Below are 54,796 nucleotides of genomic sequence, written 5' to 3'. Positions count from 1 at the left end.
ACGACGCCTTCGGGTTGGTGCGCAGGGCCCGTACCGCCTCCTGGACCTGAGTTCCCTGGGCCCAGCGGTGGAGGTGCCGGATCGTGCGGCCCTCGACCGCCGCGGCGTGCAGATAGCTCCGCAGGAGCGTTTCCGCGACGTCGGCGACCGCCTGGTCGATACGGGCCGTCGGGCGGACCGGGGCGAGCAGCGCGGTTGCGCGGGCCGCCGCGACCGCCTTGTCCTCGCAGTCGGACGACGGGGACCAGTGGAGCCGGGCCGGGGTGTCGCACAGGTGGGAGGGATCGTAGAGGAGGACGGGTCCGAGCTTGGCGCGGGCGTCCTTGGTGTCGGCCCACAGGGCGGCAGCTGACGTGATGACGACCGCCGGCCCCTCGGCGTCGCGTACGGCCTGGGCGGCGACGGGGTGACGGGTGCCGGGATCGCCGAGGACGACGGAGACGGACGTCCAGGCGGCGGAGCGCGCTGGGGCGGAGCCGGTCGCCGGTCCAAGGCCGTTTCCGGGCTGTTCGAGGCCGGTTTCGGGCCGGCCGTGGCCGGGCCTGGTCTGCACAGTGCTCGCTGCGGCCTGCTGGGCGGCGGCCACCTGCTCCAAGGCGACCGCGAGAGGAACCTGCTGCGCCGGCTCCGGATCCGCCGCACCGTGCTCCGCCGCCGCTGAGCGTGGGGTGGGAACGGGGGTCGTTACGGGGCCGGCGGGCGCGGCGACGGCGTCCCAGGCAGGCGTACCAGCGGTGGGCGTGGCTTGGCCATGGGCCGGCGAGGTGGCGGCTCTGCGGCGCGCCCTCACCGCCTTCCACCGGGCCACTGTGCCGATCACGAACACGGTGACCACGAACAGCACCATCAGTTCGCCTATGAACAGGCCCCAGAACAGCCCGTACCCGGAGAGCTGGTCCCTCGGGGCGTCCGGCCACGCCCCCGTGATGTCGTGGGGCTCCGCGATCAGATGGCGCATCGCCACCGGCGTACGGGTGAATCCGACGCCATCCGGCCAGGCACCCCGCGAGAACCAGCCCGCGAGGCCCGTGGCCGTCCACACCATCAGCGTCACACCGAGCAGAAAGGCCAGTACGCCCACCAACAGGCCGTCGGGGACGCCTCCCTGGCCGTCGTGCTGCTCCCGCTGCTCCTTGCCTGGTCTCATAGGGATCCCATGTCTACGCCACCGTGGACTCGGACGAGCCGTCCAGGTCGTTCAGCCGCTGTTCCACGAACGCCGCCGCACGCTCCTCCGCCTCCAGCTCCGCGGCGCGCAGGGCGTCGTCGGCGGCGCGGTCGCTGGACGATTCCGTCATCGCGCGGTCGGTGAAGACGAGCGGCCGCTCCATCTCCGTGACCAGGTGTTTGACCACCTGCACATTGCCGTTGACGTCCCAGACCGCGATGCCCGGCGTCAGGGTCGGGATGATCTCCACGGCCCAGCGCGGCAGCCCCAGGACACGGCCTGTCGCCCGCGCCTCGTCGGCCTTCTGGGCGTAGATCGTCCTGGTCGACGCCATCTTCAGGATCGCGGCCGCCTCCTTCGCCGCCGCTCCGTCCACCACGTCGCTGAGGTGGTGGACGACCGCCACGAAGGACAGACCGAGCCGTCGGCCGAACTTCAGCAGCCGCTGGAACAGCTGAGCGACAAACGGGCTGTTGATGATGTGCCAGGCCTCCTCGACCAGGAAGATGCGCTTCTTCCGGTCGGGACGGATCCAGGTGTGCTCCAGCCAGACACCCACGATCGCCATCAGGATCGGCATCGCGATCGAGTTACGGTCGATGTGGGACAAATCGAACACGATCAGCGGTGCGTCCAGGTCGATACCGACCGTCGTCGGTCCGTCGAACATGCCCCGCAGGTCACCGTCGACCAGACGGTCCAGGACCAGGGCCACGTCAAGGCCCCAGGCGCGTACGTCGTCCAGGGCGACGTTCATCGCCTCGGCCGACTCCGGTTCCGGGTGCCGCAACTGCTCCACGATGTCCGTGAGCACGGGCTGCCGCTCGACGATGGTCTCGTTGACGTAGGCGTGCGCGACCTTCAGGGCGAAGCCGGACCGCTCGTCCAGGCCGTGCCCCATGGCGACCTCGATGATCGTGCGGAGCAGGGCGAGCTGGCCCGTCGTCGTGATGGCCGGGTCGAGCGGGTTGAGCCGGATGCCGTGGTCGAGTGCCGCCGTCGGATCGAGCCGGATGGGGGTTATGCCCAACTCCTCGGCGATGAGGTTCCACTCGCCGACCCCGTCCTCGCCCTGGGCGTCGAGGACCACGACCTGCCGGTCGCGAAAGCGCAGCTGGCGCAGGACGTAGGTCTTCTCCAGCGCCGACTTGCCGTTGCCGGACTCGCCGAGGACGAGCCAGTGCGGCGCCGGGAGCTGCTGGCCGTACAGCTGGAAGGGGTCGTAGATGTACCCCTTGCCGGAGTACACCTCGCGGCCGATGATCACGCCGGAGTCGCCGAGGCCGGGCGCGGCCGTCGGAAGGTAGACGGCCTGGGCCTGCCCTGTGGAGGTGCGGACGGGCAGCCGGGTCGTCTCCACCTTGCCGAACAGGAAGGACGTGAAGGCGTCGGTCAGGACGGACAGCGGATCCCGCATCAGGTCCTTACCTCCGAATGCCGGTGGCGAAGGGGAGCGTGTTGACGAAGGCGCGGTGGTGCTCGCGGTCGCACCACTCCAGTTTCAGGTACGACTTGCCGGCCGAGGCCCGGATGGTCCGTTTGTCGCGGGCGAGGGCCTCCGGAGAACGCGAGGAGACGGTGATGTAGCCGACCAGGTTGACGCCCGCGGCGCCGCTCGCCAGGTCCTCGCCGCGCTGGTCGAGGCGGGAGTGGGCGGCGATGTCCCGGGGGTCGACGGTGCGGTTCATCTTGGCGGCGCGGCTGGCCTCGGCCTCGTCGTTCGTCTTCTCGGTCAGCATGCGCTCGATGGCGACCTCGGTGGGTTCGAGGTCCATGGTGACGGCGACCGTGCGGATGACGTCCGGGGTGTGGACGAGCAGAGGCGCGAGGAAGTTCACGCCGACCGGGGTCATCGGCCACTCCTTGACCCATGCGGTGGCGTGACACCAGGGCGCGCGCGTCGACGACTCCCGGGTCTTCGCCTGGAGGTAGGTGGGCTCCATGGCGTCGAGCTCGGCGGGCCAGGCGTTGCGCCTCGTCATCGCCTGGATGTGGTCGATGGGGTGGTCGGGGTCGTACATGGAGTGGATGAGGGAGGCGAGCCGCCCCTGTCCCAGCGGCTGCCGTACCCGGATGTCGGCTTCTTGGAGCCGTGAGCAGATGTCGGTGAGCTCGCGTGCCATGACGACCGCGAGGCCGGCGTCCCGGTCGACCTTCTTGCCTCCCTGCGGCCGTGCGGCGCGTGCCATGGCCTGGGCCTCGGCGGCGAGTTCGCGGGTGTAGTGCATACAGGCGACGAGGTAGGCGCGGTGCTGCTCGCTGCTGGTCGACACCATGGACTGCAACTGGTCGTACGACTGCCGCAGCCAGGTCGGGGAGCGGTCGTCGCCGCGCTGGGTGACGTCCTTGGCGTGGGCGTCCGGGTCGGCGGGCAGGGTGCGGGCGAGCATCTGGAGCCGGGTGACGAAGCCGTCGCCGTTCGCGACATGCTTCAGAAGCGTGCCGAAGCGGTCGACGAGGGCCTCCTGGTCCTCGCTGTCGCGCAGGCCGACGCCGGGGCCCTCGATCTCGATGGCGGCGGTCACGGTCCGCCGGTCGGCGTGCAGCAGTACGGCGATCTCGTCGGGCCCGAAGGGGGCGGCGAGCCAGCTGATCCGGCCGATGCCCGGGGGCGGCCCGATCTCGACCTCGCGCCCGTCGAAACGGGTGCCGGCCTCCATCACGCCGCTCCGGTAGACCGTCCCCTGCCGCAGGGTCCGCTTGTAACTGCGGTTGATCTCGAACCATTTGTAGAACGTGCGGTGCTTGTACGGGATGTACACGGCGGCCAGCGCGAGCAGCGGGAAGCCCATCAACAGGACGATCCGCAGGGCGAGGAGGGGGACGAGGAGCCCGCACATCATGCCGACGAACGCGCCCCCGATGATCAGCAGGATCTCGCCGGACTCGCGGTTCCGGCCGATGATCGCGTTCGGCCGGGCGCGGCCGATCAGATATGTCCGGCGGGGCGTGATCGGATGGGACAGGTGGGACTCGGTCGTCAACGCCCTTCACCTCCCGTGCGGTTGATACTGCTGTTGCGGGTGCTGCTTGCGTGCGGAGTGTCCGCCGGACTGGTACGCGGCGGGGGCGCGGGGGTGGGGACGGATCCGCTGCCCGGGGTACGAGTGCTGTGCGCGGCCACACCGCCGCTGAGGGGGTTGGCGGGGCGGGGCGGTCTGGCACCTCCGCCACCGCCACCGCCATTGCTGTCGGCGCGGGTGCTGTGGGTCTTGATGCCCTGGGCGACGAGGGTCGCCGGAGAGCTGATGACGGCGGCGGCCTTGCTTTCGGCGCCCTGCATGATGCGGTTGTTGCGGGAGGCGACGATCTCGTCGCCGAAGCCGGGCACGAACCGGTAGATCATCGCGCTGGCGAAGATGGCGAGCAGGATGATGGCGAGCCCGGAGACGACGGCCGCGAGCGAGTCGGGTCCGTTGTCCGTGGCCAGGGCGCCGGCGAGGCCGAGCACGATGACGATGACCGGTTTGACCAGGATCACCGCGATCATGATGCCCGCCCAGCGGCGGACATGGCCCCAGAGGTTCTTGTCGACGAGGCCCGAGTAGACGACGACACCGAGGAGGGCGCCGACATACAGCAGGACGGCGCGCAGGAAGAGTTCCAGGTAGAGGACGCCGGCCGCGAGGATCGACACGAACGACACCAGGATCAGCATGATGGGGCCGCCGCCGATGTCCGTCCCCTTGCCCAGCGCGCCGGAGAACGCCCCGAAGAACGTACTGGTCTGATCGCCCGTGGTCTTGGCGAGGACGTCACTGACGCTGTCGGTCGCCGAGACGACGGTGTAGAGGACGAGGGGTGTGAAGGCCGAGGCCAGCACGGTGAGCCAGAGGAAGCCGACCGCTTCGGACAGGGCGGTGGTGAGCGGGACACCCCGCACCGCCCTCTTGGCGACGGCCAGCAGCCACAGCAGGAGGGTGAGGATGGTCGACGCCGCGAAGACGATTTCGTACTGGTGCAGAAACGCCTGGTTGGTGAAGTCGACGCTCGCGGTCTGCTTCACGGCCTCACTGAGCTTGTCGACGGTCCAGGAGGCGGCGTCGGCACAGCCCTTGGCGAGGGAGGAGAGGGGGTCGAGGGTGTCGGTGAGGGGGTTGGAGTCAAGTCCTTTTGAGGGGGAGGAGTCGCCTTTTTCGCAGTACTGCTTGGCGGGGCCCCGGATGAGGTCGCAGGGGTCGTTGCCCGTCGAGGGTTTTGGGGTGGGGGCGGCGAAGGCGCGGGTGGCCAGAAGCACCAAGGCCGTCTGCAAGGCTGTGGCTCCGGCGGCGACCTTGAGTACGCGGCGCTTAGCGGGCATAAGTGAACCCTCCGTACCCTTCGACAGCCTTGGTCATGTCATCAGCGGTGGAGGCCGTCTGGTCGCGTCCGACCGGAACGGGCCCGTCCTTCTGCGTGAAGTTGGTGACCTTCCAATCGCGGTCGATCCACTTCAACTGGTAGGTCGTCGTGTACCAGCTCTCGGAGACCGGGTTTGTGGACGTCTCGCCGGACAGTCCGAAGAGCGACGTGTACCAGAGTTCGACGGTCGCGGAGTCGGAGCTGTACTTGGTCACCTTGGTACCCACCGGGATGATGCGCGAGACAAACGTCTCGCCGGCCGGTGCCGTGCCGTCCTTGGTGAGGCCGATGTTGGCCAGGAACTTCTCGCTGGAGTAAGCCACATCGAGGTCCGCTTGGCGGGCGGCGGCTACCGCAGGGGCATACACGGCGTTGACGATGGCGTGCCGCTGGTTCGTGGTGAACATTCCTGTGGAGCCGAGCACGGTGCCATAGTTCGCCGCAGCCGACTGTGCCCCCTGCTCGTCGTGGGCGAAGCCCGATGGGATTCCGTCCGGCTTCGACTGGACCGGGCGGGTGCCGGATGCGGCCGTGGAGGCCTGGCCGGGCTTGTTGCTGGTGCCGCGCGAGGCCGAGTCCCCGCCGCGGTTCGCGAAGGCGATCGCCGCGATCAGGAGGACGACCACCCCGACGACCGTGACCAGGCTTCTGGATGACGACCGGCCGCGCCGTGCCCCTCCGTATACGTCACCGCCCCGATCGGGCAGGCGTGTTCGGGTCTGCCCGACACCGCCGTACTCCTCGTCGCCCCCGCCGGAGGCACCGTCACCGAGACTCACGCTGTGCACGCCCTCTCGACCTCATAGCCGGTTCGCACCTCGTGTCGGAATACGTAGAAGTACGACGGTAGCCGTGCTGGCTCCCGCGCGGGCGCGGTGTGGTGACTCGACATCAGGGAAACGCAACCTCAGCCGGTGGGCGCGACGGACGGATGGGTCGGAGGGTGGGAAGCGGGCGCATCCGGCGGGGGACTGACGGCGCGCCAGGGGCATGGCGGTCCGGGGCCGGGCCTAGACGGCCATGCCGTACACGATCGTGAAAAGCGTGCCGAGCGAGCCGATGATGAAGACTCCGGTCAGGCCCGCGATGATGAGGCCCTTGCCTTGTTCGGCGCTGAACGTGTCGCGCAGGGCCGTCGCGCCGATGCGCTGTTTGGCGGCGCCCCAGATCGCGATCGCCAGGCAGAGGAGGATGGCGACGGCCATCACCACCTCGACCATGACACGAGCCTCGTTGCCCAGGCTGCCGAACGGACCCCAGTCTGGGGCGATACCGCCGATGATCGTGTTGATGTCGCCTTTTGCGGCCGCGAGATGCATGTAAGTCACCGCCCCTAGCGGGTAGTTCCGTGCCCTCTGTCACCGTCGCAGAGGTCAGGGTCATTCTCGCCGACAATGGGCCTGTCGTATGTCGACTTGGCGTCATTGATTGGCGGGTTTCGTACGCGTCCCTTGCTTCCGGCCCACGTGGGACCGTCGCGGGAGCGTGGGACGCTGGTTCAAGGAGGGTTTGGTTACTCTGTGTATCATGGCTGGTCACGCCGGGCAACGAGGTCCCAAGCGGAACCTGTGATGTGGTCCGTCGTTGACTCTTCTTGTGCCGCGAGGATCCTGGGGTGGCCTGCGGCGTGACCCGGCTGCCCGGGCCGTTCCGTATGAGTGTCACCCATACGAGCGGAAGGCTATCCCTGAACCGCGAAACGGGCCGCGGCTGGGTGCCGCGGCCCGTTCATTGCGCGCCGGCGGACAGGATCCCCACGTGTCCCGGCTGCCGGCTTCCCCGCCCGGAGGTCAGCCCGTGAAGGCCGCGTCTCCCGGGCCCCCAGCCGGTCGGGCCGTCGTGGCCCGTCTGCGACGATGACTTGTTGAGTACGCGGCAACAAGAGCTTCGGGGATCCTGACTTCCGCCTTACCGAATCAGGGTTGCGCCTTGCGTGTCCATGGCTGCTCGATTGCGCCGCGCTGGGCGGCGCTTGACGGAATGCGCCGGCGGCTCAAGGGATTTGGGTCAAGAAGGCGATCGTGGCCCGTTCGCCGGGATGCCGTCCATGTGAGGTCCGCCAACTCCCCGATGGAACTGTCAGTTGGTGGGCGTGCTGCGCAAAGTGCTCCCTCTGCATCGCGTTGCCGGATATATGTGTGCGAAGAGCGCGAGGGCAGCGCGATTATTTCAGTCCTGGCTTATATAAGTAGGTGCTGATACGTTGCCGTCATGCACGCATTCGATGTGCTCGGAGACCCCGTCCGTCGCAGGATCCTCGAACTGCTGGCGGACGGAGAGATGGCGTCCGGGGCGGTCTGCGAGGTCATCTCGGCGGAGTTCGGGATATCGCAGCCCGGTGTCTCCCAGCATCTGAAGGTGCTGCGCGAGAACGGCTTCGCCACGGTGCGGCCGGAGGGGACGCGACGGTTGTACGCGGTCAACTCGGAGCCGCTGCGGGACGTCGATGAGTGGATCGGTCGTTTCCGGCGGTTCTGGGCCCCACGGCTGGACGCGCTGGAGACGGAACTGGCACGAGGGAAGCGGGAGCGCCGTCTGGCGCACCGGGAAGGAGAGGGCGATGGCTGACGGCATCGACGTCACGCATGAGGTCAATGCGGTGGGACGGCAGGTGGGCAGGCGGGAGTTCAAGGCCGGCGAGGCACGGGTGGTGACGGTTTCGCGGACCTACGACTCGTCGCTGGAGGATGTCTGGGACGCGTGCACGAACGCCGAGCGCATTCCGCGCTGGTTCCTTCCGGTCTCAGGAGACCTTCGGGTCGGCGGCCATTTCCAGCTCCAGGGCAACGCGAGCGGCACCATCGAGCGGTGCGATCCGCCCCGGAGTTTCCTCGCGACCTGGGAGTACGGGGGTGAGGTGAGCTGGATCGAACTGCGGTTGACGTCGCTGGAGGAGGGCGGGACGCAATTCGTACTCGAGCACATCGCACATGTGGACGACGAGCGGTGGGCGGAGTTCGGCCCGGGCGCGGTGGGCGTGGGCTGGGACCTGGGTCTTATGGGCCTGTCCCGTCATCTGGCCTCCGGGGCCTCCGTGGACCCTGCCGAGAGCATGGCGTGGCTGACATCGGACGAAGGCCGCCGCTTCGTGACCGCGATCAGCGAGGCGTGGGGCGAGGCGAACGTGGCGGCGGGCGAGCCGGAGGAGTCGGCGAGGGCGGCTGCGGACCGGACGACCGCGGCGTACACGGGCAGCTAGTACTCCTCCCCTCCGCTCTCCGCTCCAGGAGGCGCCCCGTGGGGACGCCCGCATGGACGTCCCTCTGGGCGCGATGACAGGTCGTGGAGTCGTACGTGTGTGCGTCGACTCACGGGGGTACGGCTGCCTGCAAAGCGGAAATGCGTCCGATGGGAGGAGGTCGCTGTGGCTCGGACGACCCGGCTGACCTGCGGCAACGGAACCTCACAGAGAAAATTCAGAATGCTCACAGGATTTTTCTCACCTTGCCGGGTCACAGTATGACCGTGATGAACCGCATCACACGCCCCCCTGGCAACCGCCGGCACGCGTTCCTCGGCGCTGTCGTGCTGCTGGCCGTCGCGACATCGTCCGTGTCGGCCGCCGACGGCGGTCCCGGGCCCCTGGGCGTGACCACGGAGGCGGCGCCCAGCAGGGCCACCGCCAAGGTCGGCGCGCTGTTCAGCACGAGTGGGGCGCTGGCGGGCGACCACTTCTGTACGGCTTCCGTGGTGCACAGCGAAGAGCACGATCTGATCGTCACCGCCGCACACTGCCTGAGCAGCAGCACGATGTGGTTCGCGCCAGGCTACCGGGACGGCAAGGCGCCGTACGGGGTGTGGCAGGTGGACAGGACCTACGTCGACGACGCCTGGAGCGGTGACGAGGACGAGGACAGCGACATCGCCTTCGCGACGCTGAGGCCGATCGACGGCGTCGACGTCGAGGATCTCGTGGGGGCCAACAGGTTCGTCACGGGACGGGAGACGGGTGCCACCGCCGTCACCGTCACCGGATACCCCGACTCCCAGGACACCCCGATCGCCTGCACCAACGAGCCGACCGTCCACAGCAGTACGCAACAGCGCATCGACTGCCCCGAGTTCACCAGCGGCACGAGCGGCAGCCCCTGGGTGAACGGCGACGGCGAGGTCGTGGGAGTCCTCGGGGGCCACGAGCAGGGCGGCTCCACCGCGGACGTCTCCTACAGCGTGGTGCTGGGGGACGAGGCCGCGGATCTCTACGCGACCGCCTCGGGCGACTAGCGGCGCGGCGGAGGCGCGACGACCGGGGGCGGGCGCCTCACGATCCGCCTCGTACGCACGGCCGGTCCTAGCCGTGTCAGCGCGCGTCCCACGCACAGCGGTCCGCGTCGTACGCACGACGGTTGGGGCCCCTATCCGCTGCGGCCCGCGTCCCACGCCCATCGATACGCGTCGCACACAAGGCCGTTGACGTCCTACCTGCGGCACTGCACACCACATTGGCCGATCCTGTACGTCCAAGTGGCCGGACCAGGACTTTTCGGGTCCGGCGCCCTCTGACGCCCCTACACTGACCCTCGGCGGACTCCGGTGCGGCGAGGGGCGGTTGACGGTGCGTAGGGCCTGGATCTGGGCGACCGTTGCCGTCGGTGCCGCGCTCAGTCTCGTCATGCTGCTCGTCATCGGGGTCTACACGATCGCGGGGAACCTGGCCAACGGCATCGGCGCGGGGTCGGTCGGGCTCGCCAAGAACGCCGTGCCGGCCGCGTATGCGTCCCTCGTGCAGAGGTGGGGCAACCTGTGCAGTGCGATCAACCCGGCGCTGCTCGCCGCCCAGCTCTATCAGGAGAGCGGCTTCAACCCGAACGCCAAGAGCCCCGCGAAAGCAGAGGGGATAGCGCAGTTCATCCCGGGTACCTGGGCCATCCACGGCATTGACGGCAACGGCGACGGCGTGGCCGACGTCTGGGACCCGCGCGACGCGATCCCGTCGGCCGCCTCGTACGACTGCAAGCTCGCCTCCTATGTGAAGGACGCGCCCGGGAACCCGACCGAGAACATGCTCGCCGCCTACAACGCGGGGGCGTACGCGGTCATCAAGTACGGGGGCGTGCCGCCGTATCGGGAGACCCAGAACTATGTGAAGACCATCACGACGCTGGCGAAGAGCTTCGCCGCGCCCGTCCGGCGGCTCGACCCGTCGAGGCAGGCGGCGGGCGCCATCTACTACGCCCAGAAGAAGCTCGGCACCCCCTATCTGTGGGGTGGCAACGGCACCGCAGACCAGGGCGGACGCTTCGACTGCTCGGGGCTGACCAAGGCCGCTTACGCGAGCGTGGGCATCGATCTGCCGCGTGTCGCCAACGACCAGTACAACGCCGGACCGCACCCGAAACGGGACGAACTGCTCCCGGGCGACCTGGTGTTCTTCTCGCACGATCCGACCGATTCCCGTGCCATCCACCACGTCGGGATCTACGTGGGCGGGGGCTACATGATCGATGCGCCCAGGACAGGTGCTGTGATCCGCTTCGACCCCATCGACACCTCGGACTACTTCGGGGCGACGCGTGTCACCGAAGATGGCGCGAAAGCGCTGCCCACGACGGTGTGAACCGGGGCGTGAACGGCGCGCAAAAGGGCGCGCGCTGGCCGGAACCCTTCGTTATGCGCACCCCCTGAGCTGGGAAGACGTGTCTCTCTTCGATAACGTCTGCGTGATCATTCGGTGGAATGCGGAACGTGGCGAAGAGGATTGTGCGTTCCTTCTGACGTAGAGCGTCGACGTACGGCAGCCGGCTCGGCGTGGAGCGGATCTACGACCACGGGGGTGGTGGACGAGCGGCGCGCACGGGCGCGTCCGCGGACGCGACAGAGGACGAAGGGGCCGCGCACGATGGCTGCACTCGCCGAATCGGGGTCGAACCCCGACGTCGATCTGCTCTACGACATCAATGGGCTGGCCAAGGACTCGCCGCACTGGTTCGCCCGCGTCATGGAGTTCGTCGGCGAGTACGGCCTGCTGCTCGGCATGGTCCTGCTGGTTCTCTGGTGCTGGTGGAGCCTGCGCCGGCGGGGCGGCGCGGACGCGGTCGGGGCCATGGCCGCGCTCGTCTGGGCCCCGCTGGCCGCCGCGCTCGCCGTGCTGGTGAACGTGCCGATCCGGGGCTTCGTGGAACGTCCCCGGCCGTTGGTCGACCACCAGGGACTCGACGTCCTCGTCTCCGGCACGACCGGCTACTCCTTCGTCAGCGACCATGCCGCCCTCACGATGGCCCTGGCGGTCGGACTCTTCGTCGCCCACCGGAAGTTCGGCTTCATCGGCCTCGGCCTGGCGCTCCTGGAAGGTTTCTGCAGGGTCTACCTGGGTGTGCAGTACCCGACGGACGTCATCGGAGGCTTCGCTCTCGGCACCGCCGTGGCCCTGCTGCTCTCACCGCTTGCCACGGCCCTGCTCACCCCGCTCGTCAGGGCGGTCGAGGGCTCGCCGCGCGCTGGACGACTGGTCCGCCCCCGCGGGACACGGCCCGCGGAAACCGTGATCCCCGGCGCCCGTGCCGACCAGGCGGCGGAGGAACGGGACCTGGCCGCGTAGCCGTCGGCCCGATCGTCGTGCGGCCGCAGGGCCGGTGCGTGTGCGCCGCCCCCGGCGTGCGGGCGCCGCTACAGCGACTGCGGGAAGGTGAAGAAGCCATTCGGGTCGTACTGGTGCTTGAGCTGTGCCAGTCGGGCGGCCGCGTCCCCGTAGTAGGCCTTCCGCCAGTTCGTCAGGGTCGGGTCCGTGTAGTTCTGGTAGGCGGCCCCGGACGCGTAGGGACCCATGGACGTGTGCGCTGACGTCAGCCAGGACTGCGCCGTGGAACCGGCGGTGCCCGCGGGCCAACTCGCGATGTACTGCGCCAGCATGCGCGAGCGGCGGTGCACGAAGGCCGTGGCCGTCGGCGAGACGCGGTTGACCGCACCGCCGAGCGCGGTGAACGCGATGCTGCCCGCGCCGCCCCGCGCCTGCGCGACCTGGTTGAGGAGCGTCTGGATGCCGGCGGCCGGGATCGAGCGGTCGAAGAAGTCCGAGCGGGCGGCGTAGGTCTCGCGGCCGAGCGCGCCCTGCGCGGAGCGGCCAGGTGTCGAGCCCGGCAGATGGCACTGGGCGGCGGTCGGGAAGGACGAGCAGCCTGCGTACGCCTCCATCGCGCCCTCGTAGGAATGCCGCTTGAGTGAGACGCTGCGGGCCGGGGAGCCCACCTGCGCGGCCAGGCGGTCGACCGCGTTCTGGAGTTCGCCGTAGGTGCCGATCGAGAACGCGGCGACGGAGACGGTCGGTGTTCCGCCGTTCTCGAGGTGGCAGGACGACCAGATCTCGTCGGGCTGGTTCGGGCCCCACTCCTGCCAGGCCTTGAGGACGGCGGCCGCCTTGGACCAGGGCCAGGTCATATAGGCCGATACGGCCTGAGGTGCCGGATGTGTCCTGAACCGCAGTTCGGTGACGACGCCGAAGTTGCCGTTGCCCGCGCCGCGCAGGGCCCAGAACAGGTCCTTGTTCTCGGTGGCGTTCGCGACGAGCTGCTTGCCGTCCGCGGTGATCAGAGTCGCCTGGGTGAGGCTGTCGCAGGTCAGCCCGTAGGCCCGGGAGACCACGCCGTGGCCGCCGCCGAGGGTGAGACCTGAGACGCCGACGGTGGGGCACGATCCGGCGGGGATGGTCACGCCCTTCGCGGTCAGCGCGCGGTAGACATCGATGAGTTTGGAACCGGCGCCGACGACCGCCTCGCCGGCGCTCGCCCGTATCGTGTTCAGCTTGCCCACGTCGATGATCAGACGGTTGTCCCCGGAGGACCAACCGGCGTAGGAGTGGCCGCCATTGCGTATCGCGACCTTGACGCCCTGGGCGTGGGCGTACGACAGCACGGTGCGGATGTCGTCGGCGTGCGCCACGTAGGCGACCGCCGCGGGCTTCAGGGAGTCGAAGCGGGTGTTGTAGAGCTGCTGGGCCGTGGCCCAGGCGCGGTCGCCGGGGCGGACCAGGAGGCCGTCCAGGTCCTTGGCCAGGGCGTTCCAGTCGGCGGCGGCGTGCGTGCCGGTCGTGGTCGTGGCCGGGGCCGTCATCGCGGTCGGCGTGGTCGCACGCACGGTCGTGCCGGTGGCGGACGATGTGCCGCCGGTGCCGCCGCTGTTGCACGCGGCGGTGACCGCCACCGCGACCGTGGCGGTGGCACCGCCGATGAACGTACGCCGTTGCATTACGCCTCCCATGAGTTCCGTGGACTGAGATGAGGCCTCGCGGCGGAAAAGTTCGCGCGGAAATGCCACGGAATGGTTACGACGTCCGTGCCGGGTGCGACCGAAATGCCCGGAGGGGGGCTCAGCATGCCTGCCCCTCGGGTGGGTTGCGCAGCCGGGGGTTGCGGAAGCGGCTCCGGGTCTAGGCCCTGGCGTGCTTCTCTGCGTCCGTTCTGGCCAGGCTGCGGGCTCTGCGCGCAGGTCCCCGCCATCCGCAGATGCACCGGGCCACGCAGAAACGACCCTGTTCGGCGGTCGTCGTGCGGTGTTCGTTCGGACCGGGGGGTATGTCCTGTCGCTCCACTCCGACAAGGTTACCCCGGGCAAGTACTTGCCCCGCGTGGCGCGTGACGGGTCCCCCCACCCGTCGTTAAGCGGAACGACAGGAGGGCACCGGGACGGACCGGCTGGGGGTAGGCAGGTGATGGTGGTGCGGTGGCACGGTCGGGTCGGTGCGGCGATCCTCGCGACGGTGGGACTGCTCGTCTGCGGCGCCTCACTTACCGGATGTTCGAGAGGCGGGGCCGCCGTCGAGGATGCGCGCTCCGGCTCTGGCGCCCTCGAGACGCTCCGGCAGGCCGCCGCGACCCTGGTGCGCGCGGGCAGCTCCCGGGCCCGGACGTCGATGGAGATGGCCACCGGCGGGACCCGGGTCACCATCCGCGGTGAGGGCGTCTACGACTATCGCGGTCGGCTGGGCCGGCTGAAGGTGACGCTGCCCCAGGATCCCGCGGGCGACGAGGAGCACCATCCGATCACCGAACTGCTTGCCCCCGGTGCCCTCTTCATGAAGAACCGGGGAGCCGGAGTCCCGGCCGACAAGTGGGTGCGGGTGGACACGGCCACACTCACCGACGGCAACCTCGTCACCGGCGGCGCCACCGACCCCTACGCCGCGGCCGAATTGCTGCGCGGGGTCAGGGAGGCGACGTACCTGGGCCGGACGGAGGTCGCGGGGACGCCGGTCCGGCACTACCAGGGGGTCGCGGACATCGCGCTCGCGGCACGCGACGCGTCCGCGGACAACAGGGCGCCGCTGCGGGCGGCGGCGAAAGGGTTCGCCACGGCCGAGGTGCCGTTCGACGCCTACCTCGACGACCAGGGGCGCATCCGGAAGGTGCGGCACCGGTTCAGCTTCGTCAACGGCGGGCACAAGGCCGTGGTGGCGGTGGCCTCGACGACCCTGCTGTATGACTTCGGGGCCTCCGTCGACGTACGGTTGCCGGCCGCCGAGGACATCTACGCCGGGAAGATCGCCGCGCAGTGAGGGCACGGAGGTGATCGTAGAAGTGGCGCGGGTGAGGGGCTGGAAATGGTCCGTCCGTGCCATGCGCCGTGTGTAGCCCGCTCCCTACTCTAGGAAGCTGGAGACGGCAGAAAGAGGTGATGCACGTGGCTCGGGTCGGCGGTACGGCAGTTCAGGACCACGTGGCCCTCGCCGAGATCGAGCTGTGCGGTGACCTGATCATCGCGGCCTCGGCCGCCCACGAGGACCGGCTCAGTCTTGAGAGCATCGACGAGGTCCTGAAGGTCGCCGAGGAACGGGACGCCTCCCGCCGGTGAGCCGCGCCGCGCCACAGTAGATGCTGCCGCCCGTTCTCGCCCGGGCGGCCGGAAGATCATGTCCGCAAGAGGCGGCCGATCGCCTTCGTCGCTTCCTCCACCTTGGCGTCGACCTCCGCTCCGCCCTTGAGAGCGGCGTCGGCCACACAGTGGCGCAGATGCTCCTCCAGGAGCTGCAGCGCGAAGGACTGAAGGGCCTTGGTGGAGGCGGAGACCTGCGTGAGTATGTCGATGCAGTACACGTCGTCGTCGACCATCCGCTGCAGACCGCGGATCTGGCCCTCGATACGGCGCAGCCGCTTGAGGTGCTCGTCCTTCTGTTTGTGATAGCCGTGGATGCCACGGTCGTGGTCGGTCACCACGGTCGCTGCGTCCTCGGAGGGCGCCGCCGCGCCGGCCTCGGTCGTCATCGCGTCCTCCTGTTGAAGGTTGCCCGGGGATACGAAATCGGACAGTCGGTCCGCGGGTCCGGATTCCTCGCGCCGCGGGACGGACACATACCCCTGGTGGGTATATGGTAACGAACTTTGCTGGGTATAGGGCCTTTGGCCAGGCCCCTGGCCGCCCTCGAACCGCCCCCGTGCCGACCACTGTGTTCGATGGGCGACACTGGAGGACGGCCCCTTAGCCGTGGCCGGATGATGCACTTAGCATCAGCCTGACCGAAACCGAAGCATCCTGAGGATCCCACGTGCGCTTTCGTCTGACCCCCAGGGAGACGAGCTTCTACGACATGTTCGCCGCATCCGCGGACAACATCGTCACGGGCTCGAAACTCCTGATGGAACTGCTCGGGGCGGACGCCTCCGCTCGGGCCGAGATCGCAGAGCGTATGCGGGCCGCGGAACACGCCGGTGACGATGCCACGCACGCGATCTTCCACCAGCTGAACTCCTCCTTCATCACTCCGTTCGACCGCGAGGACATCTACTCCCTCGCATCCTCCCTCGACGACATCATGGACTTCATGGAGGAGGCCGTCGACCTGGTCGTCCTCTACAACGTCGAGGAACTGCCGAAGGGAGTCGAGCAGCAGATCGAGGTGCTGGCGAGGGCGGCGGAGCTCACGGCCGAGGCGATGCCGCACCTGCGCACGATGGAGAACCTCACCGAGTACTGGATCGAGGTGAACCGTCTGGAGAACCAGGCGGACCAGATCCACCGGAAACTGCTCGCCCATCTCTTCAACGGCAAGTACGACGCGATCGAGGTGCTGAAGCTCAAGCAGATCGTGGACGTGCTGGAGGAGGCGGCGGACGCCTTCGAGCACGTGGCCAACACGGTGGAGACCATCGCGGTCAAGGAGTCCTGAGGCGTCCATGGACACCTTTGCTCTGATCCTGACCATCCTGGTCGCACTCTTCTTCGCGTATACCAACGGCTTCCACGACTCGGCGAACGCCATCGCGACATCGGTGTCGACGCGCGCGCTGACGCCGCGGGCGGCGCTGGTGATGGCGGCGGTGATGAACCTCGCCGGTGCGTTCCTGGGCAGTGGCGTGGCGAAGACGGTCAGTGAGGGCCTCATCCAGACGCCACAGGGCGGCAAGGGTATGGGCATCCTCTTCGCGGCGCTGACCGGGGCCATCGTCTGGAACCTGGTCACCTGGTACTTCGGTCTGCCGTCCTCCTCGTCGCACGCCCTGTTCGGCGGACTGGTGGGAGCGGCGCTGGCAGGTGGCACGACGGTCTACTGGTCCGGGGTCCTGGACAAGATCATCACGCCGATGTTCCTGTCGCCCGTGGTCGGCCTCATTGTCGGCTACCTCGTGATGCTGGCGATCTTGTGGATCTTCCGGCGGGCCAATCCGCTCAAGGCCAAGCGGGGCTTCCGCATAGCGCAGACGGTGTCGGCGGCCGGAATGGCGCTCGGCCACGGTCTTCAGGACGCACAGAAGACGATGGGCGTCGTGGTGATGGCGCTGGTCATCGGGAATGTCGAGAACTACGGGGAACCGATCCCGGTGTGGGTCAAGCTCGTCTCCGCGGCGATGCTCTCGCTCGGGACGTACGCGGGCGGCTGGCGCATCATGCGCACGCTGGGCCGCAAGATCATCGAACTGGATCCGCCCCAGGGGTTCGCGGCGGAGACCACCGGAGCCTCGATCATGTTCGTGACGGCGTACCTGTTCAGGGCCCCGATCTCGACCACGCACGTCATAACGTCGGCGATCATGGGTGTGGGCGCAACGAAGCGATTGAACGCCGTGCGCTGGGGCGTGGCGAAGAACATCGTCCTGGGCTGGTTCATCACCATGCCGGCGGCGGCGCTCGTGGCCGCGGCGAGCTTCTGGGTGATCAACCTGGCGTTCCTGTAGCCGCGGGCGACGGCCGGTAGGACCTCTCCAGGACGCGCCCGACGCACGTACGCGGGGCGCGCAGAGGCGCCGGCTACGCGGAGGATGAGGCGCGCAGAGGCGCCGGCCGTCGGGATACCGGGATTTCCCTCCGCCCGAGGCGCTTGCCCTTTCTGGGGCTGTGTCGCCTGCTGCGATCGAAGACTGGGCCCGTCGACCGCGACCGCCCTCCGGGTTCCCTCGATTCCGCCCCCGGGGCCCGGCCCGCGACCGTCGTGCAGCGCTCGCACCGGTGCCTTTCCGCACGGGGTGTCTGCCGGCCGCTGCCACCCGAAGCCTCGCGCTGCCGCGCTCCTGGGTTTCTGAAGCCCTGCTCCCGCGTCCCGCTGCCCCGTCTTTCCCCCGGCCCCTCTGTTTCGCCCGGTTCCCCCGGCGCCCTGCCGGGCATCCCCCGCGGATCCGTGCCCGAGGTCGTCTCAAGATGCGGGTGCCGGTGGGGTGGCAAGACTGGAGCTATGACTACCAAGGCACTTCTCGAAGGTGGACCGGACGATCTGGCGGGCAGCACCGTGCCGATCGTTCCTCCCGGACAAGAGCTGAAGATCCCGCACCGCGGTGGCTACGAGCACTACAAGGTCACAACGCGCCACGAGGGCAGCGGGGAAGGACGGGTGACCGTGTACCAGTGGTGGGAACGGACGGAAGTGGCCGAATGACGACGTGGACGACCACGCGAACGGGCCCGCCCCCGGGAGCCGGGGGCGGGCCCTCTTCGACCTCGCGGTGGCACCGCCATGCAGCACCGCGAGGGGTCATCCGTAGACCGTCGGCTCAGCCGAAGCGGCCCGAGATGTAGTCCTCGGTCGCCTGGACCGACGGGTTGGAGAAGATCCGCTCGGTGTCGTCGATCTCGATCAGCCGGCCGGGCTGACCCACGGCCGAAAGGTTGAAGAACGCCGTGCGGTCCGAGACACGCGCCGCCTGCTGCATGTTGTGCGTCACGATGACGATCGTGAAGCGCTCCTTCAGCTCGCCGATCAGGTCCTCGATGGCGAGGGTGGAGATCGGGTCCAGGGCGGAGCAGGGCTCGTCCATCAGCAGGACGTTCGGCTCGACCGCGATCGCGCGGGCGATGCAGAGGCGCTGCTGCTGACCACCGGACAGGCCGGAGCCCGGCTTGTTGAGGCGGTCCTTCACCTCGTTCCAGAGGTTCGCGCCCTTGAGGGACTTCTCGACGATGTCGTTCAGTTCCGACTTGCGGTAGTTGCCGTTCAGGCGCAGACCCGCGGCCACGTTGTCGAAGATCGACATCGTGGGGAAGGGGTTCGGGCGCTGGAAGACCATACCCACCTCACGGCGGACGGAGACCGGGTCGATGCCGGCGCCGTAGAGGTTCTCGTCGTCCAGGAGCACCTTGCCCTCGACGCGCCCGCCGGGGGTGACCTCGTGCATGCGGTTGAGCGTGCGCAGGAACGTCGACTTGCCGCAGCCGGAGGGACCGATGAACGCCGTCACCGATCGCGGCTCGACCGTCATCGAGATGTCCTCGATCGCCTTGTGGGAGCCGTAGTAGGCGGTGAGTCCGCTTACGTCGATTCGCTTGGCCATGACTACTTCACTTCCAGTATCAGTCGCTGATGGCCGCGTCAGCGACCGGTCTTCGGGGCCTTCCAGCGCGCGATGCCGCGGGCCAGCAGGTTGAGGATCATCACGAAGGCGATCAGTGTGAGCGACGCCGCCCAGGCACGGTCGTACGCCGCGTTGGCACCCGCGCTGTTCGCGTACTGCTGGTAGATGTACAGCGGCAGCGACTGCTGTGCACCCTCGAACGGGTTGGCGTTGATGAAGCGGTTGCCGAACACCAGCAGCAGCACCGGCGCGGTCTCGCCCGCGATACGGGCGATCGACAGCATGATGCCCGTGGTGATGCCGCCGATGGAGGTCGGCAGGACCACCTTCAGGATGGTGCGCCACTTGGGCACGCCCAGCGCCAGGGAGGCCTCGCGCAGCTCGTTCGGGACGAGCTTGAGCATCTCCTCGGTGGAGCGGACGACGACCGGCATCATCAGGATGGCCAGAGCCAGCGAACCGGCGAAGCCGAAGGGCTGCATCTTGAAGATCAGCATCAGGCTGAGGATGAACAGACCGGCGACGATCGACGGGATACCGGTCATCACGTCGACGAAGAAGGTGACGGCCTGCGCGAGCCGGCCCCGTCCGTACTCCACGAGGTAGATCGCGGTGAGCACACCGATCGGCGCGCCGATCACGGTGGCGAGACCGACCTGCTCGAGGCTGCCGAGGATGGCGTGGTAGATGCCACCGCCGGGCTGGGAATCCGCGACGATGCCCATCGAGTGGGTCAGGAAGTAGATGTCGAGGACCTTCACACCGCGCGCGACGGTCGTCCAGACGAGGGAGACCAGGGGCACAACGGCGAGCAGGAAGGCGACCCACACGAGGGCGGTCGCGACGCGGTCCTTGGCCTGGCGGCGGCCCTCGACGCGCGCGGCGATGCCGTACGTGCCGAGCAGGAAGAGGATGGCGGCGATCACGCCCCACTGGACGTGGCTCGTCAGGTCGGCGACGGCGCCGATGGCGGACGCCACGACGATCGAGCCGAGGGCGATGGCCCAGGGGGACCACTTGGGGAGGCTGGCGCCGCGCAGGGTGCTGTGGCGCTTGTCGGCGACGGCTGCGTGACTCATGCGTTGGCCCCCGAGTACTCCTTGCGGCGGGCGATGATCGCGCGGGCCGCGCCGTTGACCAGCAGGGTGATGACGAACAGGACGAGTCCGGAGGCGATCAGCGCGTCACGGCCGTCTTCGGTCGCCTCACTGAACTTGCTGGCGATGTTCTGGGCGAAGGTGCCGCCGCCCGGGTTGAGCAGGCTGGCGTGGATCAGGAAGTCCGGGGAGAGCACGGTGGCCACGGCCATCGTCTCGCCGAGCGCGCGGCCGAGGCCGAGCATCGAGGCGGAGATGACACCGGAGCGCCCGAAGGGCAGGACGGCCATGCGGATGACCTCCCAGCGCGTGGCGCCGAGGGCCAGGGCCGCCTCCTCGTGCATCTGCGGGACCTGGCGAAAGACCTCGCGGCTCACGTTGGTGATGATCGGCAGGATCATGATCGCGAGCAGGATGCCGACGGTGAGCATCGAGCGGGGGGCGCCGCCCTCCCAGGAGAAGATGCCCGTCCAGCCGAAGTAGTCGTTGAGCCAGCTGAAGAGGCCGCCCAGGTTCGGTACGAGGACCAGGGCGCCCCACAGGCCGTAGACGATGGACGGCACGGCGGCGAGCAGGTCGATCACGTAGGCGATGGGCCCGGACATCCTGCGCGGCGAGTAGTGCGTCAGGAAGAGCGCGATGGCGACTGCGATCGGGACCGCGATGATCATCGCGATGATCGAGGAGACCACGGTGCCGAAGGCCAATACGGCGATACCGAAGACCGGCGGCGTGACGTTGGTGTTCCACTCGAAGGTGGTCAGGAAGTTCCCGTGGTCCTTGCTGATGGCGAGGGACGCACGGTAGGTGAGGAAGATCGCGATCGCGGCCATGATCACCAGCAGCAGAATGCCCGACCCACGGGAGAGACCGAGGAAGATCCGGTCTCCGGGTCGGGTGGCGCCACGGGCTGCGCGCTTGCGCTCGGCTGTGGACGGCCGTGGGGCGGGGGGAGGCGCTTGTGTGTTGTGTGTGGATATATCCATCGGGTTCTCCGGTCTGCGGAGCCGCACGTGTGATGCGGCTCCTGGCGGCGGTGCACCGGACGGTGCGGTCCGGTCCCGCGAGGGGACCGGACCGCACTCTCAAATCAGCTCAGGCCTTCGATGGTGGTGCGGACCTTGGAGATGATCGCGTCGGGGATCGGCGCGTAGCTGTTGTCGGTCAGCATCTTCTGACCGTCCTCGCTCGCGATGTAGCGCAGGAAGGACTTGGTGGCGGGCAGGGTGTCCGCCTTGTTGCCCTTGTCGCAGATGATCTCGTAGGTGACCAGGACCATCGGGTAGGCACCCTCGGCCTTGGTGCCGTAGTTCAGCTGCAGCGACAGGTCCTTGCCGGTGCCGATGACCTTGGCGTCGGCGATGGCCTTGGTGGCGTTGTCGATGTTGGCCTCGACCGGGGCGGAGGCGCCCGTGTCGATCTTGACCGTGGACATGTCCTTGGCGTAGGAGAGCTCGAAGTAGCCGATGGCGCCGGCGGTCTGCTTCACCTGCTGGGCCACACCCGCGGACTGCGGCGCGGACTGGCCACCCGGGGCCTGCCAGGCCTTGCCACCCTCGTACTTGCCCCAGACGGACGGGGCAGCGGCCTTGAGGTACTTGGTGAAGTTGTCCGTGGTGCCGGACTCGTCAGAGCGGTGGAACGCCTGGATCTTGGTGGAGGGAAGCTTCGCGCTCGGGTTCAGCTTCTTGATCTCCGGGGCGTCCCAGGTCTTGATCTGGTTGTTGAAGATCTTGGCGATGGTCTTGGCGTCCAGGACCAGGTTGTCCACGCCGGGCAGGTTGTAGCCGAGGGCGATCGGGCCGCCGACCATCGGGAGGTCGATGCCCTGGCCGCCGGTGCAGACCTTCTTGGAGGCCGCGACATCTTCGGGCTTCAGCGCGGAGTCGGAGCCGGCGAAGGCCAGCTGGCCCTGAGTGAAGGAGGTCACACCGGCACCGGAGCCGCCGGCCTTGTAGTTGATCTGGGTCTGGCAGGCCTGGCTGAACTGCGCGACCCAGGCGTCGATCGCGTTCTTCTGCGCGGAGGAGCCGTCGGCGAGAAGCTGGCCGCCCTTGGCGTCGCACTTGATGGAGCTGGCGTTCGTCGACGACGAGGCGGAGGCGCTGCTGCCACCGTTCTTGCTGCTCGTGTCGTCAGAGCCGCACGCCGTGAGGGCCAGGGCGCCGGAGACGGCGAGAGCACCGAGGGTGAGGGCCCGCCGGTTCATGCGCTGAAGCTTCACTTTCGGGAGTTCCTTCCAGTTGCCGCCGTCCTGATCGGCGGCGTGCGAAGTTGTGGTTGATGCGGACGCGTATTTCCAGGTCGCGTCCGCCATCAGGTAAGGCCGAAAGTAGGCAGATCAGGTGAAGCCGCTTATGGCCATAAGTGAACGCAGGGTGAACCCCTATAGACGGTGCGGTTAGATCACGGAACGCTTACATAAGGGACACAGGGTGGTTCCGAGTGACACCCCGGATGCTCGTAACTCTACGCATCTGAACAAGGTCATTCATGTCCGAAAGATCCCGATCACCGAAGCGCTTTATGGCGCGCCCATGATGGTCCGGGCACGGTCCGTGATGGTGAACGCCCAGTGTCCAAGGGCGCCGTGCCGCGCTGCGGGGCCGCCCCGTCGCGGACAACGAAGGGCCGCTCCGAATGCCGGGGCGGCCCTTTGCGAAGGCGATCACGTGAGGTTCAGCGCGCTCAGGAGGGCGTCGACCAGATGCCGGTCGCGGGGCTGGGTCAGGCGGTGACGGGCCGTAGTCGGCGGGAGCCACAGGATGCGGTCCACCTCGCGGTTCGGGGTGAAGAAGCCCTCCGTCGCCTCGGCCGCCCAGTAGTCGACCTGCTTGGGGCGGCCGCCCGCCTCGTAGTGGGCGGTGGGCAGGCGGGCGCCGGGCACCGCGCCGTAGCCCGTCTCCTCCCCCACCTCTCGCAGCGCGCCCGTGAGCGGGACCTCCCCGCGCTTGAGCTTGCCCTTCGGGTGGGACCAGTCGTCGTACTTCGGCCGGTGGACGAGACAGATCTCCAGTTCGCCGTCGACGGGGGAACGGCGCCACAGCACACAGCCCGCCGCCCGGATGATGTCGTCCTCGGTCATAGGGTGTTCCGGCTCCTTCCTCGTGCCTGCGGCGCGCCCTGCGGCGCGCCCTGGGGCGCGCCGTGCCGTCGTACGAGTGCCTGTCGCAGAACGCCGGACCTACGGGGTACCCACCGCCTGCCGCTGCCATGACTGCTGGAAGGCGTAGCGGGCGGCCTCCACCTCGTGGCGCTGGTCGGCGTGCAGGACGCCGAGGGCGTAGGCCGTCGCCGGGGCGATGCGCGGGGTGCGCGCGGCGGCGGCGGCAGCGGCGGCCGCCTCCGAGGCGTCCCGGTGCCGGTTCAGGGCCTGGCCCGCGGCCAGCAGCCGGACGTCGACGGGCGCCTCCCCGTACCCGCCGTGCAGCACCTCACGGGCGTAGCGGTGCAGCCGCAGCAGCAGCCGGACCTGATGCCAGGGGCCGTCCTGCGGGTGCGGGGCCGGGTCCGGGGACAGCCCGTAGATCAGGGCCTCCGCGTTGTACGGGTGGCCCGCGGTGACCAGCGGCAACGCGGCCACCGCGTCGCACAGGCGTTCCTCGGCCGCGGCGGCCAGCGGGCGCAGGTCGGCGCCGGCCGCGGCGGGCGTGAGCGGTACCTCGCTGGCGAGCACGGCGACGCTGTCCGCCACCGCGTGGAAGCGGCTCGACCCGAGGGCCTGCAGGGCCGCGGAGTGGGCGCGCGTCCGGGCCAGGGTCAGCTGGCGCTCCAGCAGGGCGCCCGCCTTCGCCGCGCCCACGGTCAGATTGCCGCGCTCCGGCGCGGCGGTCTGGGTGCGCGGTCCACCGCCGGTGGATTCCGCGGCGCCCCCCGCCTGCGCCGGGAAGACCGAGGAGCCCGAGAGCCGGTGCAGTGCGAGGAGCAGCCGCTCGAGCCGGGCCGCGTACGCGTGCTCGCGGGCCAGCGTGCCGGACAGCCAGGCGAGTTCGGGTCGCATCTCCTCGGACCAGTCCGCGTCGAGGAGTGGGCGGAACGTGTGGAGCGTCCCGCTGATACGGCGGGCCGAGCGGCGCAGCGCGAGCGCCGCGTCGCCGGAGTCGTCCGTTCCGCGCTCCTCCATCCGCGCCTCGGCTCGGGCAGGCGGACCCCCGGCAGCACCGGTCTCCCGGTGCTGCCGCAGCGAACGCAGGAACTCGGTCGCCTGAGCCCGCAGGTAGCTCGCGAGGACGTCCCCCGTGGGGATGCCGCCCTGCTCTTGGGGATCCCCCCGCTCCAGCGGAGCCGAGAGCCCGGCAGAGCGCCCGGCCGCGGGGTCGGTGTGAGGATCAAGGTGTTGCTGTGCCACGCCGGCGCCTCCGGGCGTCTATGAGCATCTCCTGGATGTTCCGCAGGGGCTGGCCCTCCGCGTCGGTGGCGTGCCGTGTCCACTCTCCGTCCGGACCCAGGTGCCAGGAGGAGGTCGTGTCGGACATACCGGTCTCGAGGAGCCGGTTGAGGGCCGCCCGGTGCGCCAGGTCGGCCACCCTGACCAGTGCTTCTATACGGCGGTCCAGGTTGCGGTGCATCATGTCGGCGCTGCCGATCCACACCTCGGGTTCGCCTCCGTTGCCGAAGACGAAGACCCGGGAGTGCTCGAGGAAGCGGCCGAGTATGGACCGCACCCGTATGTTCTCGGACAGGCCGGTCACACCCGGGCGCAGCGCGCATATGCCGCGCACCCAGACATCGACGGGGACGCCCGCCTGGGACGCGCGGTACAGGGCGTCGACGACCGCCTCGTCCACCATCGAGTTGACCTTGATGCGGACGTAGGCCGGACGCCCGGCCCGGTGGTGCTGGATCTCCTTGTTGATCCGCGAGATCAGCCCGTCGCGCAGGGACTTGGGGGCGACCAGCAGCCGGCGGTAGGTCTCGCGGCGCGAGTAGCCCGAGAGCCTGTTGAACAGGTCGGACAGGTCGGCGCCGACCTGTTGGTCCGCGGTCAGCAGCCCCAGGTCTTCGTACAGGCGTGCGGTCTTCGGGTGGTAGTTGCCCGTCCCGACGTGGCTGTAGCGCCGGAGCGTCTCGCCCTCCTGCCGCACGACCAGCGACAGCTTGCAGTGCGTCTTCAGGCCGACCAGTCCGTACACGACATGGCAGCCGGCCTCCTCGAGCTTGCGGGCCCACTTGATGTTGGCCTGCTCGTCGAAGCGCGCCTTGATCTCGACCAGCACGAGGACCTGCTTGCCTGCCTCGGCAGCGTCGACGAGCGCGTCGACGATCGGCGAGGTCTCCGAGGTCCGGTACAGCGTCTGCTTGATGGCGAGCACGTCCGGATCGGAGGCCGCCTGCTCGAGGAACGCCTGTACCGAGGTCGAGAAGCTGTCGTACGGGTGGTGCAGGAGCACGTCCCGCTCCCGCAGCGCCGCGAAGATGTCGGGCGCGGACGCCGACTCGACCTCCGCGAGGTCGCGGTGGGTGCCCGCGATGAACTTCGGGTACTTCAGCTCGGGCCGGTCGAGGTTGGCGATGCCGAACAGACCGGTGAGGTCGAGCGGACCGGGCAGCGGGTACACCTCGGCCTCGGAGATCTTCAGCTCACGCACCAGCAGGTCGAGGACGTACTGGTCGATGGACTCCTCGACCTCCAGGCGCACCGGGGGCCCGAAGCGGCGCCGCATGAGCTCCTTCTCCAGGGCCTGGAGCAGGTTCTCGGCGTCGTCCTCCTCGACCTCGAGGTCCTCGTTGCGGGTTATCCGGAAGGTGTGGTGCTCCAGCACCTCCATGCCCGGGAACAGCTCCTCCAGGTGCGCGGCGATGACGTCTTCGATCGGGACGTACCGCTGCGAGGAGGCCTCCAGGAAACGGGAGAGCAGCGGCGGGACCTTGACGCGCGCGAAGTGGCGGTGGCCCGAGACCGGGTTGCGTACGACGACCGCGAGATTGAGCGAGAGCCCCGAGATATAGGGGAAGGGGTGCGCGGGGTCGACGGCCAGCGGCGTGAGGACGGGGAAGATCTGGTGCCGGAAGAGCGTGAAGAGGCGCGCCTGCTCTTTGTCGGTCAGCTCGCTCCAGCGGACGATGTGGATGCCCTCCTCGGCGAGCGCCGGGGCGATGTCCTCCTGGAAGCAGGCCGCGTGCCGGGCCATGAGCTCGCGGGAGCGGGCCCAGATCATCTCCAGCACCTCACGGGGCTGCAGACCCGACGCGGACCGGGTGGCGACGCCGGTGGCGATGCGGCGCTTCAGTCCCGCCACCCGGACCATGAAGAACTCGTCCAGGTTGCTGGCGAAGATCGCCAGGAACTTCGCCCGCTCCAGGAGGGGCGTGTTCGGGTCCTCGGCCAGTTCGAGCACGCGCTCGTTGAACTGGAGCCAGCTGCGCTCCCGGTCGAGGAAGCGGCCCTGGGGCAGCTGGGCGCCCTCGGCCACCTCGTACGACGAGAGGTCGGAGTCGATGTCCGGTTCCAGTTCGGAGACCGTCGCCGGCACGGGGTGCGGGCGGTGCGCGGCGAGGGACCCTACAGAGGGTTGCTCATTCTGCACGTTCGCGCGACCCGAGGACTCTCCGTCATGGTGAGTGGCGGGGGACGACGGGTGGGCCGGTGCCTGGGCGTTCTGCTGGCTCATATACCCATTGTTCCGCGCCGACCGGGTGATGGGCGCGTCGAAGCGACCGGGCGGCATGTCGGCGAAGGGACGCCCGCTTTCCGCACCGGCCCCGTTCTTCGGGGGCGGTGAGGGCTCTGGCACGACGGCGTTCATTGGCCGAGCGTCGCAAGCCCGTCTGAATCAGCGGTTACAGCGACATGACGTGCGGGATAGCGCGGAAGGGCTCGCGGACGTCTACAGGCGGCGCTGCGGCGTACGGGAGAGCTGGCAGGGGAGCGCGCGCCGTCCTGGTCCTGGGGCTCAGTGGGCACGGGCCGCCGCGCCACTGAAATTCTGCCCTGAAACGTGAACCGGTCGCGAGGGCTCGTCCGATGAAGGGGCGTGAGGGAAACGAGAAGTGACGGGGAGCTGCTGCGTGCCGCGGCAGACGGTGACCGCCACGCTTTCGAGGAGCTGTACCGGCGGTATGCGCCGTGGCTCACGGCACGGCTGCGCGGCCGGTGCGCCGATCCGGGGGTCGTCGACGACGTCGTGCAGGAGACGTTCCTGGCGGTCTGGCGCGGCACCGCGCGGTACCACGAGGACGGCGACGTGGCCGGCTGGATCTGGCGCATCGGCGCCCGACGGCTGGTGGACGCGCTGCGCGGTGACGGCGCGCGCGGCCGTCTGCGCCAGACCCTGGCCAGGCTGCGGCACCGCCACGAGGCCTCGGCGGAGGAGCGCGTCCTGGCCGGAGTGGAGCACGGGGACCTGGCGGGCGCCCTGACCAGGCTCTCGCCCGAGCTGAGGGCCGTCCTCCAGGCGACGGTGATCGACGGGCTCAGCACCAGGGAGGCGGCCGTCCTGCTCGGCATTCCCCCGGGCACGGTCAAGACGAGGGCGCTGCGTGCGCGCAGGCGGTTGCGGGAGGAGCTGGCATGAGGGACGAGAAGCACGGCGCCACCGGATGGCATGCGGACGCCGACGATCTTCGCGCCTATGTACGCGGCGAGCTCGAGGCACCGCGGCTGTGGTCGGTCGACACGCACCTGGTCGCGTGCGCGTCCTGCCGCGGGGCGCTTGCCGAGGTCGGCGACCCGCTCGCCCTGGACCGGGGCTGGGAGCGACTGGACGCCGAGCTCGACGCTCCCCGGCTGGGACTTTTCGAAGGACTGCTCACGAGGGTGGGGGTCGCCGATCACACAGCGCGACTGCTCGCCGCGACACCGGTGCTGCGCGCCTCCTGGCTGGGGGCGGTCCTGCTGGTCCTGGTGATGACGGTGGCCAGCGTGTACGCGGCGGATTCGCCCGCCTACTTCCTGGCACTGGCTCCGCTGCTCCCGCTGGCGGGTGTCGCGCTGTGCTACGGCCCGGCCCTCGACAGGACGTACGAGCTCACTCTCGTCGCCCCGCTGCACGGCTTCCGCCTGCTCATGATCCGCACGGTCGCGGTGCTCGTCGCGAGCCTGGCGCTGAACGGGCTGGCGACGCTGGCCCTCCCTGGATACGGGCTCCGGGCTCTCGCCTGGCTGCTTCCTGCCCTGGCGCTGACTGCCACCGGGCTCGCGCTGACCGCCCGCCTGGGCCCGGTCCTCGCTCCCGCCCTGGTCAGCGGCGGCTGGGTCGCCCTGCTGGTGGTCGCCAAGGTGACCGCCGACGGCACGCCGGCCCCATTCACCGGCGCGGGCCAGGGCGTGGCGGCGGCGGTCGCCGTCGTCGCGGCCGCCGTGCTGCACCGTCTGCGCGACAGGTTCGACGCCTCCCCGGCGCCCTCCCTGTTCACCGACTTCGCCAACAGGAGCACCTCATGACCACCGTTCCCACCGTCTCGGCCTCCGGCCTGACCCTGCGCTACGGCGGCACGGCCGCTCTGGACGATGTCTCTCTGCGTCTGAGCGAGGGGGTCACCGGACTTCTCGGGCCCAACGGCGCGGGTAAGACGACCCTGCTGCGGGTGCTCGCCACCGCCGTGCCCGCCGACAGGGGCGCCTTCACCGTCCTCGGGCACGATCCGAACACGGCCGCCGGACGCCAGGAGGTACGGCGCCGGCTCGGCTATCTGCCGCAGAACCCGGGCTTCCACCCGGAGTTCACGGCCTTCGCGTTCGTCGACTACGTGGCCATCCTCAAGGAGCTGACCGACCGCGCCGCCCGTCACCTCGAGGTGCGGCGCGTGCTCGAAGCCGTTGACCTCTCCGATGTGCGCGGCAAGCGCATCAAGCGGCTGTCCGGCGGTATGCGCCAGCGCGTCGCCCTCGCCGCGGCCCTCGTCGGGGACCCGGGCCTGCTGCTCCTCGATGAACCGACCGTCGGCCTCGACCCCGAACAGCGCATGCGGTTCCGGGAGTTGATCGCGGACGCGGGCGAGGGCCGCACGGTACTGCTGTCCACCCATCAGACCGAGGACGTGGCCATGCTCTGCCACCGTGTGATCGTCATGGCCCGTGGCTGGGTCCGCTTCGAGGGCACCCCGGCCGAGCTGACCGCTCGGGCGGCGGGCCGGGTCTGGAGCAGTACGCAACGGGACCCGGGCGCCCGCGCCGGCTGGCGCACGGGCCTGGGCACCTTCCGTAACGTCGGCGACCCTCCGAAGGGTGCCGACCTCCTCGAACCGACGCTGGAGGACGGGTACTTGCTCGTCCTCGACGGGGAGCCCGCGGAGGTGGCGTCCGTATGAGCACGGTCCTCGACAAGGAGGCCCCGGTGGCTCCCGCACCCACGCGGGCCGCTCGCACCTCGGCCTCCGCCGTTCTCGCGCTCGCCCGCTTCGAGGCGCGCGAACTCCTCCTGACCATCCCGGTGTTCGTGTTCTTCACGCTGTACATCGGCTCAGCGGCCTGGAAGTTGCTCTTCTCCCGGGACGGCATGGACGACTTCCCGGTCCTCCACGACGCGGACCGTGCCACCCAGTCCGGCGTCATGCTCCTCGGTGTCGCCGTCCTCATGTGTGTGAACGTCGCTTCGCTCCGCTCCCGGCGCCATGGCACGGACCGGCTCTTCGACGTGCTGGTGATGGAGCGCTGGCAGCGCGCGGTGGCGCACATGCTGTCCGTCGTGCCGTTCGCGGCGGTCACCGCGGTGGTCGCCGCCGTCGAGTTCGGTGCCGCGGCGCTGCGGCCCGGGGCGGTCGGGCATGGATCGCCGGCCGAACTGGTGGTGGCGCCGCTTGTGGTGCTCCTGTCCGGAGTGCTCGGAGTACTCATCGCGCGGCTGTACCCCAGCACGGCCGGCGGTGCGCTGTTCGTGGTCGTGGGATTCGCCGCGCTCCTGGTCGCCTCCGCCGTCACCGGAGGGGAGACCCACTGGCTGACCTGGCTGGACCCGGTCGTCTCCGACCACGGCGCCTCGCCCATCCCCTCCGAGGTCCTGGGTCGCCCGGCCGCTTGGCACGCCCTGTATCTGGCGGGCCTCACGGCACTGCTGCTGGGCGTCACGGTCCTCCTGAGCGGCGGACGCACGCGCATGCTGAAGGCATTGACGGTCGTCGCGCTCGTCGCCACCGGCGCGGGGATCGCGGGACAGTCACCGAGCCACGAGCCCGCCCTGGCCGCCGCCCGCGCAAAGCTGAGCCGTACGCCGGAGAAGTTCCAGTCGTGCGCGGTGTATGGCCGATCGACGTACTGCTCCTTCCCCGAGTGGACCGCCTGGCGGGACGACTGGGCGCGGGCGGCCGACCGAGTCCAGGCCCTCGCGGGCGGCGGTGCCGCAGGGGCGCGGATGACGATCCGCCAGCGGATACCGGTGGTCTACGACCTGCACAGCGACTCCTCCACCGCTCCCCGGCACACACCGGGCGAGGTCACGGTGGGCACACGCTGGGGCGGCAATCGCATCCCCGAGTTCGCCGTCGGGGTCGCCTCCGTCCTCGTCGCCGGTGACGAGCAGGCGGCCTCCGGGATGTGCGACGCACGTGTGGTGACTGTCATGTGGCTGGCGCTGGCCGCGCAGGACGATCCGATGGCGGCGTTCCGCAGCGTCCGCGTGGACGACGGCCTCGAGGACGCCGCCGTGGCGCTGACGCCTACCGACCCACTCGCCATGAGTGCCGAACAGACCCGGATCGTCCGCGAACTGCTCAAGCGTCCGCGCTACAGCGTCACGGCCAGGGTGAAGGCGCACTGGACGGAGCTGACCTCCCCGAAGACAACGGAGGCGCGGGCGGCGGAGCTGCTCGGCGTACCGGGGGCCGAGGGTGCCGGGAACGAGAAGTCATGCCAGGGGTAGCGCAGAGGTACGCAGAGATCCGTGCCCTTCTTCCGCCGGTGTGGCGCTCCCTCCCCTGGCGCGTACTCGGCGCCGCGGGCGGGCTGGGCCTCGCTCTCCCGGCCGTCACCCGGTTGGCACCCGGCGGTGCCGACGCCGGCTTGGCCCTTGCCCTCCTGAGGTCCGCCGCGGTCGCCTTCGCTCTGGGGCTGGCGTTCCTGCTGGACGACCCGGCACAGCAGATCACCGCGGTGGTGCCGGTCAGGCGGACGGTGCGGACCGGATTGCGGCTGGTGCTGGTCGTACCGCAGGCCGCCCTCGGCTGGGGGGTGGTCCTGCTCCTGGTACCCGGGGAGATACGGCCTCCGGCCGCGGATGTCAGCTTGGAGGCGGCGGTGCTCGCGGCCCTGGCGCTCGCCGGCGCGATGGCGGCCGTGCGGTTCACCGAGGAGCCGCAGCCCGGGCAGGGCGTGGCGGCGACACTGCTGGCGGGCACGGTACTGGCGGTGCTGCTGCCCGAGCGGTGGGCGCTGTTCGCCGCTGTGGGCGCCCCCGGCTGGGTGGCGGCCCATCAGCGGTGGGCGGCGCTCCTGGTCCTCAGTCTGCCGGTGGGCGCGGCGCTTCTGCCGGAGCCGACCGCGAGGCGCCTTGCACTGGTCCGGGCCCGCCGCTGACACAACCGGGCGGCCGCTGAGGGCCGACCGCTCCTCACGTCTCCGTGCGGTACATCAGATCCGTCTCGTGGGTCGTGAAGCCGAGCCGCTCATAGACGGTGAGCGCCGCCTTGTTGTCCGCGTCGACATAGAGCATGGCGGTCGGCAGGGCCTGGGCAGCGAGGTGACGCAGGCCGATCGTGGTGAGGGCCCGGCCGAGGCCGCCGCCCTGGGCGCCAGGGCGGACGCCCAGCACGTAGACCTCGCCGAGCTGCTCCTCCGCGTGGACCTTGGTCCAGTGGAAGCCGATCAGCTCGGGGCCCTGTTCGCCCTCGCGTTCTGCCAGGAAGAAGCCCTGAGGGTCGAACCACGGCTCGGCCTTGCGGTCGTCGAGGTCGCGCTGGGTGAGAGAGCCTTGTTCGGGGTGGTGGGCGAAGGCCGCCGCATTGACGGCGAGCCAGGCCGCGTCGTCCTGGCCGGGCACGAAGGTGCGTACGGTCACGCCGTCGGGCAGCTTCGGCTCGGGCAGGTCGAGGTCGGTCAACGGGCGGCGCAGCTGCCGCAGTTCACGAAAGAGGGAGAGACCGAGAACCTGGGCGAGGTGCCGGGCGGCCGAGTGACCGCCGTGCGCCCACACCCGCAGTCGCTTGCCGGAGGTTGCAAGGAGCGCGGCGCCCAGGGCCCGGCCGTGCCCATGGCCGCGGTACGAGGGGTGCACGACCAGTTCGGCCGCCGGGGCCTCCACCGGGTCCGTGTCCTCCAACTGCGCATAACCGACGAGCGTGCCGTCGACCGACAACAGCAGATGGGACACGCCTTCCCGCTCACCGCCGCGCAGCTGCAGCCGCCCCTGTTCGGACACGGCCTGCTGGCCGTCCACCCGGGCGGCCTCGGCGAGCAGCGCGAGGACGGTCTCGGCTTGTTCGGGCGAGAGCGTCGTGACGGTCTCGAGGGAGCGGGGCAGTGCCGGGCGGTCGGTGTCGTCGCTGGTCATGGGTACGAGGGTAAGGGGAGGACCGGGGAAAGGGGAGGTAAAGGAAACCTGGTTGTAACCCTGAACCCCCTGTTGCGCTACGCGCGTTGACCCTAGGCTGCGCGGACCGCCGTCTTGGCACGCTCTTTACACAACGCGTGCGTTGGGGCCCGGCTGCGTGCACCGGGCAGCCCCCTGCGCACTTCACAGAGGGGGGCACATGCCGCCGATCTACCGGCACAGACGTCTTCACCGCATCCTGGGCGCCGCCGCGGGCCTGGCCACCGTCGGAGCCCTGGTGGCCGCGCTGCCGGCCGACGCCCACAGCAGCCGGCCCGGCCACGGTCACGAGTTCCCCGGCCGCTACCAGAACGTCCAGCTGCTGTCCTTCAACGACCTGCACGGCAACCTGGAGCCGCCGGCCGGCTCCTCGGGACGGGTCACCGAGCTCGAGAAGGACGGCACCACCAAGACCATCGACGCGGGCGGCGTCGAGTACCTCGCCACGCATCTGCGGCAGGCCCGCAAGGGCAACCCGTACTCCATCACCGCGGCCGCCGGTGACATGGTCGGCGCCTCGCCGTTGATCTCCGGGCTGTTCCACGACGAGCCGACCATCGACGCCCTCAACAAGCTGGACCTGGACGTCACCAGCGTCGGCAACCACGAGTTCGACGAGGGCGCGAGGGAACTGGCCCGGCTGCAGAACGGCGGCTGCCACCCCACGGACGGCTGCTACGACGACAGCGAGGAGTTCCAGGGGGCGAACTTCCCCTACCTCGCCGCGAACGTCACCGACGAGAAGACCGGCAAGCCGATCCTCAAGCCCTACTGGGTGTGGAAGAAGCACGGCATCAAGGTCGGCTTCATCGGCGTGACGCTCGAGGGCACCCCGGACATCGTCTCCGCGGAGGGCGTCAAGGGCCTGAAGTTCGGCGACGAGGTGGAGACGATCAACAAGTACGCCAAGGTGCTCCAGCGGCAGGGCGTCCAGTCGATCGTCGCCCTGGTGCACGAGGGCGGCGCGCCCGCGTCGGGCGCGTACAACTACGACTGCGACAGCCCGGGTGCGGGCGACGGCATCTCCGGTCCGATCGTCGACATCGCCCGGCATGTCACCCCGGCCGTGGACGCTCTGGTCACCGGCCACACCCACCAGGCGTACGTGTGCACGATCGACGACCCGGCGGGCCGCCCCCGCATGGTGACGTCGGCGTCCTCGTTCGGCCGGCTGTACACGGACACCACGTTGACGTACGACCGCTGGACCGGCGACATCGCCCGGACGGCCGTGAAGTCGGCGAACCACGTGGTCACTCGTGATGTCGCCAAGGCAGCCGACCTGACGGACCTGATCAACAAGTGGAAGACGCTCGCGGCCCCCGTCGCCTCCCGGCCCATTGGGTACATCGCGGGCGAGATCGGCAACAGCGGCACCGAGTCCCCGCTCGGCGACCTGATCGCGGACGCGCAGCTCGCGTACGCCAAGTCCCTCGACCCCAAGGCCGTCGTCGCGCTGATGAACCCCGGCGGCATCCGCGGGCCGCTCACCTACGCGGCGAGCGGTGGTGAGGGAGACGGTGTGGTGACGTACGGGGAGGCGTACACGGTCCAGCCGTTCGCCAACACGGTGAACCTGGTCGACCTGACCGGAGCCCAGCTGATCACGGCGCTGCAGCAGCAGGTCAGCGGGGCGAACGAGGCCTCGCCGAAGATCCTGCAGGTGTCCGGCGGCCTGACCTACACGCTGGACCTGACGAAGTCGGGTGCCGCGCGTGTGGTGGCGGACTCGGTGAAGCTGAACGGCACGGCGATCGACCCGGCCGCCACCTACCGCGTTGCCATGAACTCCTTCCTCGCGGGCGGCGGCGACGGCTTCGCGGAGCTCGGCAAGGGCGCGAACGTGCTGGTCGGTGGCGACGACCTGGCGGCCCTCGGCGCCTATCTGACGGCCAACTCGTCGGCCGCGGCGCCCTATCCGGTGCCGGCTGCGAACCGGATCACCCTGGTGCAGTGACCCGGGCGCACTGATCGACGGGCCTTCTGGCGGGCGGAGCCAAGCAGACCGACGGCAACCTGGTACTCGTACATGTCACTCTTTCGAGCGAGGCTATGAGTTTGCGCTGAGGCGACTTCGCGGGACCGGGGCCACGACGCGCAGCAGTCCCGCCGGGTTCCGGTCGACGCGCGGCGGTGAAGGGACGGCCTGATCAGGTAAGTTCGCCCGGTGCCGTCTCCGGTGGCGCGATCGACGCCCCCGGCAGCCGTACCGTCGCCACCGTGCCGCCGCCCTCCGCCGGCCGCAGGGACACCTCGCCGCCCGCCTGCTGGACCGTGCGGGCCACGATCGACAGGCCGAGGCCGGAGCCCGGCAGGGCGCGGGCCGAGGGGGAGCGCCAGAAGCGGTCGAAGACATGCGGCAGCTCCTCGGCCGCGATACCCGGGCCGTGGTCGCGGACCGTCAGGGCGCCGCGCAGCAGGGAGACCTCGATCGTGCCGCCCTCGGGGCTGAACTTCACCGCGTTGTCGAGGATGTTCACCACCGCCCGCTCCAGCGCGGTCGGCTCGGCCTGTACGTACCACGGCTGGAGGGTCGCCGTGATCGTCAGCTCCGGACCGCGCAGCCGGGCGCGGCGCAGCGCGGACTCCACGATGTCCTGCATCTCCACCACCTGCGCCTTGCCGGCGTGCTGGTCCTTCTCGGGACGCGACAGTTCCTGCAGGTCCCCGATGAGTGAGGCCAGTTCCGTCATCTGTGCCTTCACCGAGGCGAGCAGCGCCTTGCGGTCCTCCGCGGGGAGCGGACGGCCGGTCTCCTCGCTGCGGGTGAGGAGTTCGATGTTCGTCCGCAGTGACGTCAGCGGTGTGCGCAGTTCGTGGCCCGCGTCGGCGATCAGCTGTTGCTGCAGTTCGCGGGAGCTGGCGAGAGCCGAGGTCATCGAGTTGAAGGAGCGGGACAGGCGGGCGATCTCGTCCTCGCTCTCCTTGTCCACCGGGATGTGCGTGGTCAGGTCCTCGGTGCGGGCGATGTGCTCGACCGCCTCGGTGAGCTTGTCGACGGGGCGCAGGCCCGCACGGGCCACGGCCAGTCCGACGGCTCCGGCGGCCACGACGCCGAGGCCGGAGACGATGAGGAGGATCACGGCGAGGTCTTTGAGCGTCTTGTCCGTGTCCTTCAGCGGGTAGGCCCGGAGCAGGGCGTAGCCCGGGTAGAGCTGCGGGCCCGCCGGGCCGTCGCTCAGCAGGGGGGTCGTCAGCACCCGTACCGGGTTGCCCTTGCTGTCGGTGCTGTTGTGGAGGATGCCGTGGGTCGGGTTGGCGGCGATCTCCGTGTCGCTGTCCGTGACTTTCACCAGGCCGGCGGAGTTCTGGTAGACGCAGACCTGCCCGGTCGCACTGACGACCTGCGTGTAGTAGATGTTGACCTCGGGGCCGCGGTCGTCCTGCGGGGACGGGGTGGTCGTGCACTCGGCCCGGACGCTCGCCAGGCCTCCGGCCCGGACCGGTCCGCTGTTGCTCCTGAGGTTGCTGTCCACCTGCGCGTACAGCTTGCCCTGCACGATGAACCAGCAGCTCATCGACACCGCCGCCACACCGAACGCCACGGCCGCGGCCACCAGCAGGGCCAGCCGTGAGCGGAGTGGAAGAGAACGGACCCGCTTGATCACTCGACGCCGCCCTGCCGCAGGACGTAGCCCACACCCCGGACCGTGTGCACGATGCGCGGCTCGCCGCCCGCCTCCGTCTTGCGGCGCAGGTACATCACGTACACATCGAGGGAGTTCGACGACGGCTCGAAGTCGAAGCCCCATACGGCCTTCAGGATCTGCTCACGGGTCAGCACCTGGCGCGGATGCGCCATGAACATCTCCAGGAGCGTGAACTCGGTGCGGGTCAGCTCCACCGGCCGTCCGCCGCGGGTGACCTCACGCGTGGCCAAGTCCATGCGCAGGTCGGCGAAGGTCAGTGCCTCGTCCTCCGGCGCGCCGACCGCGGCGGCGGCGTACGAGCTCCGGCGCAGCAGGGCGCGGATACGGGCGAACAGCTCGTCCAGTTCGAACGGCTTGACCAGGTAGTCGTCGGCCCCGGCATCGAGGCCGGTGACGCGGTCGCCGACCGTGTCACGGGCGGTGAGCATGAGGATGGGTGTGGTGGTGCCCGCGCCGCGCATCCTGCGCGCGGCGGTGAGGCCGTCCATGCGCGGCATCTGGATGTCCAGGACGACCAGGTCGGGCTGGTAGGCGGTCGCCCTCTGCAGCGCGTCCGCGCCGTCCACGGCGACCTCGGTGTCGTAGCCCTCGAAGGCGAGGCTGCGCTGGAGTGCTTCGCGCACCGCCGGCTCGTCGTCCACGATCAGGATGCGCTGGGGTTCACGGTCGCCTTCGGCGGGGCTCATGGGTGTGGTGTTCCTCGAGATGCGGTGGGACGGGGCTGCACAGATTCAGCCTCGCACGTTTCCCGGCGGGGGACGGAAAGGACGGCTCGGGCTTTTCGCCGGGGACTCCTGGGCCGGGGGGCTCAGCCCAGGACCGCGGTGAGGCGGTTCAGCGGCACCTTGCGGCGGTGGACGCGTGCCGCGCTGGTGCGCAGGCCCATCAGCTGCGGCACGGCGACCTCCGGGACCCGGGGCTCGGGCGTCTTCATCACGATCCTCCGTGAGGTCCGTGCCGCGGGCGCGTGGAGTTCGTACGCCACGGCGAGGGCCAGGGAGACCCCGGCGGGGCCGACGGGAGCGGTCGCCTCGTGCAGAACCTGCTTGATCATGTCGTACTCCTTACCGATCGCCCGGCGGGACGCCCGCTTCAGCTCTGTGAGCCGGAGCGCAGTTTCGCCAGGTCGGACTTGACGGTGTTGATCGGGATGGCGAAGCCCAGGCCGACGCTGCCGGCGCTCGACGAGGTCGAGTCGGAAGCGTCCGAGTACATCGCCGAGTTGACGCCGATGATGTTGCCGTTCATGTCGATCAGGGCGCCGCCGGAGTTGCCCGGGTTCAGGGACGCGTCCGTCTGGATCGCCTTGTACGTCGTCGTGGACGAGCCTGTGTCGCCGTTGAACTGCCGGCCGCCGAACTCGAACGGCCACCGGCCGTTGCCCTGGTCCTGGTTCTCGTCGGTCGAGACCGTGACGTCGCGGTCGAGGGCGGAGACGATGCCGCTGGTGACGGTGCCGGTCAGGCCCTCGGGGGAGCCGATGGCAACGACCGTGTCGCCGACCTGGATGCCGTCGGAGTTGCCCAGCGTGGCGGTCTTCAGGCCGGAGGCGCCCTGCACCTTGATCAGCGCCAGGTCCTTGTTGCTGTCGGTCCCGACGAGCTGGGCGGGGTACGACTTGCCGTTGCTCGTCGTCACCTTGATCGAGGAGGCGCCGGAGATGACGTGGTTGTTGGTGATGATCTCGCCATTGCCCGTGATGATCACCCCGGAGCCGGTCGACTCGCCGGCGTTCGAGGTGGCACTGATCTCCACGATGCTCGGGCTGACCGCGGCGGCGACTCCGGCCACCGTGCCCCTCTTGCTCGAGGGCACCACGGTGGTGCTGGTGGAGCTGGAGGAGACGGTGGTCTTGCTGGTCAGCTCCTGGATGCCGTAGGCCGTGCCGCCGCCGATGGCCGCGGCGACGATCGCCACGGCGGCGACGAGGGCCAGGGGGCCCTTGGCGCGCTTGTTCGGCGTGGGCGCCCCGGAACCGCCGGGGACCGCGGTGAGGAGAGCCGTGTCACCGCCGCTGCCGTCGCCGCCGTGACCCGAGGCGGCCGTGGTCGGCTGCCGGCCCGGCCACACCGTGGTCCCCGGTTCGACGGTCACCGGCTGCGCCGGCTGGTACGCCGGCGGGGGCGGCCACTCGGGGTTCACGGGGGAGGAGGTGTGCTGCTGCCCAGGGTGTGCGAACTGGTGCCCGTCACCCTCGGGGTACTGGTACTCGCCGCTGCGGCGGTAGCTCTCGGTCATGTAATAGAGAGTGTCCCGGGATCATGAGAGCCACCTGAGTCGTCCCTGAGAAGCCCGACAGAACCGTGTATGCCCGATTTAAAGGCGGCTCGGAGTCGCCCCGGGGCGCTGTGAGAGCGGCTCCGATGGGCTCGGACCCGGGAAGCGTGTCCGGGGTGCGATGGGCCCAGAGAATCGCGACACCGAAGGTCAAGGAAACATCAGGTGTCCGACGGGCGAACATGTGTCTGACGCCTGTGCGATGAGTGTGCGAGGGAACTCCCGGGGCCTACGATCATGGCGCCGGAGGGGGGCTCCGCGGTTTCGCCCGACCGTTTCAGCGCTGCCATGCCATGCGTGCGCTGCGTCGGGCCGGTGTGTCGTTTGCCCTTCTCGGGCCCGTTTCTACGACATCACCCCAGGAGCCCTGAGTGATACGTGCCTTGCGCGGCCGCTGGAGACAGCCCGCCACAGCGCTCTCCGGGGCCGCCCTCGCGCTGGCCCTCGCCGGCGCCGGCGCCCTGGCGGCCCAGCCGGCCGCCGCCGCGGGCGGACTCCCGAAGCCCGGAGTACTCCAGCAGCAGACCACCACCCCGAAGCCGAAGGCCTCGGACAAGGAACTGCGCGACCGACTGCTCAACGCCGCCAGGAAGCAGGCGGCCCAGAACACGCAGCAGAAGCGACAGGCCGCCACCGGGGCACCTGCCGCCACCACCGGGTCGAGCAAGGTGTCCCCGTTCATCATCGGCGGCACCGAGACCACCATCGCCTCCGCGCCCTGGATGGTCCAGCTCGGCTACTACGACCCCGCCACCGACGAGGGCTACTTCTGCGGCGGCACCCTGGTCGCCCCGAACAAGGTCCTCACCGCCGCACACTGCGTCGCGGGCCTGAACTGGGCGAAGAACGGCACGGTGCTGGCCGGTGCCACCGCTCTCGACGACTACGCAAGCGGAACCGTCGCGGGCGTCATGCGTCAGTGGAGCCACCAGCACTACAACCCCGACACCGTCCAGAACGACATCGCCGTCCTCACCCTGGACCGCCCGCTGGAGCAGCGCTGGCTGCAGCTCGCGGCCTCGAACGACAGCGCGCTGTACCGCGCGGGCACCAGTGCCACGGTGTACGGCTGGGGCCTGACCGCGGGTGGCGGTTCGGATCTGTCCGCCAACCTGCGCAAGGCCACCCTGCCGCTGGTCGCCGACTCCACCTGCAACTCCGCCATGAATTCGGTCCTTGGTGCGGACTACTTCCGCGAGGGCTCGATGATCTGCGCCGGCACCCCGGCCACGGGCACCGACGAGGGCACCAAGAGCACCTGCAACGGTGACTCCGGCGGCCCGCTGGTGGTCGGCGGCAAGATCGTCGGCATCGTGTCGTGGGGCGTCGAGGGCTGCACGGCCCAGGGCGCCTACCCGGTCTTCACCAAGGTCTCCACGTACACCGTGGGCGCCCAGCCGCGCATCGACGACGCCGACCTGTCGTACGACGGCCGCGCCGACCTGCTGGCCCGTACGCCTTCGGGCGGTCTGTTCGAGCTGGACAGCAAGGGCACCTCGCTGGGGCGGGCCGCCTACCAGAGCAAGGGCTGGCAGACCATCAGCTGGGGTCTTCAGGCCGACCTGGACCGGGACTACTACCAGGACCTGATCATCCGCGACAAGGGCGACGGGAAGCTGTACCGCAGCTACTTCGACCACGCCTCGCAGGAGTTCACCTGGATGCAGATCAGCACGGTGTGGGGCGGCTACAAGTCGTACGCCATCCCGGGCGACATGACGGGTGACGGTCGCCCCGACCTGGTCGCGGTGGACTCCGACGGTTCCGTGTACCTCTACCCGGGCAAGGGCAACGGCCAGTTCAACGCCAAGATCAAGGTCGTCAGCAAGTCCTGGAAGGGCATGAAGATCTTCGGGCGCGGCGACTTCTCCGGCGACGGAAAGGCCGACCTGCTGGTCCGCTACCCGAACGGCACCCTGTACCTGTACCGCGGTACCCAGCAGGCGCACACGCCGTGGTCGCCCAGGATCCTGGCACGCACCGGCTGGAACTTCACCCAGTACGTCACCAACGGCGACGTGACGGGTGACGGTATCGCCGACGTCATCACTCGTGACTCCAGCGGCACGCTGTGGCTGTACCGGGGCACGAACAAGGCCTCCACCGGTCTCTTCGGCGCCCGTATCAAGCTGGGCACCGGCTTCAACGGCTACAACCTGCTGTTCTGAGCGCGCCGCGCGCAGCGTCTGTGACGGCCCGCCGGTTCACCGGCGGGCCGTTCCGCGTCCGGGACACCCGGCGGCGGCACCTCACTGCGGCAACCGGCCCTGGAAAGGCCGGTGTTCAAGGTCCGGGTGGACAACCGACAGCCCCGCCTGGGCGATCTCTCTCCGGGCCGGGCCGGGGAAGGTGTGCGCGGAGGTGAAGTCACCGCGGAACAGGCGGAGTTCGAGCAGTTCACGGAACCTGAGCAGGTGACGGAGCTCGAGGAGTTCGCAGAGGAGCGGTACCTCGGCAAGGGGAGAGCGGCCGTCGCATGTGGCACGGCAGAGGGCACGGCTCGGTCACGGTTCCTGGCAGCAGAGGCTCTCCGGCGGGGTGGCGGCCGGCCCCGGGTTCAGCCCTCGCACCCGCAGGAACGCCGCACGACCAGCCTGGACGGGAACAGCTTCAGCCGCTCCCGCCGGGACCCGGCGACCCGCAGCCCGTCGTCCAGCACCAGGTCGACGGCGGCCCGGGCCATCCCCGAGCGGTCCGAGGCGACGGTCGTCAGCGGCGGGTCGGTGAGCGCGGCTTCCTTGACGTCGTCGAAGCCGGCCACCGCCAGCTCGCCCGGCACGTCGATGCGCAGCTCGCGCGCCGCCCGCAGCACACCGATCGCCTGGTCGTCGGTGGAGCAGAAGACGGCCGGCGGACGGTTCGGGCCGGACAGCAGTTCGAGGGCCACTCGGTAGGCGTCGTAGCGGTTGTACGGCGCCTCGAAGAGCCGGCCCTCGGTCGGGATCCCGGCCTCCTGCATCGCGCGCCGCCAGCCTTCGACGTGGTCGGAGACCGGGTCGCCGACCGCCGGGGTCTGTGCGGTACCACCCACACAGGCGACGTACTCGTAACCGTGCTCCAGGAGGTGGCGGACGGCGAGCTGGGCGCCGCCGAGGTCGTCGGTGACGACGGCGACGTCGTCTATCGCCTCGGGCCGCTCGTGCAGCAGCACCACCCGGGCGTCCCACGCCTCGATCTCGGCGGCGGCGTGGTCGTTGAGCGCGTGGCTGACGAGGATCAGGCCCGAGACGCGCATACCGAGAAAGGCCCGCAGATAGTGGACCTCGCGCTCGGCCACGTAGTCGGTGTTGCCGACGAGGACCATCTTCCCGCGCTCGGCGGCGGCCTGCTCGACCGCGTGCGTCATCTCGCCGAAGAAGGGCTGCCGTGCATCGGGGACGATCATGCCTATGAGGTCCGTGCGCCGCGATGCCATGGCCTGGGCCACCCGGTCGGGCCGGTACCCCAGTTCCTTGATCGCGGCGAGGACACGCTCGCGCGTGGCCGGGGCGACCGGCCGGGGTCCGTTGTTGATGACGTAGCTCACGACGGCGGTGGACGTGCCCGCCAGCCTTGCCACATCGTCCCGAGTCACCTTGGCCACGCGCGGAGTCTACGCGGATGGACCGCCCCTGGGCAGGGCGTACGAGGTTCTATGCCTCAGCCGTGACCTCGGCCGCCGACACGGCCGCCGTCTCGTCCCCGTCCTGCGGTTTCGGCTGGGCCGCCCGGGCCCTCGCGTCCTCCGCCCCGCGGTCCCCCTTCTCGGGGGTGACGAACCGGTAGCCCACGTTGCGCACGGTGCCGATCAGCGACTCGTGCTCGGGTCCGAGCTTGGCCCGCAGCCTTCGTACGTGGACGTCGACCGTGCGTGTGCCGCCGAAGTAGTCGTAGCCCCAGACCTCCTGCAGCAGCTGGGCGCGGGTGAAGACGCGGCCCGGGTGCTGGGCGAGGTACTTCAGGAGCTCGAACTCCTTGAAGGTCAGATCCAGGACGCGGCCCTTGAGCTTGGCGCTGTAGGTCGCCTCGTCGACGGAGAGGTCGCCGTTGCGGATCTCCATCGGGGAGTCGTCGTTGACGAGCTGCTGGCGGCCCATGGCAAGACGCAGCCGCGCCTCCACCTCGGCGGGACCCGCGGTGTCCAGCAGGACGTCGTCGGTGCCCCAGTCGGCGGTGACGGCCGCGAGGCCGCCCTCGGTGACGACGAGGATCAGGGGGCAGCCGGGACCGGTGGACCGCAGCAGCTGGCACAGGCTGCGCACCTGGGGAAGGTCCCGGCGTCCGTCGATCAGGATGACGTCGGCGCCCGGGGTGTCGACCAGAGCGGGGCCCTCCGCCGGAGCCACTCGCACGTTGTGCAGGAGTAGGCCGAGAGCGGGAAGCACCTCCGTCGACGGCTGAAGGGCATTGGTCAGGAGCAGCAGAGAACTCATCGTGCCTCACCCGCCTTGGTCCACATATGTTTGTGCACGGTTCGCTCGCCCATAACGTCTGGTTCCTCCTCGGTCCCTGCGAGTGGGGCACCTCCCACGCCCTGAGGCCGTGGGGGAGTCTGCGGCACTGCTTCGTACGGTGGTGAATCCCGCGCCCGGGGACTCGCCTATGCGTTCCACAGCCCGTACACCAGCGGTTTCCCGCTTCGTATACAACGCTTCCGAAAGCACAAAAGGACCCGGGGGCTGCGCTGCCCGAGTCCTCTGCCCAGCAGAATAGCCCACATGAGCACTGGTCGGGCAGGTCATATGGCACCATCCACGATTCGTCCGCACTCTGAGACGGCACGTCGGGGGCCGGTACGGACGTTCCTGCGCACGGTCGACGGGGTGTCGATCGACGCCGCATACGATCCGGGCCCTTTTGCCTACGACACCGGACGTGCACCTTCCGGCCACCTCGGGGATCTCGTGATCGTCGTCGCGCACGGCTTCACCGGGGATCTGGAGCGACCCCACGTCCGCCGGGTGTCCGCCGCCCTCGCACGTCACGGCGCGGTGGTCACCTTTTCCTTCCGGGGCCACGGTGCGTCCGGGGGAAGGTCCACGGTCGGTGACCGCGAGGTGCTCGACCTGGCGGCCGCGGTGCGATGGGCGCGCGAGCTGGGGCACACGCGGGTGGCCACTGTCGGCTTCTCGATGGGCGGGTCCGTGGTGCTGCGGCACGCGGCGCTCCATCAGGAAGGAGCGCACCCGGACGCGGTGGTGTCCGTCAGCGCTCCCGCGCGCTGGTACTACCGGGGCACCGCCCCCATGCGGCGGCTGCACTGGCTGGTGACCCGTCCCGCAGGACGCCTGGTGGGCCGCTACGGTCTGCGCACCCGTATCCAACACCGCGGCTGGGAGCCAGTCCCGGTCTCGCCCGTGGAGTCCGTCCCCCTGATCGCGCCGACCCCGCTGCTGATCGTGCACGGTGACCAGGACGGCTACTTCCCCCTCGACCACCCCCGGATGCTGGCCGAGGCCGCCCCCGGACACGCGGAGCTGTGGCTGGAGCCCGGCATGGGCCACGCCGAGCACGCCAGCGACGACGAGCTGCTGGAGCGGATCGGCGCATGGGTCGTCTCCCGCGCGGGCTAGCCTGACCGTGTTCACCACGACCGAGTTGAGGAAGCAGATGGCAAAGGGCACGGTGCGCTACTGGGCCGCCGCCAAGGCCGCGGCCGGGACCGCCGAGGAGCCGTACGACGCGATCACGCTCGCGGAGGCGCTCGACACGGCCCGCGAGCGACACCCCGGCGAACTCGTCCGCGTTCTGCGGCGATGCTCCTTCCTCGTCGACGGTGATCCCGTGGGCACCCGTGAGCATGAGACGGTACGGCTGGCCGAGGGCGGCACGGTCGAGGTGCTCCCGCCGTTCGCAGGAGGATGAGCGAAGCGATGAGCAACCAGCCGTACGAGGGCTACGACCCCTATCAGCAGCAGCCCCACCCGCAGCAGGCGCAGCAGCAGGGGCGGTACGACCCGAACGCCGCGTATCCGCAACAGCAGCAGCCCTACGCGCAGCAGTGGGAGGGGCAGCCCTACGGGGCCGCACAGCCCCTGCCGCCCGAGGCCCAGAGCTACGGGCCGCACGGTTACCCGGCGTCCGGCGCCGACGGCCGCGCCCATCCGCCGGGCCCCGGCGGCACGATCGCCCAGGGTGGCGGCTGGGCGGCCGACCAGGGCGGCGGCTGGGCGGCGGCAGCCCAGGGTGGCGGCTGGGCGGCCGACCAGGGCGGCGGCTGGGCGGCGGCAGCCCAGGGTGGCGGCTGGGCGGCGGACCAGGGCGGCGGCGGTACCCGGACGACGACCGCGCCCCAGGCCCCGGTCGTCGACGTCTCCGCTCTCCCCGCCAACCAGCGGGCCCGGCTGGAGGGGCGCTCGCCGATCATCGAACCCGGGCTGCAGCCCGCCGCGCTGACCGCCGCGCTGGGGGCGCTGCTGGCCGGGGGCGCGGCTCTCGGGACGTACGCCCTGGTCGTACCGCTGGTGATCCTCCAGGGCGTGACGGCCGCGGGGTGGTTCCGGCTGAACGGCATGTGGCCGGCCCGTCAGGGCATCGCACTGGCGTTCCTGGGCGCGGTCACCGCGGACGTCGCTCTGCTCGTGGCCGGCCGGGAGCACGCGCCCGCCGCGATCCTCGGCACCCTCGGCGTGTGGGTGCTGCTCGCCCTCGTCCTGCAGCTGCGCTCGCACGCCGACCCGGACACGCGGATGCACGGCCTGATGGCGACCGTCGCCTCGGCCGCCCTGTCGATCGCCGCGGCGGGGCACCTCGCGGCCGCTGCGCACGCCGTCACCGTGGGCGCCGTGGCGGTCGCGGTGGCGGTCCTCGCGCGGGCGCTGCCGCTGCCGACCGCGGCCTCCGTGGTCGTGGCCCTGCTGGCGGCGGCGGGTGCGGGTATCGCGATGGGCGGCGCCACCGGCCTCGGCAGCTCCGGGGCCTTCCTCGGTCTGGCCGCGGGCGCGTGCGCCCTGATCGGCCACCGGGTGGCCTCCTACGACTATCCCTCGCGCTTCGTCCACTTCACGGCAGGCGTCGCCCTGCCGCTGACGGCGGCGGCGCCGGTGGTCTACCTGCTGGGGCGTGCCATCGGCTGACGGTGCCCGGCCGTGCGCGCCCGTTCGCACGGCCGGCCGCCGGATGCGTGTATGTCACAGGTGATCGACAATTCGGCGGCCGCCCGGCCGTGCAGGGTTACAGTCGCGCTCGGCGGTCACCCGGCCGTCAGCGACCGCCGTTGTCGATGACGGCGAGGTGGGGGAACACCGAGAATGCGCGCACTGCGGATACTGCTGATCGTCGCCGTCGTCCTGGGCGTTCTCTTCGTGATCGTGGACCGTGTCGCGGTGCACTTCGCGGAGAGCGAGGCCGCCGACAAGCTGAGGACCACCCAGAACCTGGCCCAGACCCCGGACGTGTCCATCAAGGGCTTCCCCTTCCTCACCCAGATGGCGGGCGGTGAGCTGGACGACGTCGAGGTCGGTATCAAGAACTACCAGACACCCACCGGCGACGGCGGCGAGCAGATCCGTATAGACGATCTGAACGCGGACATGAAGGACGTGAGGTTCTCCGGGGACTACAGCTCCGCCACCGCGGCCGACGCCACCGGCACCGCGCTCATCACGTACGACGAGCTGCTCAGGACGGCCAAGGCCGAGCCGACCCAGGCGGGGCCCGGTCTGACCGCCCGCGTGGTCGGCCTCTCGGACGGCGGCAACGGCAAGCTCAAGGTCGCGGTCGAGCCGACCTTCCTCGGCAAGAAGCTGCCCACGGTCTACGTGCTCAGCTCGGTCACCGTGCAGAACAACAAGATGAAGGTGCACGCCGACTCCCTGCCCAAGATCGCGGGCGTCGCGCCGGCCGAGGACCGGATACGGGCCGTCACCGACTTCCAGCAGGCGATCGACCAGCTGCCCGGCGGCATGCGACTGGACAAGGTGCAGGCGGCACCCGCTGGTGTGGAGGTCACGGTGAAGGGTTCGGACGTCAAGCTCGCGGGGTAGTACGACACATGGCCGTGGACGGCGGGTGTCCGTAGAGCGAGACGCCCGCGTCCGTACGGCAGATGGGACGACGGCCCGGGACGCCCGGGACGGCGCCGTGGAAGTCGTGTCACTCGATCGTTCCCATATCGTGGACGATCGCATCTCACCATGTGACACCCCGGTGACACGTCCGGCGGTCCGTCCCTACGATCGACACCATGCAGCGACAGGCGGATCTCACGAAGCGGCGGGCAGTAGACCTGTGCCGTGTCGCCGCCATGCTCTGTCGCACTTCCTGAACGGGAGAGCGGTCTCCCGCATCCCCGGCCCCGGACCTGACACCGGGCCATCCGTGTGCCGTGTACGCCACCGCCAAGCCGCGTATCACACCCTTTCCGACTCGCACACCCCGCCGCAACTGCCCCGGAGGAGAAAGAGCATGAGCCGCAGCGACGTCCTGGTCGACGCCGACTGGCTTCAGGAGCACCTGGACGACTCCGACATCGCCGTCGTCGAGGTCGACGAGGACACGTCGGCCTACGACAAGAACCACATCAAGAACGCCGTCCGGATCGACTGGACGAAGGACCTGCAGGACCCGGTCCGCCGCGACTTCATCGACCAGGCCGGCTTCGAGAAGCTGCTGTCGGAGAAGGGCATCGCCAACGACACGCTGGTGATCCTCTACGGCGGCAACAACAACTGGTTCGCGTCCTACGCCTACTGGTACTTCAAGCTGTACGGCCACGAGAACGTGAAGCTCCTGGACGGCGGCCGCAAGAAGTGGGAGCTGGACGCCCGCGAGCTGGTCGACGGCACCGAGGTGCCCGCGCGTCCGGCCACCGAGTACAAGGCCAAGCCGCAGGACGCGTCCATCCGCGCCTTCCGTGACGACGTGCTCGCCGCGATCGGCGTGCAGAACCTGGTGGACGTCCGCTCGCCCGACGAGTTCTCCGGCAAGCTGCTGGCTCCCGCGCACCTGCCGCAGGAGCAGTCGCAGCGTCCGGGCCACGTCCCGACCGCCCGCAACATCCCGTGGTCGAAGAACGCCAACGACGACGGCACCTTCAAGTCGGACGACGAGCTCAAGGAGCTCTACTCCGAGGAGAGCGTCGACCTGTCCAAGGACACCATCGCGTACTGCCGCATCGGTGAGCGCTCGGCGCTGACCTGGTTCGTCCTGCACGAGCTGCTCGAGGTCCCGAACGTCAAGAACTACGACGGCTCCTGGACCGAGTACGGCTCCCTCGTCGGCGTCCCGATCGAGCTCGGCGCCGCCAAGTAACCCCGGACTCCCGGACCTACCGAAGGAAGTACACATGTGTGGAGCGAAGGCCGGCGGCCCCGACGCCTCGACGATCAAGCCGGGTGAGACCACGATCCAGGGCCAGGTGACCCGCGACGGCGAGCCGGTCGTCGGGTACGTGCGCCTGCTGGACTCGACCGGCGAGTTCACCGCCGAGGTCCCGACCTCGGCGACCGGACAGTTCCGCTTCTACGCGGCCGAGGGCACCTGGACCGTACGCGCCCTGGTGCCGGGCGGCACCGCGGACCGCACGGTCGTCGCCCGGACGGGCGGCCTCGCGGAGGTCGCCATCGCCGTCTGACGGCACTCCACGACGGTCCGAGGGACCGTGCGTGCACGGCTGAAGGGCCGCATCCCCGGGGGTTGGACGATCGCCGGCAGGGGTGCGGCCCTTCGGCATGTGCGGGCATAGCCTGGGGGTATGTACGCACGACGGCGTCACGTCTACTTCGCCATGATGGCCACCTGCATCGGGTTGTTCGTCCTGGCCTGGGGAGTCGTACGGCTGTGGTCCATTCCCGCGGCCGTGGGGATGTGCGTGGTCGCGATGGTGATCCCGCCGCTGGCGGCCATGGTGGCGAACCGTCGCGGCCCCGACGACCGCTGGTGGGACGACCCGTCCGGGGACCCGAAGTCCGACGAGTGGTGGGACGAGCTGGACGGCAAGAAGCGGCACTAGCCGGTGTCCGGCGCCTTTGCCGGGCACGCCTCAGTACACGAGTGCCTGAGTGTCCTCCGCCAGCGCCTCCTGGACGAACAGCTGCGAGCCCGCGATCCGTACGCCGTCGATGACGTCCTTCTCCGTGATGTCGCGGCGGGCCGCGCACTGGGTGCACAAGGTGATCCGCCCGGCCGCCATGATCGCCTCGATCAGGTCGGTGAGAGGCGCCGCGTGCGGAAGCTCGAACTCCGCGGCCCGGCCCGGCAGCGCGAACCACGAGGACTCACCGGTCAGCCAGAGCGAGACGTCGACTCCACTGGCCACCGCGACGGACGCCACGGTGAACGCCTGGGAACAGCGCTCGGGCGCGTCCGATCCTGCCGTCACTTTGATCACGAGCTTCTTCGCCATGCCTGAATCGTAATCAACTCCTTTACAACTCCTAACGTTACCCATGGGTCTCCTGTGAGGCGCGGACACAAGATCGCGCTTCACGTTCCGTGGGGGGACGTCTTGGAAGAGCAGGAAAGACCCGAAGAACAGCCGGAAAGTCCCGTCGTGGCACCGGAAACACCGGAAACACCGGACACACCGGGAGCGCAGGTGCCGGAGGGCGCCGAGGGCCCGGCCGGAGGACGGGAGCAGGCACCGGAGGGGCCCGTGGACGGCGCACCCCGCCGTCGTCGGCGCGGCCGGACCGCCATGCTCATCGGCGGTGCCGCCGTCCTCGGCATCGTCACCGGCACCTGCACGGGCTATGTCGTGCAGGCGGGCCGTACGCCCACGCCGCTGCCGCCGCTGTCCCAGCCGGTGGTGAAGCAGGCCAAGGGAGAGGTGGAGCCGCTGTCGGCCGCGCAGGACCGCCGTGTGAAGACCGACGGCGACCTGCGCAAGCTGCTGGTCCAGCGGCCGGCCGGGGCCCGGAAAGCCCCGTACTCGGTGAGTGACGACGGCTGGTTGAGCCTCGCCTCGTACGCGGAGACCTACGAGAAGCCGGACCGGGCCTTCACCGACCAGATCGCGAGCGAGTTCCGGCGCGCGGCCATCACCTCCTGGCGGACGACCGACACGCACTACGTCGAGATCCACCTCGTCCAGTACCGGCAGGAGGAGGACCTGGACGCCGCTGATCAGGCGGAGAACGGATCGTACTGGGCGGAACGGGACTCCGGCTCGCACGGCTGGCCGATCCCCGGTACGGGCGACGGCATGGCATACGTGGACTCGACGCCCGAGCAGAAGCCGGGCTATCTCCCGTTGTACTCGGCCGAGGCGCATGCCTGGCGCGGTGACATCTCCGTCGACGTCTTCGTCACCGACACCAAAGCGATCACCAAGAAGGAGATCATGAGCCTGGCCGAGCGGCAGATGGGACGGCTGTGAGCGAGAACCCGCAGAATCCCGTACCCGTCGGACCGGTGGACGAGGCCGGACAGCCGGGGCTCGTGGCCCCGGCCGGAGAGCCGCCCGTGGCGCCGGCGGCGGCCGCACCCGACACCGCGCGACCTGGCCGCCGCCGACGCGTCGGCGCGATCGCCGGAAGCGCCGTGCTGCTCCTCGCGGTGCTCGGCGGCGCCGGGTACACCGTGGTCACCGTTCAGAACGCCGACCGCGATCCGGGCGCGCCGGTCTGGCGTCTGCCGGAGGCCAAGGCGGAAAAGAAGGTCCATGCCGAGGCCACCGGCCTCAAGGGCATGCTGCTGCCCTTCGGCACCAGCGGCTACGGCCGCGGTCCGGACATGGGCGAGTTCGGCTCGGACGCCGAGCTGAGTGGCGGGCAGGCCACCGAGCTGCGCAAGGAGTCGCTCCGCACCCTGCCCCGCTCCCAGCGGCTGCGGCTGGAGAAGGAGATCGACAAGCAGCACATCCAGGGCATGGCGATGCGCAGCTACCTCAGTTCGGAGAGCGCGACCGCCTCCACCGCGTACGCGGAGGACGCCTTCACTGTCGAGATCGTGCTGTCCCGGATGGAGAGCCAGCGGACGGTGCGTTCCATCGCGGCCTTCCAGCAGGAGTTCCTCGGCGCCATGAAGGTGTTCCGGGCGGGGCCGACGATCGAGGGCCACAAGAACGCCCGCTGCTTCCTGCCGCCGACGGTCCGCGACGAGAAGATCGACCTCATGGTCTGCTCCGCGTACGAGGGCGACGTCCTGGTCAGCGCCACCGTGTCCGGGGCCAAGCCACTGGACAAGAAGGGCGCGGCGGCCCTGCTCCGCGCACAACTGGACCGCATCAAGGACCCCGGGGAGGCGGTATGACCGAGCAGCAGACCACGGATCACCCGGTGGTGCCGGAGAGCCCGATCGATGCCGCGGCCATGCGGCCGATGGCCGCTCCCCCGGTGCCCGAGGCGGCTCCGGCGGAGGCCGGCGGTGCCGGCGCGTTCGCCGTTGCTGGGCTGCCGCCCGCGAAGAAGGACCGCCGGGTGCTGAGGGGCGTGCTGCGCTGGACCGCGGCCGTCGCCGTCTTCGCGGCCGTCGGCGCGTCCGCGGCGTTCGGCATCACGAGCATGGACCGTACGGACGTGCCCGGCCTCGCCACCGAGGCGGACGGGCGCTGGACCTTCCCCGAGATCGTCCGGCCGCCGCTGCCGTCCGGCAGCCCCGGTCCGTTCGCCGAGGCCAACGTGGTCGGCTCGCACTACGCCGACCTGCGGGCCCTGGTGCTGCCCGCCCCCGCGGGAGCCCAGGAGGACAAGGCGCTGCGCGGGAAGGACGGCTGGCTGCCGACCGAAAACTTCCTCGCGGAGTACTCCGACAAGCAGGACCGCAAGGAGTTCGGCCAGCGACTGACCGACCACGGTCTGCGGCACATCGCGGCCCGGGGCTGGACCACGCAGGACGGCACGCACACCCGGATCTACCTGCTCCACTTCGACACCGCGACCGTCGTGGACGACCTCGCCTCGAACAAGTTCGCGAGCTTCAACAGCCTGGAGTACGCGATCCGCGACGCCCACGACTCCGTCATGGACAGCGCCTTCCCCGGTGAGGCCCGGATCAGGGACATCTCCCGCTCCGTCTACGTCGAGCCCAAGCCGTACGGCGCCCAGCAGGTCCGTCAGGCCTACCTCCGCGCCGGTGACGTCTTCGCCGTGATCATCCAGTCCCGCAAGGGCACCACCCCCGCCGTGCCCTTCCAGCAGACGGTGACCCTGCAGACCGAGTTGCTCGACTGAGCCTGCGGGCACCTCGCCAAGAGGGCTGGGCCCCGGCCTACTAAGCTGGGGCCCAGCCCTGTGTACGTACCGCACCCTGCTCAACCGAGGAGCACCCTGTGGAGATCTTCTTCGAAACCCTGCTGGTCCTGGTCTGCCTCGGCGTGCTCGCCTTCGCCGGACTGACCGTGAAGAAGCTGTACGAGGGCCAGCGCTGAGCCCCGTACCCCCGGTGTACACGACCTCCACGACGAAAAGCTGCTCATGATCGAGATTCCGTCCGACCTCCACAAGGACCTCGTCCCTCTGGCCTTCCTGCTGGGCAACTGGGCAGGGGCGGGCGTGCACGACTTCCCCGGCTCCGAGAAGTGCAACTTCGGCCAGGAGGTGTCCTTCACCCACGACGGGCGGGACTTCCTCGAGTACCACTCCCACAGCTGGGTGCTGGACGGCGAGGGGAACAAGGTCAGGCCGTTGGAGACCGAGGCCGGCTACTGGCGGATCGACGCGAACCGCAAGGTCGAGGTCACCATGGCCCGCGACGACGGGGTCGTCGAGGTCTGGTATGGCGAGCTGGCCGTGAAGAAGCCGCAGATCGACATCGCCACGGACGCCGTCGCCCGGACGGCGGCATCGGGCCCGTACACCGGCGGCAAGCGGCTGTACGGATACGTCAACAGCGATCTCATGTGGGTGGGCGAGAAGCAGACCCCGGAGGTCCCGCTGCGTCCCTATATGTCGGCCCATCTGAAGAAGGTCGTCACCCCGGAGGACGTCGAGCGTTGGGCGAAGGCGCTGCCCGACGACCTTCCGGACGACGGGATCGCCTTCTTCAAGTAGTTCTAGACTTTCCAGTGTGGTGAGCACCGACTGGAAGAGCGATCTGCGGCAGCGCGGCTACCGGCTGACCCCGCAGCGGCAACTCGTGCTCGAAGCCGTGGACACTCTGGAGCACGCGACCCCCGACGACATCCTCGGCGAGGTGAGGAAGACGGCGTCGGGGGTCAACATCTCCACCGTCTACCGGACCCTGGAGCTCCTGGAGGAGCTCGGTCTCGTCAGCCACGCCCACCTCGGGCACGGCGCGCCGACCTATCACCTCGCGGACCGGCACCACCACATCCACCTGGTCTGCCGTGACTGCATGAACGTCATCGAGGCCGACCTCGACGTGGCCGCCGAGTTCACCGCGAAGCTCCGCGACACCTTCGGTTTCGAAACCGATATGAAGCACTTCGCGATCTTCGGCCGGTGCCGGGACTGTTCCCTCAAGAATTCAACTACCCCATCGTAGGCTGGACGGTATGAAGAGTCCTCTGCTGTCCCTGCCCGGCGCCGTCCCCGGCGAGGGAGTGGACGAAGGCGTCGCCGCCCACTACGGCGACCTGTTCCGCGAGCAGCGTGCGCTTGCCGACGGCTCCGGATTCGTGGATCTCTCGCACCGCGGCGTCATCGCCGTCAGCGGCGAGGACCGGCTGAGCTGGCTGCACCTTCTGCTCACCCAGCACGTCAGCGAACTGCCGCCCCACCAGGCCACCGAGGCGCTCGTCCTGTCCGCGCACGGCCACATCGAGCACGCGCTGTACCTGGTCGACGACGGCAAGACGGTCTGGGCCCATGTCGAGCCCGGCACCCAGGCCGCCCTCGCCGCCTACCTGGAGTCGATGAAGTTCTTCTACCGGGTCGAAGTAGCCGACCGGACGGACGACTTCGCGGTCGTGCACCTGCCGGCCGGTTCGATCGCCGAGGCACCCGAAGGCGTCGTGGTCCGTGAGACCCCGCACGGCCGCGATCTCTTCCTCCCGCGTGCCGACCTGGAGTCGTACGCGGAGAAGAACGGTCCCGCGGCCGGGCTGCTCGCCTACGAGGCGCTGCGCGTCGAGCACCACCGCCCCCGCCTCGGCTTCGAGACCGACCACCGCACCATCCCGCACGAGCTGGGCTGGATCGGCTCGGCCGTGCATCTGCAGAAGGGCTGCTACCGCGGCCAGGAGACGGTCGCCCGGGTGCAGAACCTGGGCAAGCCGCCGCGCCGGCTGGTCTTCCTGCACCTCGACGGCAGTGAGGTCCACCTGCCGCCGCACGGCACCGAGCTGCACCTCGCGGACGAGGGCCCGGACGGCCGCAAGGTCGGCTTCGTGACGACGTCGGTACGCCACCACGAACTGGGCCCGATCGCCCTCGCCCTGGTCAAGCGGAACGTCCCGGTCGACGCTCGGCTGGTCGCGGACTCGACGGCGGCGGCACAGGAAGTGGTCGTGGAGCCGTAGGGCTCAGATCTCCAGCAGCACGGTGAACGGGCCGTCGTTCGTCAGTGACACGCGCATCTGCGCACCGAACCGGCCCGTCGCCACCGTCGCGCCCAGCGAACGGAGTTGGGCCACCACCTCGTCGACGAGCGGCTCGGCCACATCGCCCGGGGCGGCCGCGTTCCAGGTGGGGCGGCGGCCCTTGCGGGCGTCGCCGTAGAGCGTGAACTGGCTGATCACCAGCAGCGGCGCGTCGATGTCGGAGCAGGACTTCTCGTCGTGCAGCATGCGGATCGACCAGAGCTTGCGGGCGAGCTGGGCCGCCTTCTCCTTGGTGTCCTCGTGCGTGACCCCGACGAGCACGCACAGACCCTCCCCGCTGATCTCGCCGACCGTCTCGCCGTCCACGACGACGCTCGCGCCGTCCACCCTCTGCACCACCGCACGCATGCCGACCATCATGCCGTGTCGCTCGAGGACACCGGGAAGCGGTCGTCCGCGGTCCCCGGGTCTTCTCGCCACGGCTCACGAACGCATCCGCGCGATGTCCTGCGGTGATCTCTTAAGAGGGGATTCTTATCGGCCCCCAACCCCTCCATCCGGGGCAGATCGGGGACACTCGGTCACATAGCGGCCACTTCGAGTGGCACGATGCGTGTGTTGCGGCGCATCCGTGGGGGGTGCCGCTCCGGTCGAGGGGACGGTAAGTACATGAGCACAGCCAGTGCCGAGCAGCGGCCCGGAGGTGTGGCGCCCGCCGCCCGTACGGGAAAC

General features: G+C 69.8%; 56 protein-coding genes (2 of these 56 running past the window's edge). 32 read left to right on the top strand and 24 right to left on the bottom strand.

Going from position 1 to position 54,796, the window contains the following annotated elements; translation table 11 throughout:
* From ACWDA7_RS12225 to ACWDA7_RS12200, 6 genes are all read right to left on the bottom strand, one after another.
* On the bottom strand, positions 1-1,147 hold the 5' portion of the coding sequence (locus ACWDA7_RS12225) for a TraM recognition domain-containing protein (RefSeq protein WP_450604028.1). It extends 488 nt beyond the left edge of the window; only the first 1,147 of its 1,635 coding nucleotides appear in the window; the start codon lies at positions 1,145-1,147; the stop codon falls past the left edge of the window.
* Positions 1,148-1,160: 13 nt separating this feature from the next.
* Positions 1,161-2,585 carry an ATP-binding protein gene (locus ACWDA7_RS12220; RefSeq protein ID WP_432929653.1) on the bottom strand — a complete coding sequence of 475 codons (1,425 nt, stop codon included), beginning with the start codon at positions 2,583-2,585 and terminating at the stop codon, positions 1,161-1,163.
* A 7-nt stretch (positions 2,586-2,592) separates the two neighbouring features.
* Complete coding sequence (locus ACWDA7_RS12215) at positions 2,593-4,152, bottom strand: SCO6880 family protein (protein ID WP_432929650.1); 1,560 nt, start codon at positions 4,150-4,152, stop codon at positions 2,593-2,595.
* Positions 4,149-5,468 (bottom strand): hypothetical protein, encoded by a 1,320-nt coding sequence (locus tag ACWDA7_RS12210; protein WP_450604027.1) that lies wholly within the window; start codon positions 5,466-5,468, stop codon positions 4,149-4,151. The genes ACWDA7_RS12215 and ACWDA7_RS12210 overlap by 4 nt, the downstream gene beginning before the upstream one ends.
* Entirely contained in the window at positions 5,458-6,288 is an 831-nt protein-coding gene (locus ACWDA7_RS12205; protein WP_450604034.1) for a hypothetical protein, read from the bottom strand. The genes ACWDA7_RS12210 and ACWDA7_RS12205 overlap by 11 nt, the downstream gene beginning before the upstream one ends.
* A gap of 231 nt (positions 6,289-6,519) precedes the next feature.
* Positions 6,520-6,828: a hypothetical protein gene (locus ACWDA7_RS12200; RefSeq protein WP_043441655.1), complete on the bottom strand. Its 309-nt coding sequence runs from the start codon at positions 6,826-6,828 to the stop codon at positions 6,520-6,522.
* Between the two features lie 892 nt (positions 6,829-7,720).
* Here ACWDA7_RS12200 and ACWDA7_RS12195 point away from each other — a divergent pair.
* The 5 genes from ACWDA7_RS12195 (at position 7,721) to ACWDA7_RS12175 (ending at position 12,047) form a co-directional block, all read left to right on the top strand.
* On the top strand, positions 7,721-8,077 hold the full coding sequence (locus ACWDA7_RS12195; protein ID WP_450604026.1) for an ArsR/SmtB family transcription factor: 357 nt from the start codon (positions 7,721-7,723) through the stop codon (positions 8,075-8,077).
* On the top strand, positions 8,070-8,708 hold the full coding sequence (locus ACWDA7_RS12190) for an SRPBCC family protein (protein ID WP_450604025.1): 639 nt from the start codon (positions 8,070-8,072) through the stop codon (positions 8,706-8,708). The genes ACWDA7_RS12195 and ACWDA7_RS12190 overlap by 8 nt, the downstream gene beginning before the upstream one ends.
* Positions 8,709-8,977: 269 nt before the next feature.
* Positions 8,978-9,733, top strand: a complete 756-nt coding sequence (locus tag ACWDA7_RS12185; protein WP_450604024.1) for a trypsin-like serine peptidase — start codon at positions 8,978-8,980, stop codon at positions 9,731-9,733.
* A gap of 325 nt (positions 9,734-10,058) precedes the next feature.
* The gene (locus ACWDA7_RS12180; RefSeq protein ID WP_450604023.1) at positions 10,059-11,066 is read left to right on the top strand and encodes a C40 family peptidase; all 1,008 of its coding nucleotides are present in this window, start codon (positions 10,059-10,061) and stop codon (positions 11,064-11,066) included.
* Positions 11,067-11,348: 282 nt separating this feature from the next.
* A complete protein-coding gene (locus tag ACWDA7_RS12175) occupies positions 11,349-12,047 on the top strand; it encodes a phosphatase PAP2 family protein (protein ID WP_450604022.1) in 699 nt (232 codons plus the stop codon).
* Positions 12,048-12,115: 68 nt separating this feature from the next.
* Here the strand turns inward: ACWDA7_RS12175 and ACWDA7_RS12170 are convergent, their stop codons facing one another.
* Positions 12,116-13,690 carry an FAD-binding oxidoreductase gene (locus ACWDA7_RS12170; protein WP_450604021.1) on the bottom strand — a complete coding sequence of 525 codons (1,575 nt, stop codon included), beginning with the start codon at positions 13,688-13,690 and terminating at the stop codon, positions 12,116-12,118.
* Between the two features lie 463 nt (positions 13,691-14,153).
* On the opposite strand from ACWDA7_RS12170, the gene ACWDA7_RS12165 reads away from it, so the two are divergent.
* On the top strand, positions 14,154-14,996 hold the full coding sequence (locus ACWDA7_RS12165) for a hypothetical protein (RefSeq protein ID WP_450604033.1): 843 nt from the start codon (positions 14,154-14,156) through the stop codon (positions 14,994-14,996).
* Between the two features lie 125 nt (positions 14,997-15,121).
* Positions 15,122-15,292, top strand: coding sequence for a hypothetical protein (locus tag ACWDA7_RS12160; RefSeq protein WP_450604036.1), 171 nt, complete (start codon positions 15,122-15,124; stop codon positions 15,290-15,292).
* 56 nt (positions 15,293-15,348) lie between these two features.
* Here the strand turns inward: ACWDA7_RS12160 and ACWDA7_RS12155 are convergent, their stop codons facing one another.
* On the bottom strand, positions 15,349-15,702 hold the full coding sequence (locus ACWDA7_RS12155; RefSeq protein ID WP_450604020.1) for a metal-sensitive transcriptional regulator: 354 nt from the start codon (positions 15,700-15,702) through the stop codon (positions 15,349-15,351).
* Positions 15,703-15,983: 281 nt separating this feature from the next.
* Here ACWDA7_RS12155 and ACWDA7_RS12150 point away from each other — a divergent pair, with 281 nt between their 5' ends.
* The 3 genes from ACWDA7_RS12150 (at position 15,984) to ACWDA7_RS12140 (ending at position 18,305) form a co-directional block, all read left to right on the top strand.
* Positions 15,984-16,604 carry a DUF47 domain-containing protein gene (locus ACWDA7_RS12150; protein ID WP_020269925.1) on the top strand — a complete coding sequence of 207 codons (621 nt, stop codon included), beginning with the start codon at positions 15,984-15,986 and terminating at the stop codon, positions 16,602-16,604.
* Between the two features lie 7 nt (positions 16,605-16,611).
* On the top strand, positions 16,612-17,610 hold the full coding sequence (locus tag ACWDA7_RS12145) for an anion permease (RefSeq protein WP_450604019.1): 999 nt from the start codon (positions 16,612-16,614) through the stop codon (positions 17,608-17,610).
* Positions 17,611-18,104: 494 nt separating this feature from the next.
* A complete protein-coding gene (locus ACWDA7_RS12140; RefSeq protein WP_359403547.1) occupies positions 18,105-18,305 on the top strand; it encodes a DUF5988 family protein in 201 nt (66 codons plus the stop codon).
* A 115-nt stretch (positions 18,306-18,420) separates the two neighbouring features.
* On the opposite strand, the gene pstB is transcribed toward ACWDA7_RS12140, so the two are convergent.
* The 7 genes from pstB to ACWDA7_RS12105 all read right to left on the bottom strand — a co-directional run bounded on the left by pstB (position 18,421) and on the right by ACWDA7_RS12105 (position 27,061).
* On the bottom strand, positions 18,421-19,197 hold the full coding sequence (gene pstB, locus ACWDA7_RS12135; protein WP_359403544.1) for a phosphate ABC transporter ATP-binding protein PstB: 777 nt from the start codon (positions 19,195-19,197) through the stop codon (positions 18,421-18,423).
* 38 nt (positions 19,198-19,235) lie between these two features.
* Positions 19,236-20,297, bottom strand: a complete 1,062-nt coding sequence (gene pstA, locus ACWDA7_RS12130) for a phosphate ABC transporter permease PstA (protein ID WP_450604018.1) — start codon at positions 20,295-20,297, stop codon at positions 19,236-19,238.
* The gene (pstC, locus tag ACWDA7_RS12125; protein ID WP_450604017.1) at positions 20,294-21,301 is read right to left on the bottom strand and encodes a phosphate ABC transporter permease subunit PstC; all 1,008 of its coding nucleotides are present in this window, start codon (positions 21,299-21,301) and stop codon (positions 20,294-20,296) included. The genes pstA and pstC overlap by 4 nt, the downstream gene beginning before the upstream one ends.
* A 104-nt stretch (positions 21,302-21,405) precedes the next feature.
* A complete protein-coding gene (gene pstS, locus ACWDA7_RS12120; RefSeq protein WP_450604016.1) occupies positions 21,406-22,539 on the bottom strand; it encodes a phosphate ABC transporter substrate-binding protein PstS in 1,134 nt (377 codons plus the stop codon).
* Positions 22,540-22,983: 444 nt separating this feature from the next.
* Positions 22,984-23,400 carry an NUDIX hydrolase gene (locus ACWDA7_RS12115; RefSeq protein ID WP_450604015.1) on the bottom strand — a complete coding sequence of 139 codons (417 nt, stop codon included), beginning with the start codon at positions 23,398-23,400 and terminating at the stop codon, positions 22,984-22,986.
* 99 nt (positions 23,401-23,499) lie between these two features.
* Positions 23,500-24,663 (bottom strand): CHAD domain-containing protein, encoded by a 1,164-nt coding sequence (locus tag ACWDA7_RS12110; protein WP_450604014.1) that lies wholly within the window; start codon positions 24,661-24,663, stop codon positions 23,500-23,502.
* Complete coding sequence (locus ACWDA7_RS12105) at positions 24,644-27,061, bottom strand: RNA degradosome polyphosphate kinase (RefSeq protein ID WP_450604013.1); 2,418 nt, start codon at positions 27,059-27,061, stop codon at positions 24,644-24,646. The genes ACWDA7_RS12110 and ACWDA7_RS12105 overlap by 20 nt, the downstream gene beginning before the upstream one ends.
* A gap of 228 nt (positions 27,062-27,289) precedes the next feature.
* Here ACWDA7_RS12105 and ACWDA7_RS12100 point away from each other — a divergent pair, with 228 nt between their 5' ends.
* The 5 genes from ACWDA7_RS12100 to ACWDA7_RS12080 are packed head-to-tail and all read left to right on the top strand — an operon-like array spanning position 27,290 to position 31,764.
* Positions 27,290-27,829 carry an RNA polymerase sigma factor gene (locus ACWDA7_RS12100; RefSeq protein WP_359403526.1) on the top strand — a complete coding sequence of 180 codons (540 nt, stop codon included), beginning with the start codon at positions 27,290-27,292 and terminating at the stop codon, positions 27,827-27,829.
* A complete protein-coding gene (locus tag ACWDA7_RS12095; protein WP_450604012.1) occupies positions 27,826-28,698 on the top strand; it encodes a zf-HC2 domain-containing protein in 873 nt (290 codons plus the stop codon). The genes ACWDA7_RS12100 and ACWDA7_RS12095 overlap by 4 nt, the downstream gene beginning before the upstream one ends.
* Positions 28,695-29,564, top strand: coding sequence for an ABC transporter ATP-binding protein (locus tag ACWDA7_RS12090; protein ID WP_450604011.1), 870 nt, complete (start codon positions 28,695-28,697; stop codon positions 29,562-29,564). The genes ACWDA7_RS12095 and ACWDA7_RS12090 overlap by 4 nt, the downstream gene beginning before the upstream one ends.
* Positions 29,561-31,111 carry an ABC transporter permease gene (locus tag ACWDA7_RS12085; protein ID WP_450604010.1) on the top strand — a complete coding sequence of 517 codons (1,551 nt, stop codon included), beginning with the start codon at positions 29,561-29,563 and terminating at the stop codon, positions 31,109-31,111. Before ACWDA7_RS12090 ends, ACWDA7_RS12085 begins: the two co-directional genes overlap by 4 nt.
* The gene (locus tag ACWDA7_RS12080) at positions 31,099-31,764 is read left to right on the top strand and encodes an ABC transporter (protein ID WP_450604009.1); all 666 of its coding nucleotides are present in this window, start codon (positions 31,099-31,101) and stop codon (positions 31,762-31,764) included. Before ACWDA7_RS12085 ends, ACWDA7_RS12080 begins: the two co-directional genes overlap by 13 nt.
* 34 nt (positions 31,765-31,798) lie before the next feature.
* Here the strand turns inward: ACWDA7_RS12080 and mshD are convergent, their stop codons facing one another.
* Entirely contained in the window at positions 31,799-32,737 is a 939-nt protein-coding gene (gene mshD / locus ACWDA7_RS12075; protein ID WP_450604008.1) for a mycothiol synthase, read from the bottom strand.
* Between the two features lie 199 nt (positions 32,738-32,936).
* Here mshD and ACWDA7_RS12070 point away from each other — a divergent pair, with 199 nt between their 5' ends.
* Positions 32,937-34,733, top strand: coding sequence for a bifunctional metallophosphatase/5'-nucleotidase (locus ACWDA7_RS12070; protein WP_450604007.1), 1,797 nt, complete (start codon positions 32,937-32,939; stop codon positions 34,731-34,733).
* 193 nt (positions 34,734-34,926) lie between these two features.
* On the opposite strand, the gene ACWDA7_RS12065 is transcribed toward ACWDA7_RS12070, so the two are convergent.
* The 4 genes from ACWDA7_RS12065 to ACWDA7_RS12050 all read right to left on the bottom strand — a co-directional run bounded on the left by ACWDA7_RS12065 (position 34,927) and on the right by ACWDA7_RS12050 (position 38,664).
* Positions 34,927-36,384 carry a sensor histidine kinase gene (locus tag ACWDA7_RS12065; protein ID WP_450604005.1) on the bottom strand — a complete coding sequence of 486 codons (1,458 nt, stop codon included), beginning with the start codon at positions 36,382-36,384 and terminating at the stop codon, positions 34,927-34,929.
* Positions 36,381-37,112: a response regulator transcription factor gene (locus ACWDA7_RS12060; protein WP_450604004.1), complete on the bottom strand. Its 732-nt coding sequence runs from the start codon at positions 37,110-37,112 to the stop codon at positions 36,381-36,383. Before ACWDA7_RS12060 ends, ACWDA7_RS12065 begins: the two co-directional genes overlap by 4 nt.
* 122 nt (positions 37,113-37,234) lie before the next feature.
* Positions 37,235-37,480, bottom strand: a complete 246-nt coding sequence (locus tag ACWDA7_RS12055; protein ID WP_450604003.1) for a hypothetical protein — start codon at positions 37,478-37,480, stop codon at positions 37,235-37,237.
* Positions 37,481-37,518: 38 nt separating this feature from the next.
* Entirely contained in the window at positions 37,519-38,664 is a 1,146-nt protein-coding gene (locus ACWDA7_RS12050; RefSeq protein WP_450604002.1) for a S1C family serine protease, read from the bottom strand.
* Positions 38,665-39,074: 410 nt separating this feature from the next.
* Here ACWDA7_RS12050 and ACWDA7_RS12045 point away from each other — a divergent pair, with 410 nt between their 5' ends.
* Positions 39,075-40,871 (top strand): trypsin-like serine protease, encoded by a 1,797-nt coding sequence (locus ACWDA7_RS12045; protein ID WP_450604001.1) that lies wholly within the window; start codon positions 39,075-39,077, stop codon positions 40,869-40,871.
* A 389-nt stretch (positions 40,872-41,260) separates the two neighbouring features.
* On the opposite strand, the gene ACWDA7_RS12040 is transcribed toward ACWDA7_RS12045, so the two are convergent.
* Together ACWDA7_RS12040 and ACWDA7_RS12035 are read right to left on the bottom strand one after the other, a co-directional pair.
* Positions 41,261-42,286, bottom strand: coding sequence for a LacI family DNA-binding transcriptional regulator (locus ACWDA7_RS12040; protein ID WP_359403491.1), 1,026 nt, complete (start codon positions 42,284-42,286; stop codon positions 41,261-41,263).
* A gap of 49 nt (positions 42,287-42,335) precedes the next feature.
* Entirely contained in the window at positions 42,336-43,115 is a 780-nt protein-coding gene (locus tag ACWDA7_RS12035; RefSeq protein WP_450604000.1) for a winged helix-turn-helix transcriptional regulator, read from the bottom strand.
* Between the two features lie 285 nt (positions 43,116-43,400).
* Here ACWDA7_RS12035 and ACWDA7_RS12030 point away from each other — a divergent pair, with 285 nt between their 5' ends.
* From ACWDA7_RS12030 to ACWDA7_RS11995, 8 genes are all read left to right on the top strand, one after another.
* A complete protein-coding gene (locus ACWDA7_RS12030) occupies positions 43,401-44,255 on the top strand; it encodes an alpha/beta hydrolase (RefSeq protein ID WP_450603999.1) in 855 nt (284 codons plus the stop codon).
* Between the two features lie 37 nt (positions 44,256-44,292).
* Positions 44,293-44,547, top strand: a complete 255-nt coding sequence (locus tag ACWDA7_RS12025) for a MoaD/ThiS family protein (RefSeq protein ID WP_359403602.1) — start codon at positions 44,293-44,295, stop codon at positions 44,545-44,547.
* 8 nt (positions 44,548-44,555) lie between these two features.
* Positions 44,556-45,758 carry a hypothetical protein gene (locus ACWDA7_RS12020; protein ID WP_450603998.1) on the top strand — a complete coding sequence of 401 codons (1,203 nt, stop codon included), beginning with the start codon at positions 44,556-44,558 and terminating at the stop codon, positions 45,756-45,758.
* 174 nt (positions 45,759-45,932) lie between these two features.
* Complete coding sequence (locus ACWDA7_RS12015; protein WP_450603997.1) at positions 45,933-46,667, top strand: LmeA family phospholipid-binding protein; 735 nt, start codon at positions 45,933-45,935, stop codon at positions 46,665-46,667.
* A gap of 200 nt (positions 46,668-46,867) precedes the next feature.
* On the top strand, positions 46,868-46,948 hold the full coding sequence (locus tag ACWDA7_RS12010) for a putative leader peptide (protein WP_355139345.1): 81 nt from the start codon (positions 46,868-46,870) through the stop codon (positions 46,946-46,948).
* A 140-nt stretch (positions 46,949-47,088) separates the two neighbouring features.
* Positions 47,089-47,934 carry a sulfurtransferase gene (locus ACWDA7_RS12005; protein ID WP_450603996.1) on the top strand — a complete coding sequence of 282 codons (846 nt, stop codon included), beginning with the start codon at positions 47,089-47,091 and terminating at the stop codon, positions 47,932-47,934.
* A gap of 34 nt (positions 47,935-47,968) precedes the next feature.
* Positions 47,969-48,256, top strand: coding sequence for a DUF1416 domain-containing protein (locus ACWDA7_RS12000; RefSeq protein ID WP_134033173.1), 288 nt, complete (start codon positions 47,969-47,971; stop codon positions 48,254-48,256).
* Positions 48,257-48,376: 120 nt separating this feature from the next.
* Positions 48,377-48,634, top strand: a complete 258-nt coding sequence (locus ACWDA7_RS11995; RefSeq protein WP_359406063.1) for a DUF3099 domain-containing protein — start codon at positions 48,377-48,379, stop codon at positions 48,632-48,634.
* A 30-nt stretch (positions 48,635-48,664) separates the two neighbouring features.
* On the opposite strand, the gene ACWDA7_RS11990 is transcribed toward ACWDA7_RS11995, so the two are convergent.
* On the bottom strand, positions 48,665-49,027 hold the full coding sequence (locus ACWDA7_RS11990; RefSeq protein WP_359406061.1) for a DsrE family protein: 363 nt from the start codon (positions 49,025-49,027) through the stop codon (positions 48,665-48,667).
* Between the two features lie 147 nt (positions 49,028-49,174).
* On the opposite strand from ACWDA7_RS11990, the gene ACWDA7_RS11985 reads away from it, so the two are divergent.
* The 6 genes from ACWDA7_RS11985 (at position 49,175) to ygfZ (ending at position 54,043) form a co-directional block, all read left to right on the top strand.
* Complete coding sequence (locus ACWDA7_RS11985) at positions 49,175-49,999, top strand: hypothetical protein (protein ID WP_450603995.1); 825 nt, start codon at positions 49,175-49,177, stop codon at positions 49,997-49,999.
* On the top strand, positions 49,996-50,874 hold the full coding sequence (locus ACWDA7_RS11980; RefSeq protein WP_450603994.1) for a hypothetical protein: 879 nt from the start codon (positions 49,996-49,998) through the stop codon (positions 50,872-50,874). Before ACWDA7_RS11985 ends, ACWDA7_RS11980 begins: the two co-directional genes overlap by 4 nt.
* Positions 50,871-51,794 (top strand): hypothetical protein, encoded by a 924-nt coding sequence (locus tag ACWDA7_RS11975; RefSeq protein WP_450603993.1) that lies wholly within the window; start codon positions 50,871-50,873, stop codon positions 51,792-51,794. The genes ACWDA7_RS11980 and ACWDA7_RS11975 overlap by 4 nt, the downstream gene beginning before the upstream one ends.
* A gap of 243 nt (positions 51,795-52,037) precedes the next feature.
* A complete protein-coding gene (locus tag ACWDA7_RS11970; protein ID WP_450603992.1) occupies positions 52,038-52,613 on the top strand; it encodes an FABP family protein in 576 nt (191 codons plus the stop codon).
* Positions 52,614-52,629: 16 nt separating this feature from the next.
* A complete protein-coding gene (locus tag ACWDA7_RS11965; protein ID WP_450603991.1) occupies positions 52,630-53,067 on the top strand; it encodes a Fur family transcriptional regulator in 438 nt (145 codons plus the stop codon).
* A gap of 10 nt (positions 53,068-53,077) precedes the next feature.
* Positions 53,078-54,043: a CAF17-like 4Fe-4S cluster assembly/insertion protein YgfZ gene (ygfZ, locus tag ACWDA7_RS11960; RefSeq protein ID WP_450603990.1), complete on the top strand. Its 966-nt coding sequence runs from the start codon at positions 53,078-53,080 to the stop codon at positions 54,041-54,043.
* A 3-nt stretch (positions 54,044-54,046) separates the two neighbouring features.
* Here ygfZ and dtd read toward each other — a convergent pair whose 3' ends face one another.
* Positions 54,047-54,472 (bottom strand): D-aminoacyl-tRNA deacylase, encoded by a 426-nt coding sequence (gene dtd, locus ACWDA7_RS11955; protein ID WP_359406042.1) that lies wholly within the window; start codon positions 54,470-54,472, stop codon positions 54,047-54,049.
* Between the two features lie 261 nt (positions 54,473-54,733).
* On the opposite strand from dtd, the gene ACWDA7_RS11950 reads away from it, so the two are divergent.
* On the top strand, positions 54,734-54,796 hold the start of the coding sequence (locus tag ACWDA7_RS11950; protein ID WP_450603989.1) for an RsiG family protein. It continues 540 nt past the right edge of the window; only the first 63 of its 603 coding nucleotides appear in the window; it begins with the start codon at positions 54,734-54,736; the stop codon falls past the right edge of the window.

The sequence above is a fragment of the Streptomyces sp. NPDC001156 genome (assembly GCF_053598275.1).
The sequence above is the reverse complement of the archived record's forward strand: the minus strand, read 5'-3'. Positions and strand labels throughout refer to the sequence as shown.

What these genes read in the sequence shown, in the direction of transcription:
- ACWDA7_RS11995 (WP_359406063.1), top strand. Translation starts at nt 48,377, where the DNA reads ATGTACGCACGACGGCGTCACGTCTACTTCGCCATGATGGCCACCTGC.
- pstB (WP_359403544.1), bottom strand. Translation starts at nt 19,197, where the DNA reads ATGGCCAAGCGAATCGACGTAAGCGGACTCACCGCCTACTACGGCTCC.
- ACWDA7_RS12035 (WP_450604000.1), bottom strand. Translation starts at nt 43,115, where the DNA reads ATGAGTTCTCTGCTGCTCCTGACCAATGCCCTTCAGCCGTCGACGGAG.
- mshD (WP_450604008.1), bottom strand. Translation starts at nt 32,737, where the DNA reads ATGACCAGCGACGACACCGACCGCCCGGCACTGCCCCGCTCCCTCGAG.
- ACWDA7_RS12020 (WP_450603998.1), top strand. Translation starts at nt 44,556, where the DNA reads ATGAGCAACCAGCCGTACGAGGGCTACGACCCCTATCAGCAGCAGCCC.
- ACWDA7_RS12195 (WP_450604026.1), top strand. Translation starts at nt 7,721, where the DNA reads ATGCACGCATTCGATGTGCTCGGAGACCCCGTCCGTCGCAGGATCCTC.
- ACWDA7_RS12055 (WP_450604003.1), bottom strand. Translation starts at nt 37,480, where the DNA reads ATGATCAAGCAGGTTCTGCACGAGGCGACCGCTCCCGTCGGCCCCGCC.
- ACWDA7_RS12200 (WP_043441655.1), bottom strand. Translation starts at nt 6,828, where the DNA reads ATGCATCTCGCGGCCGCAAAAGGCGACATCAACACGATCATCGGCGGT.
- ACWDA7_RS12060 (WP_450604004.1), bottom strand. Translation starts at nt 37,112, where the DNA reads ATGAGCCCCGCCGAAGGCGACCGTGAACCCCAGCGCATCCTGATCGTG.
- ACWDA7_RS12050 (WP_450604002.1), bottom strand. Translation starts at nt 38,664, where the DNA reads ATGACCGAGAGCTACCGCCGCAGCGGCGAGTACCAGTACCCCGAGGGT.
- ACWDA7_RS12165 (WP_450604033.1), top strand. Translation starts at nt 14,154, where the DNA reads ATGGTGGTGCGGTGGCACGGTCGGGTCGGTGCGGCGATCCTCGCGACG.
- ACWDA7_RS12025 (WP_359403602.1), top strand. Translation starts at nt 44,293, where the DNA reads ATGGCAAAGGGCACGGTGCGCTACTGGGCCGCCGCCAAGGCCGCGGCC.
- ACWDA7_RS12085 (WP_450604010.1), top strand. Translation starts at nt 29,561, where the DNA reads ATGAGCACGGTCCTCGACAAGGAGGCCCCGGTGGCTCCCGCACCCACG.
- ACWDA7_RS12005 (WP_450603996.1), top strand. Translation starts at nt 47,089, where the DNA reads ATGAGCCGCAGCGACGTCCTGGTCGACGCCGACTGGCTTCAGGAGCAC.
- ACWDA7_RS12190 (WP_450604025.1), top strand. Translation starts at nt 8,070, where the DNA reads ATGGCTGACGGCATCGACGTCACGCATGAGGTCAATGCGGTGGGACGG.
- ACWDA7_RS12185 (WP_450604024.1), top strand. Translation starts at nt 8,978, where the DNA reads ATGAACCGCATCACACGCCCCCCTGGCAACCGCCGGCACGCGTTCCTC.
- ACWDA7_RS12070 (WP_450604007.1), top strand. Translation starts at nt 32,937, where the DNA reads ATGCCGCCGATCTACCGGCACAGACGTCTTCACCGCATCCTGGGCGCC.
- ygfZ (WP_450603990.1), top strand. Translation starts at nt 53,078, where the DNA reads ATGAAGAGTCCTCTGCTGTCCCTGCCCGGCGCCGTCCCCGGCGAGGGA.
- ACWDA7_RS12210 (WP_450604027.1), bottom strand. Translation starts at nt 5,468, where the DNA reads ATGCCCGCTAAGCGCCGCGTACTCAAGGTCGCCGCCGGAGCCACAGCC.
- ACWDA7_RS12140 (WP_359403547.1), top strand. Translation starts at nt 18,105, where the DNA reads ATGACTACCAAGGCACTTCTCGAAGGTGGACCGGACGATCTGGCGGGC.
- ACWDA7_RS12155 (WP_450604020.1), bottom strand. Translation starts at nt 15,702, where the DNA reads ATGACGACCGAGGCCGGCGCGGCGGCGCCCTCCGAGGACGCAGCGACC.
- ACWDA7_RS12145 (WP_450604019.1), top strand. Translation starts at nt 16,612, where the DNA reads ATGGACACCTTTGCTCTGATCCTGACCATCCTGGTCGCACTCTTCTTC.
- ACWDA7_RS12175 (WP_450604022.1), top strand. Translation starts at nt 11,349, where the DNA reads ATGGCTGCACTCGCCGAATCGGGGTCGAACCCCGACGTCGATCTGCTC.
- ACWDA7_RS11970 (WP_450603992.1), top strand. Translation starts at nt 52,038, where the DNA reads ATGATCGAGATTCCGTCCGACCTCCACAAGGACCTCGTCCCTCTGGCC.
- ACWDA7_RS12170 (WP_450604021.1), bottom strand. Translation starts at nt 13,690, where the DNA reads ATGCAACGGCGTACGTTCATCGGCGGTGCCACCGCCACGGTCGCGGTG.
- ACWDA7_RS12095 (WP_450604012.1), top strand. Translation starts at nt 27,826, where the DNA reads ATGAGGGACGAGAAGCACGGCGCCACCGGATGGCATGCGGACGCCGAC.
- ACWDA7_RS12090 (WP_450604011.1), top strand. Translation starts at nt 28,695, where the DNA reads ATGACCACCGTTCCCACCGTCTCGGCCTCCGGCCTGACCCTGCGCTAC.
- ACWDA7_RS12105 (WP_450604013.1), bottom strand. Translation starts at nt 27,061, where the DNA reads ATGAACGCCGTCGTGCCAGAGCCCTCACCGCCCCCGAAGAACGGGGCC.
- ACWDA7_RS12030 (WP_450603999.1), top strand. Translation starts at nt 43,401, where the DNA reads ATGAGCACTGGTCGGGCAGGTCATATGGCACCATCCACGATTCGTCCG.
- pstA (WP_450604018.1), bottom strand. Translation starts at nt 20,297, where the DNA reads ATGAGTCACGCAGCCGTCGCCGACAAGCGCCACAGCACCCTGCGCGGC.
- ACWDA7_RS12220 (WP_432929653.1), bottom strand. Translation starts at nt 2,585, where the DNA reads ATGCGGGATCCGCTGTCCGTCCTGACCGACGCCTTCACGTCCTTCCTG.
- ACWDA7_RS12000 (WP_134033173.1), top strand. Translation starts at nt 47,969, where the DNA reads ATGTGTGGAGCGAAGGCCGGCGGCCCCGACGCCTCGACGATCAAGCCG.
- ACWDA7_RS11975 (WP_450603993.1), top strand. Translation starts at nt 50,871, where the DNA reads ATGACCGAGCAGCAGACCACGGATCACCCGGTGGTGCCGGAGAGCCCG.
- dtd (WP_359406042.1), bottom strand. Translation starts at nt 54,472, where the DNA reads ATGCGTGCGGTGGTGCAGAGGGTGGACGGCGCGAGCGTCGTCGTGGAC.
- ACWDA7_RS12010 (WP_355139345.1), top strand. Translation starts at nt 46,868, where the DNA reads ATGCAGCGACAGGCGGATCTCACGAAGCGGCGGGCAGTAGACCTGTGC.
- ACWDA7_RS11990 (WP_359406061.1), bottom strand. Translation starts at nt 49,027, where the DNA reads ATGGCGAAGAAGCTCGTGATCAAAGTGACGGCAGGATCGGACGCGCCC.
- pstC (WP_450604017.1), bottom strand. Translation starts at nt 21,301, where the DNA reads ATGGATATATCCACACACAACACACAAGCGCCTCCCCCCGCCCCACGG.
- ACWDA7_RS12115 (WP_450604015.1), bottom strand. Translation starts at nt 23,400, where the DNA reads ATGACCGAGGACGACATCATCCGGGCGGCGGGCTGTGTGCTGTGGCGC.
- ACWDA7_RS12015 (WP_450603997.1), top strand. Translation starts at nt 45,933, where the DNA reads ATGCGCGCACTGCGGATACTGCTGATCGTCGCCGTCGTCCTGGGCGTT.
- ACWDA7_RS12080 (WP_450604009.1), top strand. Translation starts at nt 31,099, where the DNA reads ATGCCAGGGGTAGCGCAGAGGTACGCAGAGATCCGTGCCCTTCTTCCG.